Origin of the sequence: Sphingobium sp. B2D3A, from assembly GCF_025961795.1 — a bacterium.
In the GTDB taxonomy this organism is placed as follows: domain Bacteria; phylum Pseudomonadota; class Alphaproteobacteria; order Sphingomonadales; family Sphingomonadaceae; genus Sphingobium.
Map to the genome: position 1 here is coordinate 1,026,396 of NZ_JAOQOI010000001.1, position 57,671 is coordinate 1,084,066.

The window sequence follows — 57,671 nt, forward strand, 5'->3', positions numbered from 1 at the left end:
ATTTTGCGAGGCCGACTGACGATCTAGCGGGCCCGTCCCTCGCCGGCTAGTTAATCACCGGGATGAGGTCGTCCTCATTGGAGGCGGGCGTGTCGGCCACTTCACCGATTCGCAGCATGGCGAAGATGATGCAGCTCAGCACCGTCATCGCGATCAGGATGACCATCAGCCAGGCAAGGCCGCTCGCGCCATAGATCCACGCATAAAGGCTGGCGCCCAGCGCGACCGGCAGGTTGGACAGCGAATTATAGATCGTGAACTGGGTGGCGCCGACCCGCTTGTCGGACAGGCGCATCCGCAGCGGGTTGGAGCTGATCGACGTCAGAATGTCCGTCGCCTCGCGCCCGATGGAGAGCAGCACGAAGACGGTGCCGATCATCGCGACCTCCGGCGAGACCAGGAAGACCAGCGACATGACCGCATAGCCGGCATAGGTGATGACCGTGGCGCGGCGCGGGCCGATCTTCCCGACGAGGAGGGAGCCGACGCCCATGCAGGAGATGGACACCAGCAGGCCGACCGTGGCGACCATCCCCGAATAGCTGCTGGTGCTGAAATTCGCCTGTGTCGTCGCGAAGACCGGCCAGAAGGCGGTGAACGCCCCGCCCACCGCGCGGCCGAGCACGCTGGCGGCGAGCAGCACCAGACTGTCGCGCTTGATCATCGAGCGGAAGGTGATGGCGAGGATGCGCAGCCAAGGCAGGCCGTGGGCGCTCAGCGCTTCGGCCGAGGCCCGGCCTTTTGTCCAAGGCAGCAGCTTCTCGCCCGGCCGCTCGCGCAGCACAAGAGCGAGCAGCAGGAAGCCGGCATTGAAGGGAAGGAAGGCGGCAAAGGCGATCGCCGCGCTATAATGCTGGAGCAGATAGCCCCCCATCGCGCCACCAATGGCCATGCCCAGCGCCTGCCCGCCGAACATGAAGGCGCTGGCCGTTCCCTGCTCTTCATCCGGGAGGATATCGACCGCGAGGCCATCGACCGCCACGTCCTGAATGGCGCCGCCGGAGAAGATCAGCACGCCGAGCACGGTGATGAGGCCGAGATCCTGCGGCTCCGGCGCAGCAATCGCGGCGACGGTGAGGCCGATCAGAATGACGGCCTGCGACCCGATCAGCCAGGCGCGCCGCCGCCCCATCGGCAGATAGGCATAACGATCCATGAGCGCCGCACCGATGAACTTGAAGCTCCACGGCAGATAGGCGGTCGCCACCAGCGAGGCGATGGCGGCAGGCGGCATCTGGTTGGAGGCAAGCCAGGCTGCCACCGCGGTCAGGAAAAGCCCGAGCGGAAGCCCCTGCGCCACATAGAAGGTCATCATGCTGCCGATGCGCAGCCGCTTGCTCTCGCTCAATATCAGGCTGATGACGCGTCCCCTGCGGCTTGATTGTCCGGCCGCTCAGGATGCTAGAGACTCATCGGCAAAGTGCAATGGCCTGGCTGACGACCCTGCCGGGAGGGCGCGGTCAGCGCGTGGGGCGCGACATGACCTGCGCATTGCCGTCCGGCTGGACCATGATGAGATGAGCATCGCCCTGATCGCACTGGGCGCGCCAGGTGGGCACGCCGCCTTCCGGCTCGAGCCGCTCGACCTTCGTGACGTCGCGGCAGGAAATATCGGCATCGCGAATGGCGCGCAGGAAGACCGCCTGCTGCTGCGTTTCGGAGAGATTTTCGATGGCCGCGACATGGTCGATTGCGTTGGCGGCGTTGTCCATCGCATTGCTGGCCAGCGCGGCATTGTTGGCTGCGCCTGCGCTATTCTGTTGGCTGGCGCCGCCGCCACAGGCAGCGAGCGAGAGCGTGGCCAGGCCGATCAGGAAAACACGCATGGGTCTATCTCCGGGGCGTTCTTGCTGGGGCGGGCATGATAAGCCGGCGCGACCGCGATTGCGACCTTTATCGCCGGCTTATGCCGCGCTCAGCGCGCGAAGAGCGCCTTGAGCCACTTGTCGAGCACCGGCGTGGCGGGATAATCCGGGTCGCCCAGCCGGCGATTGATTTCCATGTGGCCCTGCAGGCCTTTGCCCTCGAACCGGTCGACTTGCACCGTCGTTCCGGCCTTTCGCAGAGCCTCGGCCAGCGCGCGGGCCTGCGCGGTGCCATCCTCGCGGTCGACATGGAAGATGAGGAAGGCCGGCGCATTGGGCGCAGCGGCGTGCAGCGTCGGAGAGAGAGCCCGCTGCCGGGCCGGATCGTTGCCGAAGGCCTCCGTGTAGGTCTTGCCCATGATGCGCGGTCCGGCCTTCATTTGGGCCGGCACGTCATATGCGGCGCCATCCAGCGCCACGATGCCGGCGGCGGCATCTGGTGCCAGACCGGCCTCGCGCAGATAGCGGGGGTCCGTGCCCACCAAAGCGACGAGATGCGCGCCCGCGCTATGCCCCATCAGCACGATCCGCCGGGGGTCGATGTTCAGCTTGTCCGCGTTGGCGATGACATAGGCGAGGGCGCTGGCCACATCCGCCGCCTGCTGCTCGACGGTTGCCTGCGGGACCAACCGGTAGTCGATGGAGGCGAGCGCATAGCCCTGCGCCGTCAGATGCGCGACCTTGCGCTGGCCCGTGGCATTGGTCTTGTTGCCATGCTGCCATCCGCCGCCATGCACGAAGATGACGAGTGGCACCGGCGCGGACGTCTGCCCAACAGAGGGCCAGAAGGCGAGGGTCTGCGCCGGGTCGCGCCCATAGGCCATCTCGCGCCCGTCCACCGTCTTGTCGGCTGCGATATCCTGCTGCATCCGCCCGGCCATGCGCTCGCGAATGCGATCGCGCAGGCTTGCATCGGCGGGCAGGCTGGTGACGCCGACCGTGGCCGCGATTGCGGCGATGAGGGTGACGCCATGTAAATGAGAGCGAATCATGAGCCTGACTTTCGAAAACGCCAGGCCTTTTGATTGGGAACTTTGCCTTACAATGCGATGAACGGATGTTTGTTGCGGGTGAATGGTCCCATCTCCTGACACGCCTGCTTGCCGCACCTGCCTTGACGGAAGGTCCATCGAGCGGCTAACGGGCGCCCCGGACCGGGTGCGATGGCGCGCCCGCTTTGATCCAGTCCGACCACCGAGTCCTGTCGAAGGGTGGTCGCGATCCGCCCGGCAGGCGGAGACGTGTATCCATGGCAAATGTAACCGTGATCGGCGCCCAGTGGGGCGATGAAGGCAAAGGCAAGATTGTCGATTGGCTGGCCAGCCGCGCCGATTGCGTCGTGCGCTTCCAGGGCGGTCACAATGCCGGGCACACGCTCGTCGTCGGCGAGCAGGTCTACAAGATCAGCCTCGTGCCTTCGGGCATCGTCACGGGTACGCTCTCCATCATCGGCAATGGCGTGGTGCTCGATCCCTGGGCGCTCAAGGCCGAGATCGAGAAGCTGCAGGGTCAGGGCGTGCATGTGACGCGCGACAATTTCGCCGTCGCCGACAATTGCCCGCTCATCCTGCCGATCCACCGCGATCTTGACGGCCTGCGCGAGACGGCCGCCGGCAAGGGCAAGATCGGCACCACGGGCCGTGGCATTGGTCCGGCTTATGAGGACAAGGTCGGTCGCCGTGCGATCCGGGTCTGCGATCTCGCTCATCTTGATTCGCTGGAGCCGCAGCTCGATCGGCTGTGCGCCCACCATGACGCGTTGCGCGCCGGCTTTGGCGAGCCGCCCATCGACCGGGCCAAGCTGATCGCCGATCTGCGCGAGATCGCGCCGTTCGTGCTGCAGTTCGCCGAGCCGGTGTGGAAGCGGCTGCGCGATGTGCGCAAGGGCGGCAAGCGCATTCTGTTCGAGGGCGCGCAGGGCGTGCTGCTCGACGTGGACCACGGCACCTACCCGTTCGTCACCAGCTCCAACACGGTGAGCGGTACGGTCGCCTCGGGCTCCGGCATGGGGCCGAGTGCGGCTGGCTTCGTGCTCGGCATCGTGAAGGCCTACACCACCCGCGTCGGCTCCGGGCCGTTCCCCACCGAGCTGGTGGACGAGACCGGCGAGCGCCTCGGCCAGCGCGGCCATGAATTTGGCACCGTCACGGCCCGCAAGCGCCGCTGCGGCTGGTTCGACGCGGTGCTGGTCCGCCAGACCTGCGCGCTTTCGGGCGTCACGGGCATTGCCCTCACCAAGATCGACGTGCTCGACGGGTTCGAGACGATCAAGATCTGCACCGGCTACCGGCTGAATGGCGAAATCATCGATTATCTGCCCGCGCACGCGGCCGATCAGGCCGCCGTCGAGCCGGTGTATGAAGAGATGGACGGCTGGGAAGGCACCACCGTCGGCGCCCGCTCCTGGGCGGACCTGCCGGCGCAGGCCATCAAATATATCCGCCGCATCGAAGAGCTGATCGAATGCCCGGTCGCCAGCGTCTCAACCTCGCCACAGCGTGAGGACACGATCCTGGTGCGCGATCCGTTCGAGGATTGAGGACAGGCGGGGCGCGCGTTGGCGCGCCAGCATGCTTTCGCAAGGAAAAAGGCGGATCGACGCCGGACGGAGCTTCCTGTCCGGCATCGGTCCGCCTTCGCGGTCTTCGGGTCAGAAGAGCAAATAGAGCAGGATGATGATGGGAATCGGGATCCCGATCAGCCACAGCAAGATGCCTTTACCCATGTCATCAGTCTCCTTCTTGTCTCCTTGACCAATGCCTCGCGCGCCAATCCGTTGCCTTGATGGGCGAATGCGGCCCGCAATTGCAGTTTCGCGCGTGAGGGCCTAAAGCGCGCCGGCTATGAGCCGCTCCATCACATTCGCCATTCCCAAGGGACGCATTCTCGAAGAGGCCCTGCCGCTGCTGGCGCACGCGGGCATCGAGCCCGAGGCGGAGTTCCATAAGAAGGAAAGCCGGGCGCTGCGGTTCGCGACCAATGTCGAGGGCCTGTCCATCATCCGCGTGCGCGCATTCGATGTGGCGACCTTCGTCGCGCATGGCGCAGCCCAGGTCGGCATCGTGGGGTCGGACGTGATCGCCGAGTTCGGCTATTCCGAGCTTTATGCGCCGGTCGATCTCGATATCGGCCATTGCCGCCTGTCCATCGCCGAGCCGGCCGATGCCGTGCCCGAGGTGCTGGGGGCTGCCAGCCATGTCCGCGTCGCCACCAAATATCCGCATCTCACCCGCGCTCATTATGAGGCGCTGGGGGTGCAGGCCGAGTGCGTGAAGCTGAATGGCGCGATGGAACTGGCGCCCTCGCTCGGGCTGGCGCGGCGGATCGTCGATCTCGTCTCGTCCGGCGCGACGCTCAAGGCCAATGGCCTCGTTGAAACCGCGAAGATCATGGACATTTCCGCGCGGCTCATCGTCAACCGGGCGGCGATGAAGATGCGCGCTGCCGAGCTGGTGCCAATGGTCGAGCGCTTCCGCGCTGCCGTGGAGGCCAGCCGTGCCGCTTGAGTTGGATGCCCGTGATGCGGGGTTCGCTGCGCAGTTCGAGGCGCTGGTCAACGCCCGGCGCGAGGCGGATGAGGATGTCGCACAGGCTGTGCGCGATATCGTCCGGCGCGTGCGAGGCGAGGGCGACGCAGCGCTGGCCGACCTGACCGCGCGGTTCGACCGCTTCGATCTTAATGCGCAGGGCTGGTCGATCAGCGCCGAACAATGCGCGCAGGCCTATGCGCAGATCGACGCGCCGCTGCGCGATGCGCTCAACCTCGCCGCCGAGCGGATCGCGACCTATCACGCGAAGCAGAAGCCCGAAGATGCCGGCTGGACCGACGAGGCCGGCGTGCGGCTCGGCGCGCGGTGGAACGCCGTGGAAGCGGCGGGCATCTACGTGCCGGGCGGGCTGGCTGCCTATCCCAGCTCGCTGCTGATGAATGCCATTCCGGCCAAGGTCGCCGGGGTCGAGCGCATCGTGATGATGTCGCCCACGCCGGGCGGGCAGCTCAATCCCGCCGTGCTGGCGGCAGCGCATATTGCGGGCGTGAGCGAAATCTGGCGCGTCGGCGGTGCGCAGGCGGTGGCGGCGCTGGCTTATGGCACGGCGCGGATCAAGCCGGTGGACGTCATCGTCGGGCCGGGCAATGCCTGGGTCGCAGAAGCCAAGAGGCAGGTTTACGGCGTGGTCGGCATCGACATGGTAGCAGGGCCGAGCGAGATCGTGGTCGTCGCGGACGGCAAGAACGATCCCGAATGGATCGCCGCTGATTTGCTCAGCCAGTCCGAGCATGATGAGACCAGCCAGTCGATCCTGTTCACTGACGATGCGGCCTTTGCCAAGGCCGTGGCTGCATCGGTCGAGGGCTGGCTCAATCGGCTCGAGACCGGCGCCCGCGCACGGGTGAGCTGGACCAACAATGGCGCGATCATCCTGGTGCCGGACCTGGAGGCCGCGCTGCCGCTGGTCGACCGGCTGGCGCCCGAGCATCTCGAACTGGCCGTGGACGATCCGCAGCCGCTGTTCGACAAGGTGCGCCACGCCGGATCGGTGTTCATGGGCCGGATGACGCCCGAGGCGATCGGCGATTATGTCGCGGGGCCGAACCATGTGCTGCCGACCGGGCGGCGCGCGCGCTTCTCCTCCGGCCTCTCCGTGCTGGACTTCATGAAGCGCACCAGCTTCCTGCAACTCGATGCGCGCGCCATCGGCGCCATCGGCCCGGCAGCGCTGGCGTTGGCCCAGGCGGAGGGGCTGCCGGCCCATGCGGCCAGCGTGGCGGTGCGGCTGAAATAGACAGACCCGATGCAGGGGCGCGCGGAACGGGATGGTGAAATCCCGTATCCATCGCGCGCCCGAACCGATATGAAGGACGCAATGAAGCCAACGAAATCAAAGTCCCGCTCTGCGGCGCGGCTCGCGGCCGTGCAGGCGCTCTACCAGCAGGAGATGGAAAGCACGCCGCTGCCGCTGCTGCTCCATGAGTTCCATCAGCACCGCCTCGGCGCGACCATTGAGGACGTGACCTATCACCCCGCCGAACAGGCTTTCTTCGATGATGTGGTGAAGGGCGTGGACGCGCGCCGCGACGAGATCGACCAGCATATCATCGACCGGCTGGCCAAGGGCTGGTCGATGGAGCGCCTCGACAAGCCGATGCGGCAGATCCTGCGCGCCGGCACCTATGAGCTGCTGGCCCGCGCCGACGTGCCCACGGCGAGCGTCATCAGCGAATATGTCGATGTCGCTCACGCCTTCTACGACAAGCGCGAGGCCGGCTTCGTCAACGGCCTGCTCGACGGCATCGCCAAGAGCGTGCGCAGCTAAGATGAGCGCGGAGGCGGACCTTCTCCGCCGTCTGCGCGCCATGGCGAGCGACCCCGCGGCGCGCGGCCTGATGGACGATGTCGCGGTGATGCCCACCATGGGGCAGCAACTCGTCATCACCAGCGACACGATGGTCGAAGGCGTGCATTTCCGCGCCGACGATCCACCCGAGACCGTCGGCTGGAAGCTGGCGGCGGTCAATCTCTCCGATCTCGCCTCCAAGGGCGCCGTGCCGGTCTCCTGCCTGCTGAACTATGGACTGACCGGTCAGCCCGGCTGGGACGAGGGGTTCCTCGATGGGCTGGGGCGGGCGCTGCGCAGCTTCGGGATGCACCTCATTGGCGGCGATACCGTAAAGCTGCCCGCGGGCGCGCCGCGCGTGCTCAGCCTGACCGCCATGGGCGAGGTGCCCGCGCATGAACAGGTGCCGGCGCGCACCGGCGCACGACCGGGAGACCGCTTGTTTGTTTCCGGCCCGATCGGCGATGCTGGCGCCGGGTTGGGGCTGCTCGATGAGGGGCTGAAGGAGCCGGCGGAGCTGATCCGTGCCTATCGCGTGCCCACGCCGCACATCACGCTCGGGCAGACGCTCTCGTCGCAGGCCCATGCGATGATGGACGTCTCCGACGGGTTGCTGATCGATGCGCAGCGCATGGCGCTGGCCAGCGATTGCGCGGTGGAAATCAATCAGGTGCCGCTGTCGGACGCCTATGTGTCGCTGCGCGGGAACGGCATCGAGGCGCGGCTGGCCGCTGCGACGGCCGGCGATGATTATGTGCTGCTCATTGCCTTGCCCGGCACGCTGGCGCCCCCGCGCGGACTGCTGGAGGTCGGGCGGTTCAAGCATGGCGAGGGGTTGACGCTGCGCCTTGATGGCAAGGCAGTGCCGTTGCCGGCGCGGCTGGGCTACGAGCACGGCTGATGGTCGCGCTCCAGCTTCCGTTCCGCTGAGTAGGCTCTGAGTAGCGCCGTGGCGCGTATCGAAGCATCGCGCCCTGAGCAGTCCTTCGATACGCCATTTCGGCAGGCTCAATAACTACTCAGGCCGAACGGATTGGGGAGTGCGGCCGTTGGGCTGATGCAAGGCCGGCGACCTGTTCGTGAGCTGTTACGGCCTTATTCCTGGCCCCGTTCGTGTCGAGCCCTTCGACTGCCCGCAGGGCCGGCGCTCAGGATAAACTTCAGCTGTAAGCTGAAGTCGAGACACCCCGCCCTGCAAGCGGCGCTTGCGGCATCTCGACTTCGCTCGATGCGAACGGGGGTAAGGTGAGTGAGGGTCGCCTCCCAATCGCCCCCTCCGTTTAACCGCTTGACGGCACGGGAGAGCGCTTTACCTTCCGCTCCAAAGCCGAACATGGGCGGTCAACGCCCGGGCACCGTCACAGGGGAGAACGCGATATGACCTCGGTCTTGATCGCCATTGGTTGCGGCCTGCTTGCCGTGATCTATGGTCTGGTGACCAGTCGCCAGGTGCTGAGTGCGCCGGCCGGTAGTGCCAGGATGCAGGAAATTGCGGGTGCCATTCAGGAAGGCGCCAAAGCCTATCTCGGACGACAATATACCACCATCGCTATCGTCGGCGTCATCGTCGCCATCATTCTCTTCTTCACGCTCGGTCTGCTCTCCACGGTCTCGTTCCTGATCGGTGCGGTGCTTTCGGGCGTCGCCGGCTATGTCGGCATGAACATTTCGGTGCGGACCAATGTCCGCACCGCGCAGGCCGCGAGCGAATCCCTGCAGGGCGGGCTGACGCTGGCCTTCCGGTCCGGCGCGGTCACCGGCATGCTCGTGGCGGGCCTCGGCCTGCTCTCCATCGCCGGGACGTTCTGGTATCTGACCGGGCCGGGCGGCCTCGCGCCCAATGATCGCTCGATCATCGCCGCGCTGACGGCGCTGGCTTTTGGCGCCTCGCTCATCTCCATCTTCGCGCGGCTGGGGGGCGGCATCTTCACCAAGGCCGCCGATGTGGGCGCCGATCTCGTCGGCAAGGTCGAGGCCGGTATCCCTGAGGACGATCCGCGCAATCCGGCGGTCATCGCGGACAATGTCGGCGACAATGTTGGCGATTGCGCCGGCATGGCCGCAGACCTGTTCGAGACCTATGTGGTGACGCTCGGCTTGACCATGGTCTCCATCGCGCTGCTGGTCGATGCGCCGTCTGCGCAACTCATGGCGCTGATGTCGCTGCCGCTGGTCGTTGGCGGCATCTGCATCATCACCTCGATCATCGGCACCTATTTCGTGCGGCTGGGCAAATCGCAAAACATCATGGGTGCGCTCTACAAGGGCTTCTGGATGACGGCGGTGCTCTCGGTCGGCGGCATCTGGTACGTCACCTGGCGCGTGCTGGGCGACATGGATGTGGCGATCGGCGCGGGGCTGGATGGCACTGGTGGCTATACCGGCATGGCGCTGTTCTGGTGCATGTTGATCGGCCTGATCGTCACCGGCCTGCTGGTGTGGATCACGGAATATTACACCGGCACCAATTATCGCCCGGTGAAATCCATCGCCAAGGCGAGCGTCACGGGCCATGGCACCAATGTGATCCAGGGTCTGGCGATCAGCCTGGAATCGACGGCGCTGCCGACGTTGGTCATCACCATCGCGGTGATCGCAACCTACCAGATCGCCGGGATCATCGGCGTGGCCTTCGCGGCTACCTCGCTGCTGGCATTGGCCGGCATGGTCGTCGCGCTCGATGCTTATGGTCCGGTGACGGACAATGCCGGCGGCATCGCGGAAATGGCGGGCCTGCCCGATGATGTGCGCCACCGCACCGATGCGCTCGATGCCGTGGGCAACACCACCAAGGCGGTGACCAAGGGCTATGCCATCGGCTCGGCGGCGCTGGCGGCGCTGGTGCTGTTCGGCGCGTACACGGCGGATCTGGAAATCTACTTTCCGGACATCGCGGTCGATTTCTCGCTGAGCAATCCCTACGTCATCGTGGGTCTGCTGCTGGGGGCGCTGCTGCCCTATCTCTTCGGTGCATTCGGCATGACGGCCGTGGGCCGGGCAGCGGGCGCGGTCGTCGAGGATGTGCGTGAGCAGTTCCGCAGCGATTCGGGCATCATGGCGGGTACGTCCCGGCCCAATTATGCCCGCACCGTGGACATCGTGACCAAGGCGGCGATCAAGGAAATGATCATTCCCTCGCTGCTGCCGGTGCTGACGCCCATTGCGGTCTACTTCATCATCACCGCCGTGGCCGGGCAGGCGCAGGGCTTTGCTTCACTGGGCGCGCTGCTGCTCGGTGTCATCGTTTCCGGCCTGTTCGTCGCTATCTCGATGACCAGTGGCGGCGGCGCCTGGGATAATGCCAAGAAATATATCGAGGATGGCCATCATGGCGGCAAGGGCTCGGAGGCCCACAAGGCGGCCGTCACCGGCGACACGGTCGGCGATCCCTACAAGGATACGGCCGGCCCGGCCGTGAACCCGATGATCAAGATCACCAATATCGTGGCGCTGCTTCTGCTCGCCGCACTGGCGCACGGGGCGATGTAAAGATCCCGGCGCACAATCCCGGAAACGGGAGAGGAGGAAAGCCCGTCCGGATCCTGTCCGGGCGGGCTTTTCACGTCTTGGCCGATGGGCCCTCTCCGCGATGCTGGCGAGCCGGAGGCGCCGACGCTATAGCGCCGGCCATGTCTTCTGCGCTTGCCTCCTTCCAGTCCCAGCTTGACGCGCTGGAGCGTCGCGCACGCCGGCGACGGCTCATACCGCGCGCGGGCCATGATTTCGCGTCCAACGACTATCTCGGCCTTGCCGGCGACCCGGCGATTGCGGCTGCGGTGGCTGATGCGCTGGCGCGGGGTGTTCCGGTCGGCTCGGGCGGGTCGCGGCTGCTGCGCGGCAATGCGCCGGAGCATGAGGCACTGGAGGTGCAGGCCGCGCAGATATTCGGCAGCGAGGCGGCTTTGTTTTTGGCCAATGGCTTTGCCGCGAACATCGCCATTCTTGCCGGCCTGCCGGGTCCGGGCGATCTTGTCGTCGCGGATGCGCTCATTCACGCCAGCGCCCATGACGGGATGAAGCTCGGCAAGGCCCGCTCCGTGCTGGCGCAGCATAATGATGCCGACGCCTTTGCCGATGCCATTGCCGGTTGGCGGCGCGAGGGGGGCACGGGGCGGGTGTGGATCGTCGCCGAAACGCTCTATTCCATGGACGGTGACAGGGCGCCGGTCGATGACCTTGCCGCTGTCGCCGCGCGACATGATGCGATGCTGGTGCTGGACGAGGCACACGCGACCGCCGTTCACGGGCCGGGCGGGCGGGGCCTGGGCGCGCATCTTGAGTCGGCGGAGAATGTCATTGCGCTCCACACCTGCGGCAAGGGGCTGGGCGCGGAGGGGGCGCTGGTGACGGCCACGCGGCCGATCATCGATCTGCTGGTCAATCGCGGGCGCAGCTTCGTCTTCTCGACGGCGCCATCGCCGCTGATGGCGGTTGCGGTGCAGGCCGCGCTGGCGCGCAGTCTGGAGGGCGACGATCTGCGCGCGCGCCTGAGCGATCTGATCGATCATGCTGCGCAGCATTTATGCGCGCCGCTGGGGCTTCCCGCGCCTGCCAGCCAGGTCCTGCCGATCGTGCTGGGGGACGATGCGCGGACGATGCAGGTTGCGGCCTTGCTGCAGCAGGCCGGGTTCGATGTGCGCGGTATCCGCCCGCCCACGGTGCCGCGCGGCACCGCGCGCCTGCGCCTGTCGCTCACGCTGAATGTCGATGAGGAGATCATCGCAGAACTGGGGGAAGCCTTGCAGCAAGCGCTCCGACAGGTGCCGGCATGAGCGGCGCCCTCATTGTGTCGGGCACCGATACCGGCATCGGCAAGACGGTGGTTGCGGCCGGTCTCGCTGCTGCTCTCGGCGCCTCCTACTGGAAGCCGATCCAGGCCGGCACGGCCGATGGCACGGACAGTGCGGATGCCGTGACGCTCGGCGTCGCGCGGGACCAGTGCCTCCAAGAAGCGTATCGACTGGCGCTTCCGGCCTCGCCGCATCTGGCCGCCGAGCGGGAGGGGCTTGTGCTGGACCCGTCCCGTCTCGCCCTCCCGTCCGCGCGTCCGCTGATCGTCGAGGGCGCCGGCGGCCTGATGGTGCCCGTCCGCCGCGATCCGCCGATGTTGATGATCGACCTGTTTGCCGGCTGGGGCGCGCCGGTGTTGCTCGTCGCGCGAACGGGGCTGGGCACGATCAACCATAGCCTGCTGAGCATCGAAGCTCTGAAGGGGCGGTCCATCCCCATTGCCGGGCTGATCTTCGTCGGGGAAGTACATCCTGATAATGAGGCGATCGTGCCGTCGCTAACGGGCGTGCGCAGCTTCGGCCGCCTGCCGATGCTGGACCCGCTCGATGCCGCGCATCTGCGGCAGGCGATGCACGCCCATATCGATCTGGCCGGGGTGCGCACGGCGATGGGTGGGCCGCCATGACATCCCCCGTTTGGCATCCCTTCACGCAGCACGGCCTTGGCGAGGCGATCCCGCAGATCGTCTCCGCCTCCGGGGCGTGGCTGACCTGCAATGACGGCCATCGGCTGCTCGACGGCATCTCAAGCTGGTGGGTCATCACCCACGGCCATTGCGAACCGCGCATCGCGGCGGCCATCGCGGCGCAGGCGGGCACGCTCGATCAGATGATCTTCGCTGGATATACCCACCCGCAGGCGGAGGCGCTGGCCCGGTCGCTGGTGTCGCTCACGCCGGCTGGCCTCGATCATGTATTCTTCTCGGACAGCGGGTCGACCGCGGTAGAGGTGGCGCTCAAAATGGCGCTCGGCCATTGGCACAATCGCGGCGAGGCGCGGCACCGGCTGCTGGTGCTCGAGCATAGCTATCATGGCGATACCATCGGCACGATGTCGGTGGGCGAGCGCGGCGTGTTCAATCGTGCTTATGCGCCGCTGCTGTTCGACGTGGAGACGGTGCCCTTCCCCGCGCAAGGGCAGGTACAGGCCAGCCTCGCTGCACTGGAGCGGCTGTGCCGGACGGGCGAGAAGCCCGCAGCATTCATTGTCGAGCCGCTGGTGCTGGGGGCCGGCGGGATGCTCCTTTATCCGCCTGAAACACTTCGCGCCTTTGCCGAAATTTGTGCGCAGCATGATGTGCTCTTCATCGTGGATGAAGTGATGACCGGCTGGGGCCGCACCGGCACGCTCTTCGCCTGCGAACAGGCCGGCGTGGCGCCGGATATCCTCTGCCTGGCCAAGGGGCTTACCGGCGGCGCAGTCCCCTTGGCGGCGACGCTGGCCAGTGCAGCAATTTTCGAGTCGCACCGCAGCACGGACCGCGCGGCGATGTTCTTCCACTCATCGAGTTTCACGGCCAACCCGGTCTGCTGCGCGGCGGCCAATGCCAATCTGGCGATCTGGCGGGACGAGGATGTGCCGGGGCGCATCGCCGCGCTGGGCTTGGCCCTTGATGAAGGGCTGGCAACGCTCGCCGGCCATGGCCGCCTTCACAACCCCCGGCGGATCGGTGCTATTGCGGCCATCGACATGGTGGTGCCCGATGGCGGCTATCTGTCGGACGTCGCGCCGCGCTTGCGGGCGCATGCGCTGGCGCAGGGGCTCTTGCTTCGGCCGCTCGGCAACACCATTTATCTCATGCCGCCTTATTGCACGACGCCGGCCGAGATTGCGCAGGCTTTCTCCGTCATTGCGGACGCGGTGGATACCCGCCCGAACTGGCACACGCGCTGAAATTCACCGGACGGCTCAATCGCTTCCCAATCCGCGCTTTTGCGGCTATGGGGCGCCATTCGCGAAAAACTGGAAGATTATGGCCAAAGAAGAACTCCTCGAGATGCGCGGGCAGGTGGTTGAGCTGCTGCCCAACGCCATGTTCCGCGTCCGTCTGGAAAATGATCACGAAATCCTCGGTCACACCGCAGGCAAAATGCGCAAGAACCGCATCCGCGTGCTCGTCGGTGACGAAGTGCTGGTCGAGCTGACGCCCTATGACCTGACCAAGGGCCGGATCACCTATCGCTACATGCCCGGCCGCGGCGGCCCTGGCCCCGGCCAGCCCTGATCGGCCCGGCCAGCCCTGATAGGCGACGCGGTGGCGTCTCCGCCCCGCGATAGCCGGACAGGCTACTCCATGCGCCTCATTCTCGCATCCGCCTCGCCGCGCCGACTGGACCTTCTCGCCCAGATCGGCGTGACGCCCGATGGCGTGGACCCTGCCGACATCGATGAAACGCCGGGCAAGACCGAACTGCCCGCGCCCTATGCCGCGCGCATGGCCGCGCAGAAGGGCGCGGCGGTGGCGGCGCGTCATCCCGGCGCGCTGGTGCTGAGCGGCGATACGGTGGTGGCCTGCGGGCGGCGCATTCTGCCCAAGGCGGAGGATGAAGCCACGGCCCGCGCCTGCCTGACGCTCCTTTCTGGCCGGCGCCATCGTGTGCTGAGTGCGGTCACGCTCATCGATGCTGAGGGCAAGGCGCGCCACAAGCTCTCGACCAGCACCGTCACCTTCAAGCGCCTGCATCCGCAGGAGATCGACGCCTATCTCGCCAGCGGCGAGTGGGATGGCAAGGCGGGTGGCTACGCCATTCAGGGACGCGCGGCGGGACTGATTCGCGCCCTCTCCGGCAGTCCGTCCGGCGTGATCGGCCTGCCACTTTACGAAACGCGCACGCTCCTCCTTTCAGCAGGCTATTCTTGTGACTGATACACCCACGACGCTCCACTGGCTCTATGAAGAGGGCATTGGCGAGGCCCGCGCCGCGCTGGTGAGGGGCGGGCGGATCGTCGAGGCGCAGATCGAGCGGGAAGACAAGCGCGCCCGCGCTGGCGGCATTCATTCCGGGCGGCTGGTGCGCACGCTCATTGCCCGCAAGCGCGGCATCGCGCGGCTGGATAGCGGCGAGATGGTCCTGATCGAGCCGATCCCGCCCAAGGTCGCAGAGGGCGCGCCGGTGCGCGTCGAGATCCTGCGCGAGGCCATCGCCGAGCCGGGGCTGGACGAGGCGCGCGAGAAGCTGGCCAAGGGGCGCATCGCGCAGCCCGGCGTGCAGGCCGGTCCCGGGCCGAGCCTGCTCCAGCGGCTGCAGGCGAGCGGCGTGCCTATCGTGCCATGCCCGGCGCATGAGGCCGACCGGATGGAAGCGGCCGGCTGGAGCGAATTGCTGGCCGAGGCGATGAGTGGTGAGGTCGGTGCCGAGGATGCTGCGTTGCGCATCTTCCCGACGCCGGCGATGACACTCATCGATGTCGACGGCGCCGCGCCGCCCGCCCAGCTCGGCCCCAAGGGCGCCAAGCTCGCGGCGCAGGCCATTGCGCGCATGGGCATCACCGGGTCGATCGGCATCGATCTGCCGACGATGAACAATAAGGACGAGCGCCTGATCGCGGCGGCGCAGATCGACAAATATCTTCCCCAGCCTTTCGAACGCACGGCGGTCAACGGTTTTGGCTTCGTGCAGATCATCCGCAAGCGCGAACGGCCCTCGCTCATGGAACTGCTGCGCGCCGATCCGGTCCGCGCCGCGAGCCTGGCGGCGCTGCGCGCGGCCGAGCGGCAGGAGACTGCTGGCGGCGGAGGCGGGCCGGTCGTGCTGACGGTGCCGGCTGCGGTGGCCAAGGATATCCGCACTCATCCGGACTGGATCAAGCTGCTGGAGCGCCGGCGCGGCGGGTCGCTGGACCTGCGCATCGACGACGCCTTGCCGCTGGGGGCGCATCATGCCCATTAAGAATGTCTGCCCCTTGTGCCGCCAGCCGAGCGTGCAGGAATTTCGCCCCTTCTGCTCGCGCGGCTGCCGCGACCGCGATCTGATCGGCTGGATGGATGAGGGCTATCGCGTCCCCATCCGTGCCGATGATGACGAGGATGGCGAAGGCGGCAGTGCCGGGCCGGCCAATGAGGACGCTTCGCGGGGCTGACCGGCGCGCAACGCCCGCCAAATGCGGGCGGAATGCGCATCTTCCTCTCCCGTCACTTTCTTGAACGGAAAAGGGCGAAACGGGGCTGGACATGCCCCCGCGACCATGCTTATAGCGCACGCTCTTTCGCCGGGTCTTGCACCAAAGGCGATCCCCGTGCCCGGGTAGCTCAGTTGGTAGAGCATGCGACTGAAAATCGCAGTGTCGGCGGTTCGACTCCGTCCCCGGGCACCACTTTCCTCAGAATCTGAAAGTCTGGTGACCGTCGCAAGCGCGCGCCTGCGCTATTGCAAGTTCTTCTGCCGCACGACCCAGCGCGGGTTGCGGCACAGGCCGCAATCGGTGCCGACGAACATGGCGCGCGCTTGTGGATCGCCCTTGAGGCGCCAGTCCAGCCAGCCGACAGCCACCTTGCCGAACTCGCCGCCATTCTTCTCCCAATAGGTGCCCTCATGCGGGGTCTGCTTGCGATAGGCGCGCAGGGCCGGAATGTTCGGCAGATGGGCGAAGTCGTCATTGGCGTTGGGGAAGGCGACATCCATCTCATCGCCGCTAATATAGGCGACCGCACCGTGCAGCTTCGCCAGGTCGGCCTTGACCAGCGCCTTGCCGCCGGCGGTGGCATTGAGGCCGGACTCGTCAGGGAACAGGCCCATATTCCACACGACGGTGGTGGTTACGCGCCTGTCGGCGCCCGCCTCGATCGCCTGCACGCCGCCGCAGGACATGCCCATCACTGCGATGTTCGCCGTGTCGATGCGGCCCTGATAGGGGCTGCCGGCGCGGCTGTTCTCGGCGATGGCCCAGTCGATGGCGGCAATCAGCTGCCGGGCCGATGTCGGGGCGGGCGGTGCCGTCGCCGGATCGGGCGGCCCCTGGTTGGGGGCAGGCTCGGGCCGCCAGCTTTGATCCTCCAGCGCGCCGATCTTGCCGTTGGAGACCACGAGATAGCCGTGGGAGGCGATCTCGCTAAGGAACCAACGGAACCACGTGCCCTTGTCCAGGCAACCGCCAACGCCCCACACGACGATAGGGAGCTTCTGCTTTGGCGGCGTGCGCCCCCGCAGGGGATCGTAGATCGTGTGGTCGGGCAGGCGCGCATCGGTGGACGGGGTCACCGGAAATGGGCCGGAGCCGAGCGGTGTCTCGTTCGACACTGCCTTTGGCAGGCCACTGGTCGCGCAGGCGCTGAGGCCAGCGACGCCCGCCAAAGCCATCATGCCGGAGAGGATGATTTTCCGAACAGCCTTCACTCGCAACGCCCTTGTTCTCACGATCTTCATAGGGCGCACAGTGCCGCGCGGGGCGGGCATTGGCTACATAAAATTGTTAGGCAATGCAGGTCGTTTTCAGCTTGCGCCGCCGATTGCGCCCGGCGTCAGCACCAGCGCCAGCAGGATGAGCGCGGTGGCGATATAGGCCCAGACGCCCATGCCTGCCCAGGCCGCGCGCAGGGCGCCGCCCTCCATGCCGTCGGCCTTCTGCAGCCGGCGGGCGTAGATGATTGTCCCGGTGACCGAGAGGCCGGTCATCAACACGCCGAACAGGAACCAGACGATCTTGGTCGGCAGGCCGCCGAGGTCGCCGAAGTGGAGCGGGTCAGCCATTTCCGAGATGCGCTGATGGACGTTGAGGTCGCGCCCATCCAGCAGGGCGGTCACGCGGCCGGTGGAGGGATCGACGGCGACGCCATTGGCGCGGTCCCGCACCAGCCAGGCCTGATCCTGCCCGAGCAAGATGACGCCATTGTCCGGGGTGAAGCGGATTTCCCTGATCGAGAGAGTCGGCTTTGCCGCATGGGCGACCGCGACCAGCCGATCCAGCGCGGCGCCGGTCGGCGGCGGCGCAGGGGTGGCGGCGATCTCGGGAAGTTCCGGCACCGGCGCCCGACCGCCGAGCGTTTCGACCAGATACCAGAGCCCGGTCAGCGTGATGAGCGCGACGAACCACAGGCTCCACAGGCCGACAAGGCGGTGCAGGTCGCCATGAAAGCGCCGTGAGTCCCCACGTCTTGGCGCGCGGAAGAAGCCGCGCCACCATTTCTTGTACGTCACGATACCCGTGACGAGCGACGCGAGCAGCAGCAGCGAGAGCGCGCTGACGATGGGGATGCCGATCTTGGTGGGCAGCATGAGGTGGCGATGCACTTGCCGCAGGAAGCGGTGGACATTGGCCCAGCCATGGGTGCCGGTCACCTGCGCTTCCCAGGGGTCGACATAGACGCGGCGAGGCGAACCCTTGCCCATGTCCACCCACGCCTCCGCGGCGAACCAGGGATCGAGCGGGGCGTGGACCATCTGCAGCCGCCCCTCCGGCTCCGCGCGGGCCGCTGCTTGCGCTATGGCACCCCAGCTTGCCACGGGCCGGTCTTGCTGGGCGACGCGCATGGCCGGGGTCACCAGCCAGTCGATCTCATGCGCGAATACGGCAAGCGTGCCCGTCGCGAGAATGAAGGTCAGGAAAATCGAGAGCTTCAGCCCCGCCCAGCTATGGACGCGCCACCAGATCGAACGGGGTTTGGGCTTCCGGGCGCTTGTCATGAACGCTTAGAACTTGAACCGCAGCTCGGCGAGGAAGGTGCGCGGCTCGCCGGGGAAGTGCCCGCTCTGCGCGCTGAAGCCCGAGGCGGCGTAGACCGTGTCGAAGATGTTATCCACCCGCAGCAGCACCTCGGCAAAGCCCAGCCCCTTGGTGATCGAGGCGTCGAAGATCGTGTAGGGCTTCACCGTCTGCCCGGATAGGCTGATGCGGCGCGAGACATGCTCGCCGCCGAAGGCGAAAGCGGTGTCGATGACGGGCAGCTGATAGCGCGTCCAGAAGCCGACCTTGTGGCGCGGGGCATTGGCGAACCGGTCACCGACGGCATTGGTAATGGCTTGGCCGGGGGCCGTGTCGGTGATGCGGGCGTCGTTATAGCCATAGTTGACGAGCAACACCCAGTTGGGCGTGATGTCCGTGGCGAGGTCGATCTCGAACCCCTTGCTGGTCACTTCGCCGATGGGCGCCAACTGATCGACACCGTTGACCGGCGCACGGCTGGTATCGACCTGCAGGATGTTCCGCCGCACGATCCGGTACACAGCGGCATTCGCCTGAATGCGCCCGTCGAGCAGCTCGGTCTTGATACCGCCTTCGATTTGATTGCCAGTCACCGGCGCGAAGGGGCCGCCCGCATTGGCGTCCTGACTGGCGGCGCTCTGCGGCTCGAAGCTCTGCGACCAGCTTACGTAGGTCGAAACGTCCGGTCGGGGTTTGAAGATCAGACCGGTGCGGAAGCTGATATCATTATCAGTGTAGGATGATCGACTGCTGACGGTGCCGCCAGTGCTGGTCGTCACCTTGTCCTGGAACCAGTCGTAGCGCATCCCGCCGACCAGCAGCAGCGCATCGGTGAGGCTGATCTGGTCCTGCAGATAGACGCCGCGCCGCTTCGAGCGTGTGTCGGTGGTGGTGAAGGGCAGCAGGGCGGCGCGGGCGGCATCCCCCTTGCCTGCACCGTAGATCGGGTTGGAGAGGCTGAGCGAGCTGACCCCGGCCCGCAGGATGCGGGAGTCGAGAAGGTTCGTCTCGTCATACCAGTCCGCACCCGCCTGGAACTTATGTTCCATGCCGAACAGATCGACACGCGCGGTCGCGTTCGTCATGAAGGACAGGCCATCGACCGGACGGATCTGGTCGCGAAACTCGCGGCGGACAAGATCGGAATTGTTGGGATCCAGCCCACGCGGCTCATGATATTGCTGGACCTCGCGCGCGGTTAAGTAACGCACGGCGGCATCGAAGGTCACGCGCTCGCCGATCGCGGTTTGATAGCGCGCCTGATAGGCTTCGCTCGTCAGGTGCAGGAAGTCGGTCGGCTCATTGGCGTTCCAGCGAATGTCGGTGAGGAAATTGCCGGCATCATCCACGAGCACGCCGCGCAGGCGATTGGCGCGCAGCTCATTGTCATAGATGGTCGCCTGCAGCGTTAGCTTGCCGCCTTCATTGGTCTTGATGGCGATGCCAGCGTCGGCGATGCGCGACTTGTTCTGAGTGTTGAGCCGGTAAGGGTCCATGGACTCATAGAAGCCACCCACGCGATAGGTGACGATGCCCTCGGCATCGATCGGCCCTGTCGCCTCGGCGGAGATACCGACGCGGTCGTAATTGCCGCCGGTCACGACCATACGCAGCCCGCGCTTGTCGGACGGTGTCTTGGAGACATAGTTGATGATGCCGCCCGGGGAGCCCGGGCCGAAGAACAGGCCGGATGGCCCCTTGAGCACTTCCACCCGCTCGATGTTGAACAGTTGCGGCACGGAAAAGCCGATGAACGGGTTGCCGCGCTGACCATCGTAGAAGGACTGGTCCTGACGGAAGCCCCGGAAGGTGACGCCGGCATAGCTGAAGGCGCTCACGCCGGAGATGTTGCGATAGATGTCGGTCGCATCGCGCGCGCCCTGATCGGCAAACAGCTCGGACTTGATGACCTGAACGGCCTGCGGGATGTTCATGGGGTCTTCGGCGGCCTTGCCGACCGTCGTCTCATCCGCGCGGTACAGGCGCTGAACGCGGCCCGTCACGATGATCGTGTCGTCGCTATCCGCGCCAGCCTCCGCCGGGGCGCCTTCCATCTGGGCCATAGCGGGGGCAGCGGACAGCGCGACGGACGCCAGCAGAACGGATCGGAGAAAAGACAAGACAGCCCCCTGAATGAATCGATAATGCGAGTAAGTCGCAACTATGTCGATTGTTCGGGCGATGCAATCCCTTGCCGCAAGAAAAGGAGGGTTGCGCTCGGTTCAGGGTTTAGGGCTACGTCCGATCAGGCCGATAGGCTGGCGTCCCGCTTGAGCGCGCAGGCCGCGCGCCAATAATGGAAGGCAGCCAGCGCATAGAGCGCGATGCTGGCCAGCAGGGCGTGGCGCACACCCCAGGCCGAGGCTGTCGCGCAGGCGCCGGTCAAGCGGGGGTCCGTGCAGACGGTCTTGAAGCCGGGCATTGCGAAACCGGCGAAGATGTCGCTCGCCAGGCCGATGATCGGCGGGCCGAGGCCAACGCCGACCAGCGTGGCGATGAAGAAGTAGATGAAGGCCGCCGTCGTTCGCGCATTCGGCGCGACGAGGTTCTGCAGGGCAACTAAGGTCGGCACCGAATAGAAGAACAGGAAGACGCCGGCCACGGTCAGGCAGACGAGCGCCGGCAGCGGGCTGCCCAGCGAATAGCCGATCAGATAGAGCGGCACGCTGGTAGCGATGCCGCAAAAGGGCAGCAGCGCATACCAATGCTGTCCGCGCCGGGCGATGAAGTCGATCCCGACGCCGCCCAGCACCATGCCGGCCGTGGCCGCCGTGGACGAGATGATCGCCACATAGACGCCGGCCTGCGTGATCGAGAGATCATGGACGCGCATGAAGAACGGCGCCGTGAAAGCGCCGCCGGCGTAGAGCGCCATGCTGGAGAGGGCGAGGCCGATGAGCAGATTGCGGAACACCGCCTTGCGCGCCATCATGCTCATCACCTCTCCCATCGGCGGGGGCGGCGTCGCGGCTTTGCTGGTCGGCCGGGCGCCGTTGCTCAGGCCATCGCTCAAACCTCTGGGCGGATCGCGCAGCAACAGGCGGAAGAGAAGGGCGACGACGAGGCCGGGGCCGCATACCGCGATCATCGCGGTCCGCCAGCCATGGTCCTTGGCGATCCACACCGCCGCCAGCGCACCGATGAACGAGCCGAGCGGGGAGCCGAGCCGCATCATGGTGATCGCAAAGCCGCGCTGATGCGGCGGGAAATGATCGCCGATGAGCGACGTGCTGGGCGCCTGCACGCCTGCCTCGCCGATGCCGACGCCGATCCGGCACAGGAAGAGCTGCCAGAAATTTGCGGATAGCCCGCACAGCGCGCTCATCAGCGAGAACAGCCCCACCGAGACGGAAATGATCGTGATCCGGTCGCGTCGTTCCGCCAGCCGCGCGATCGGCAAGCCCAGCGTGGAATAGAGGATGGCAAAACCGAGCCCGCCTAGCAGCCCGAGCTGGAAATCGGTGAGGCCAAGATCCTCCTTGATCGGCTGGCCCAGCGTCTGCACGATCACCCGGTCGATATAGGCGAAGGCGGCGACCAGCATGATCAGCGCCAGCAGCATGGCGCGATAGCCGGGGCCATAATGTCGCTGCGATGGGGTGGTCGAGGCGTCGTTGGTCATGGGGCCTGCGCAATAGGAGGTGGGACGAAGGGCGCTTGCCTGCGCGCAGACGGTATAGACCGGCCAGTCGATGACGCAAGACTGTTGATGACTCAATGAATTGCTTTTGGCGCGCAACTGTTGCAGTGGAAGAGTTTCGCGACGTGGCTTGGGGCGCGGAGGCCGCAGCTTGACCCCTGGGGGCCGGGCCGGGCAAGGGGGCAGCGATTTAAATGATGAACGATGAGAAAGTGCAGTCGAAGGTGAGCGGTCGTAAAGCAGGCCCGGCGGACGAGGTCCAACTCCCCGGCTGGAACCTTGATGAGCTGAACTATCCGACGTTCCGGATGACGCTAATCGCCAAGATCATGGATCGGCTGACCATTCGCAATCTCGCGGAGATTGAGGACATCACCTACGCGGAATGGCGGGTGATGGCGCGGCTCGCCACGATGCACCAGGGGGGAACGGTGCGGCAGGTGGCCGAGATGGCCTGGGTCGACCGGGCTGAAGTCAGCCGCGCCGTCAGCACCCTTGAAGAGAAGGGCTATACGCTGCGCTTGGAGAACCCCCATGACCGGCGGGCGCCCATTCTCAAGATGACTGCCGTGGGGCTGGAGCGATACCGCGCGGCGCTGGCCGAGCGGAAAGCCTTCCACGAACTGCTGACCGCGAAACTCTCCGACAAGGAGTGCGAGACGCTCAACCAGCTGCTCGCCAAGATCGGCGAGCAGCTGGTCGTGCTTTCGCAACCGGTGGCGACCGACGCGGTTAAATGATCGCGTAATAGCGGAACAGCGAATGGTCCGGCGCGTCGTCGGGCGTCAGTTTCGGGCGACGCTGCCCGACGCCGACGATCACGGTGCGGTTGAGCCAGCCATGCGGCCCGTCCGGCGCGCGGAAATAGGGCGTGCAGCGGAAATAGGACGATGTCTTGGTGCCGTCCGGCAAGTCCAGCGGACCGTGCACATAGCCAAGGTTGCGAATATAGATCAGCGCGCCGTCATCCGCCTCGATCATATAATGGGCATTGAGCTCCACCACCTTGTCGGTGCGGACCACCGGCCAGTCTGCGCCGCTATAATCGACCAGCTTGCCATTGAGGCGCGGCCCCTCGACGGTGCTGCCTTCGCCTACGGACGTGTAGCCGTGATTGGGGCCGCCCGCATGGATGGCGCCAGTTGCCCAGCGCTTGTCGAAATTGATGCGGATGTCGAAGACATGATTGTAGCGAAGGGCGAGGGGATCGTCAGTCATGGATGTCCTTGCGGCTTGTGTTGATAGTTCAACTTATAGAGCAGGCGGGCGACAGTGCGACCCCTTAAGGTCGCGCTTCACGCTGTCATTCGTGCGCCGCGCAGCAAATCCACGAGCGAGGCTGCATCGTCGATGGCATCGCCGCGCCAAGCGACGTGGCCGTCCGGCCGGGCCAGCAGCAGGCGGTGCCGGTAAACCTCCGGCACGTTATCGAGCGCGCGATCCACGGTGAGGACCGTGAGCGGCATCCCGCAAGCCCGCGCCGCTGCAACCAGCGGCTCGTCGTCCGGCGCGGCCTCACCCTCGTCCTCAACGCAGATCAGCGTGTAGCCCGGCCCGCAGAGGTCGTAGAGCGAGCGCCCGTCCGCGAGGAAGAAATGCGGCACGCGGCACCCCGGTGCGGTTGATGGCGTATAATCGTGCATGGTGTAGGCGGGCGCGGCTTCGCCATCATAAGCGATGATCGGCGAAGCATCGTAGAAATAGCCGTAGTTCAACCCAGCGCAGGCATATTGCTGGACATTGAGCGCATAGGCGGCGGCGCCCACGGCCTGCCGCGCCGCCTCGCCTTCGGGCGTGCCGTCCTCGATCTCCGGCGGCAAGGTATTACGCTCCTTGATGGCGCCGCTGGCGTGACCCATCGCAAAGCGGGAAACCTGTTCGGTGATGGGTTTGCGTTCTGCGACATAGGCGTCGAGGATTCCCTCGGGCGCCCAGCCTTGCAGGGTGGCGGCGAGCATCCAGGAGAGGTCCATGGCATCGGCAATGCCGGCGTTCATGCCATAGCCGGCATAAGGCACCCACAGATGCGCGGCATCGCCGGCGATGAAGATGCGACCTTGGCGGAAACGGTTGGCGACCAGCCGCCGGCCGATCCAGTCCTCGTTGGAGAGTTGCGTGAAAGGGAAGTCCGGCCCGACGCCCAGGATGTGCCGAATGCACCGATCCCGGTCGACCTCCTCGAACGTCTCCTCATCGGGCCGCAGATAATTGTGGACGAGCCACCGCCGCTCCCCATCGATGGCGAGCACGGTGCCGGCGCGATCGGGATTGTAATTATAGTTCATCCACGCCGGACCACTGCCGAGCGCATCGAGAAGATCGGGCGCGTCGATCAGGGTGGATTGCACGCGCTGGACAACGGCATCGCCCTCAAGCTTTCCGCCGATCTGCTTGCGCACCGCGGAACTGCCCCCGTCGCAGCCGACCATGTAGCGGCAGCGGATTTCTCGGGGCGTACCGGTGGGCAGGTCGGTCAGCAGCACGTACACGCTCTCACCCTCGTCTTGCACGCTGTCGAACCGCGTCTCGTTGAGAAGCGTGATGTTCGGGTGCTGCGCGGCATGGGCAAAGAAGATCGGTTCGAAGAAGATCTGATTGACCCGATGCGGCGGTTCGGGGGTGGGCCACCAGCCATCCGGGCCGCTCCTGTCCTGATAGCGGTTGCGCCGCGACGGGATGGGGATGCGCGCGAGTTCGGTGCCGGTCATCCGCGTGCGGAACACGATGTCATTGGGGTAATCGTGCGGCAGGCCGACCGCGCGCACCTCCCGCGACAGGCCGAGGCGGCGCAGCGTTTCCATCGTGCGCGAGGACACATGGTTGCATTTCACGCTGGGTGGCTGACCGGCTGGGCGCATCTCTGCCACGACGGCCTGGATCCCCCGCGACGCCAGGTCCAGCGCGAGCAGCAGCCCCACGGGCCCAGCGCCGATAATCAGAACTTCGGTGTCAGTCATCCGCCCCTCGTTGAGTAATCAACGAAACCGATAGCAGATGCGGAAGCGGGATCAATTTCTTTTTGTCCGTCTCTGCAGAGCGTTGAAGCGGGGTTGGCCCCAAAGGGCAATTAGAGACGGGAACCCGGCGCCTGTCGGGCCATTCAGGGGCCATCGAGCTTGAGGAAAAATCAGTCCGGCGACAGCGGTTCAAGGGATTCGCCTCTCCGGCCTCGTCATCTTCGTGACAGCGGCAAGGGGACTCGGTTCCAGTTGCGCAGGCGGACGCGGCTTTGTCCGGGGGATGACGATCGTGAAGAGCTTGGCGTGAATTTCCCGGCCCCATAAGCAGGGCATCCGAAAAAATAGCCACGGACGTAGGGGAATCTTGGAAAGGAAGGAGATTGATGATTGAAGAAGGAAACGTTTAAAATAGTCAACAATAATGGTTATTATTCAATATTTAACCTATAATTAATTCTATTTAATTTTACTGGAATTTCCTGATTTGTTAGGAGTCTCGAGCATCCGACCTGCTTCTGAAATACCGCGCTCGACATGCGGGACAGGCAGGGTTCATTTGAGCCATGTCAGGCTCCAAATCCGTCGTTCGTTAAGGGTTTTTTGCAGCGCAGCATTGCTGGGGCGCACCATGCCGGTCTAAAGTCGGATGATGACAACATAAAACGGGTAAGGCATTGAAAATGAATAAAATTACACGTTACAAAATACTGAATACTGTATCTTCTGGCAACAGCTTCAACGAAATCCATTAAATTATTTAATTATCGATCTGCTTTTGACGTCGATTTAGCCCGAACCAATAGCCGGCCAACGCCATCTTACACTTTGAAAAATATAGAATATTTTTCGCCCCTGCCTTGACCGGCAAGGGGAAGGTCAAGAGCGCAAACGCCCTTAACCTTCTGCCCATTCACGACTGCAATGCGCTTCCGAGCGCGGTCGTCACCCCCTTCAGGCCGATCTGGCGCCGACTCCGCTGGCGTGGTCTGCTTCCCCACATGCGGCTCGCAATCTCCAGTTCCTCCCGCCCAACGGCGCCTGTGTAGATGGCGGTGGTGCTGATGTCGGTGTGACCCATCCACTTCTGCACCATGTTCAATGGCACGCCCGAGTGGATGGCCGATACGCCAAATCCGTGTCGAAAACCCTTGGCCGTCGCCTGCATCCCCTTGATGCCGACCGCCTTCATGATTGCGTTGACCTTTCGCCATGCTGTCATTCTCGACCATGTCCATAGCAGGCTGTCGTCCGCCCCATTGCCTTGGCCATGGACCTTGTGGATCAGCTTCACCAGCTCCAGCGGGGCCGGAACGGCGCGATAAATCCCCCTTTTCCGTTTCTTGAGGCTTTCGATGATGATGCATTGCGAGCGCAGATCGATGCTCCTGAGCGTAAGCGCTAGGGCCTCCGAAATCCGGCATCCTGTCACGGCGAGCACCATGCAGAAGGTATAGGTCTCGGGCGCTTCCCGTGCCGCATAGGCGAGCACGGCGGCCCGCTCTTCCTGGGTCAGATATTTGCGCTGCCCTTCATTGCCGTAAACCATGTTCAGCATCCCGCATCTCCCTCTTGGAGAGCCGCCGACGGGACTGCCATCCAGGCGTTTCCGCACTGCAAAAGGATGCAAAAACAGTCGTTTGAAACAGTATTCAGTATTCTGTCACGGACTCAGAGGGGTTTGGGATGCTGGATATGGCGCAACGGATGGCAGACGATTTCGGGGTGCCGGTTAACCTTTCGATGGGGCCGGCACCCGAACTCGTGATGGTGGGGTTCAGGATCGATAACCTGTCCCACCTCGCCCAGGCTTATGGCGAAGCTGTGCGTGAAGGCGCGCGCGCTCTGCTGGCCGGTCTGCTCGGTGAGGTGCTCGGCGGTGACGGCGTCGTGATGCCGGTCTGCGATGATTTGATCCCGGCGGTGGTCTGGTCGCCGACGGCTTTTGGCCAAGCCTTCACCAACGCGGCATGTGCGGACTTCGCCCAGCGCTTTGCGGTCGCGGTCGCTGGCCGCCCGCTCATTCACGGCAATGCCGATCTGCGCCTGGCTGTCAGTGCAGCCTGGTCCCTGCTGCCGGATGTTCATTCCGATGCCGATCTTGGCGCAGCGCGGGACGATCTGGCGTGTCGCCTGACGACCCAGCGTTTCAACGGCAACCCGATCGATACGCAGGCCGACTGGGCGCAGCGTTACCGCGCCGACATGGCGCAGGCTGCGTCCCTGCTTTCGGCGCTGGCGAACGGGCGGCTGCTTCCGGTCTGGCAGCCGGTGCGCAGCGGCGCGCAGGGCGACGCTGTGCTCTATCATGAATGTCTGCTGCGGATGCTCGAGGATGGGCGTCAGGAGACGGCCGGCCCCGCCATCGGCGCTCTGGAGCGCTTGGGCATGGTTGGCGTGCTGGATCATTATGTGGTCTCGACGGTGATCGAGGAACTGCAGCGCGATCCCGACGTGTGCCTGGGCGCCAACATCTCTGCGCACAGCGCCTGTCCCGGTGGGTGGTGGGATGAGCTGATGCCGCGCCTGCGCGACATGCCGTCCGTCGCGCGCCGTCTCGTCATCGAGATCACCGAGACCGCGCATTATCCGGATATTGGCGAGGCGACATGCTTTGCGGCGCGGTTGCGCAAGCTCGGCGTGCGGGTCGCGCTGGACGATTTCGGCGTTGGCCATGCCTCGCTGCGTTCGCTGCTGGCGCTGCAGCCCGATATTATCAAGATCGACGCCTTCTTCCTGCGCCGGGCCGCCAGTTCCGAGCCGGATCGCGTCGCTCTGCATCATCTGATCGGCCTGGCGGGCAGCTTTGTCCGCGATGTCGTGGTCGAGGGCGTGGAAACGCGCGCGGAGGCCGATCTGGCCCTGCGCGCCGGCGCTGTGTGGCTGCAAGGCTATCACACGGGCTATCCCTCCGTCGTCCGCTCCTGGTCCGGTCCTATGGGCGGCACCAATGTGCTGACGCTGTTCGATCAGCCGCAAGCCGGCTGGTCCGAAACGCGGAGGGCCGTCGGATGAGCGGCCTTGCGGATGTTCGTGCCCGGACAGGCACGCCCTTCGGTGATCCTTGGGCCGCCCCGGATGTGGGCCAGCCTTCGCTGGCGCGGGGCGTGGTGATGGGTGCTCCGGTCAGTCTGCTGCTGTGGTGGCTTCTTCTTCAACTGGTTGTGCGGGTCGCTTCGTAGCTTTGGCGCGGGGTGGTTGGCGATGTCGGCACAAGATCAGGATATTCGGGGTGATTTCGATGTTTGAGGGGGTTGGGACGAGGCGTGCTGCGACGCTGTGTCGTGGTTTGCGCGGTCCCGCAGGGCGCGGGGGCGGGCTGATCGGCTGCGCTGTGCTAGGGGCCGTGCTTGTTGCTCCGCTTACGGCCTTTGCGCAGCAGGGCGATGTTCGCGCGCCGGCGGCGGTGGCTGCGGTGCCGGGCCCGGTCTCTGAGCCGTCCTCTTTGTCGCTGGATGATCTGATGGCACAGGCGGCGCGGGCCAATCCGCAGGTATTGTCGCAGAGCGATGGCGCGCGAGCGTCGGCTTATGAAGTGGCGAGCGCGCGCTGGGCGTATTTTCCCGAGCCGGCGTTCGAGAGCGAGCGGGGGCGGCGGGGCTATGTCGTTACCGGCACGCTGACGCAGCCGGTCTGGACCTTCGGGCGGATCGGCGCGAACGTCGATGCCGCCAAGGCGCGGCTCTCTTCGGCGGAAGCGGCGATCGACGCGACCCGCTACCAGATCGCGCTGCGGGTGATCGACAGCTATGGCCGGTTCGTGGCGGCGCGTCTGGGCGCGCAGGTCTATGCGGCCGACATTGCCCGGCTGGAAGCGCTGGAAGGCATGATGCGCCGGCGGGTGGCCACGGGCCTGTCCGCGCCGGTCGATCATAATCTGGTGCTCACCCGGCTGAGCCTCTCGCGCAACACGCTGACCAACTATCAGGCGATCGAGCAATCGGCGACCGAGGCGCTGAGCCAGCTGACCGGGCGGCCGATCGATCCGGCGCGCATCGCGTTCGACGTGGCGGCAGGCGACGAGCCGCTGGACGTGCGCAGCGAGGATCTGCTGGCGCGTACCATCGAGACCAACCCGGCGCTGCTGCGCGCCGAGCAGGAGATCGGGGTAGCGAAGGCCGAGGCGCGGGTGGCGTCCAGGGCGATGATGCCGACCATCTATGCGCGGGCCGAACAGCGCTTCTCGGATGATCGCTATTATGCCTCGGCGCTGCCGGACACCCGGGTCGTGGTCGGCGTGAAGTTCGCGTTCGGCTCCGGGCTCGCCTCGGTGGAGCGCATCCGCGCCTCGCAGGCGCTGGAGAGCGCGGCGCGCAACGCCCGCGATGCCTATCGGGCGGATCTGACGGCGGAGGTCGCGGCGGATCTGGCGAGCTGGCGCGCGGCGCGCAGCCTGGTGCGCGAGCTGCAGGTCAGCCGGGGCGTGCAGCAGCAGACCTTCGAATCCTACAACCGGATGTTCCTGGCCGGCAAGCGCAGCTGGCTGGACGTTCTCAATGTCACCCGAGAGCAGACCGACATCGAGCGGAGCCTGAGCGATGCGCAGGTCCAGCTTTTGATCGCCCGCTACCGCTTGCGCCTCAAGGAAGGGGCCTTCCCATGGAACTGATTGCAGGGCCTTCACCGGCCGAGACTCCCGCCGGCGCGCCTGAGAGTGCGTCCGAGGACGTCCTCTTCATGGGGCCGCCGCCCGCGACCCCCTTTGCCGATGGCGTGATCTGGCTGGGCGGGCGCCTGGCGACGGCGCTGGAGTGCCAGGGCGGTCTGACGCGGCGCGACGGTCGCCGCATCCGCGCGCTGTTCAGTGCTGGCGCATCGGGGGCAGGCGCATCGGGCGAGGAGAGCCGCATTGCGGCGCGCGCGGCGCTGGCGCTGTGCGAGACGCTGCGGCTCAAGCTCTCGCGCTGGCGGCGCGAACCGCATGAGGCGGACCTGCCGATGATCGCGCTGGTGCCCGGCGCCGGCTATCGCATGGTGCTGAGCCTGAGCAACGACGGCACCTGGCTGTGCGAGGGGCCGCAGGGTCGCGAGCGGATGGCGGCATGGCCCGAAGGCACGATGTTCGCCGGTGTCACCCCGCGTGGCGAGATCGCCCATGCGCGCACCGCCAAGGGCGTGTTCGAGGCGATCATGGCCGTCGACAAATCCTGGGTTGTGATGGCGGCGCTGGCCTCGACGCTGGCGAGCATTCTGGTGCTGGCAACCTCGCTTTACTCGATGCAGGTCTATGACCGGGTGATCGGGCAGGGCGGTGTCTCGACGCTGATCGTGCTGACGATCGGCACGGCGATCGCCATCGGCATCGAGTTCGCGCTCAAGCTGGCGCGTTCGGCCATTGTCGACAAGGCGGTGCATCGCATCGATCTGGAAGCGGCGATGAACGTCTTCCAGCGGATGCTCTCGACGCGGCTCGACCAATATCCACCGAGCGTGGGCACGTTCGCGGCGCAGGTGCGCGGCTATGAGGGGGTGCGGGCGTTCATCGTCGCGCGCAAGCTCTATCTGTTCACCGACGTGCCGTTCGCCTTGTTCTTCCTGGCGGTCATCTTCCTCATCGGCGGGCCGTTCGTGGCGGCAGTGCCGGCTCTGGCGTTCGTGGTGGCGGTCGCTGCCGGGCTGCGCTCGCGCCGGGCGATCGAGGCGCACAGCGCGCGGGAAAATCTGGTCGGCAACCAGCGCTACGGCCTGCTGGTCGAGACCATCCAGGGCGCCGAGTTTTTGAAGGCGAGCGGCGGCGAATGGCAGATGCGCAACCGCTGGAACGATCTCTCGCGGCGGACCGCCGACGAGATGACCGAGATCCGTCATCTCAACGAGACGGCCGGCTATATCTCGGGCCTCGTCCAGCAAATCAGCTATGTCAGCATGGTGGCGACCGGCGCCTATCTCGCCGCGACGACCACCAGCCTGACCGTGGGCGCGATCATCGCCTGCTCGATCGTCTCGGGCCGGGTGCTGACCCCCGTCAACGCCATTCCGGGGCTGCTGGTGCAGGGCGCCAATGCCAAGGTCGCGCTCGACAATCTCGAGCGGCTTTACGCTTCGGAGCAGGACAATGACGGCATCGATGCGCCGCTGGTGCCCGATGCGATCCAGGGTCGGGTCGAGGTCGCCAATCTGGAGTTCGCCTGGACCTCGCAGCCTGCCCCGCTCAAGCTGCCGGCGCTGACCATCGCGCCGGGCGAGCGGGTCGGCATTTTGGGCGCGGTGGGATCGGGCAAGAGCACGTTGCTCAAGCTGCTCGCCGGGTTGGTCAAGCCCGAGCGGGGGCATGTGCTGCTCGACGGGCTCGATCTGCAGCATATCGCCAGCGAGCGGCGGGCCGAGCTGATCGGCTATCTGCCCCAGCAGGCGCGGATGATCAGCGGCACGCTGCGCGACAACCTGACCATGGGCCTGCCTTATGTAAGCGACGAGGAGCTGGTCGCGGCGATCCAGGCGACCGGTCTTGCCGGCTTCCTCGCCGGGCGTCCCGAGGGCGTGCATCTGCGCATTGCCGAGGGCGGCGGCGGCCTCTCGGGCGGTCAGCGCCAGCTCATTGGCCTGACGCGCCTGCTGCTGGCCCGCCCGCAGGTGTGGCTGCTCGATGAGCCGACCTCCTCGATGGACGATGGAACCGAGGAGCGCTGCCTCTCGGCCCTGCGCGCGGCGGTTCAGCCTGGCCAGACGCTGGTGCTGGTCACCCACAAGCTGCGCCTGCTTGAGCTCATCGACCGGCTGATCGTGCTCACCCCGCAGGGCATCGCGCTCGATGGCCCGCGCGACGCGGTGATCGAGCGGCTGCGCCAGGGTCCGGCAGCGCAACAGGGCGCACAAGCTGAGCATCACAAGGGAAGCGTGGCATGAAGATGGAAGATCCAAGGGCGATGCGCGCGGGCCTGGGCAGCGTGCGCCAGCAGCTGGCCCGGCTTCCGCTGGGGCCGGGGGGCTGGTTCATCGTGATCACTGGCCTTGGCATCGTCGCGCTGCTGATCTGGGCAAGCGTCTCGCAGATCGACCAGCTGGCCCGCGCCCGGGGACAGGTGATCGCGCTGGCCCGCACGCAGGTCATCCAGGCGGCGGACAGCGGCGTGCTGGCCGAGATGAAGGTCGAGGAAGGGCAGATGGTCCGCAAGGGTCAGCTGCTTGCCCTCATGGACCAGAGCCGCGCCTCGGCGGCCTATGACGACAGCCGCAACAAGGTCGCCGCGCTCAAGGCGACGCTCGCCCGGCTGCGGGCCGAGGTTTACGGGCAGGCACTGGTGTTCCCGCCCGAGCTGGAGGCTTATCCGGCGTTCCGCAGGAACCAGACCGATCTGTTCAACCGGCGCCGTCAGGCGCTCAACGAGGGGATCGGCGCGCTCGTTCAGAGCCGGCGGCTCGTGCAGGCCGAGCTCGATATCACGCAGCCGCTGCTGGCGGCGGGCGACGTCGGGCAGGCCGAGGTGATCCGCCTCAAGCGCGCGGTCGCTGAGCTCGACGGGCAGATCGTCAATGCCCGCAACAAATACTTCCAGGACGCCCAGGCCGAGATGACCAAGGCCGAGGAGGATCTTGCCACGCAGGAAGAGGCGCTGCGCGAGCGCTCGGCGGTGTTCGGCTTTACCGAGCTGCGCGCGCCGCATGACGGGCAGATCCGCAAGATCAACGTGACCACGCTGGGCGCCTCGGTGCGGCCGGGCGATGCCATCATCGAGATGCTGCCGACGACCAGCGAGCTGATCGTCGAGGCCAAGTTCAGCCCGGCCGATCTCGGCTCGATCAAGGTCGGGCAGCCTGCGCAGGTCAAGCTCGATGCCTATGATCCCAGCATCTACGGCAGCCTTGCCGGCGAGGTCGTCTACATCAGCCCGGATGCGCTGAGCGAGCCCGGGCCGCAGGGCAGCGAGCACTTCTATTACCGCGTCCACATCCGCCTGAAGGACCACGGCGCGGGTAACGCGGGCAGCAAGCCCATTCAGGTCAGCCCCGGCATGACCGCCACCGTGGAAGTGCGCACCCACAAGCGTTCGGTGCTCACCTACCTCACCAAACCCATCACCAAAACCGTCGATGAGGCGCTCGGCGAGCGCTGACCTCAACCGCACACAGCTTTGAAGACACAGCTTGGAATACAGGGAGCCAATGACATGACCAACAAGAGCGAGACGCAGGCCCAGATGCAGGCAGAGATGCCGGCCCAGATGCAGGCAGAGCTTCCGGCAAACGCAGCCGTTCCGGCCGAGCAGGCCCAGGCTCTGGCCCAAGCTGCACCGGCCCAGGCCGCACCGGCTCCCTCCGCTCAGGCCGCCGCCGGTCATGCACCTGTGGCGCCCGCGGCCTCACACGCGACCCTTGCCGCGCACAGCGCCACGCTCAAGAAGGTGAAGGCCAGAACGCACAAGAAGGACGACGAGGACGACGCTGCCCAAAATGGCGACCAGAAGGATGCCGACGCCGCGCAGGCCGACGCAGACCAGCCCGAAAGCGCCGTGCAGGCCTCGGCCGCCGGTGGACAGGGTCATGTCGGTGAAGGCCAGTGGGCCGATCGCGTCTATGCCCAGGGTGCTGCGGGTGCCGGCGCTGGCGGCGGATCGGGCAGCTTCTTCTCCACGCCCGCCTTTTATGTGCTGGGCGCTGCCGGTGCGATCGGCGCCGGGTTCGCCATCTTCGGCGGCGGCAGCGATGAGGCGAGCATCGCTGCGCCCAAGCTCGCGCTGAAGACCGATACCGGCGCTTCGGCGACCGACTTCATCACCCAGGACGGCACGATCGACGTCACCGCCATCACCGGCACCAACGCCTGGGAATACTCCACCAATGGCGGCTCGACCTGGACGGCCGGCACCGGCACCAGCTTCACGCTGGCCGAGGGCAGCTACGCCGCCGGCGCTGTGCAGGTTCGCCAGAAGGACGCGACCAGTGGCAAGACCAGCGAGGCCGGCAAGATCGCCAACGCCATCACGGTCGACAAGACCGCCGCCGCCGCACCGGTCATCAACGCGGTCGCCGGTGACGATCTGGTCAACCAGGCCGAAACCCAGGCCCCGGTCAGCGTCTCGGGCACCGCCGAGGCCGGCACCAGCATCACGGTCACCTGGGGCACCACCACCAAGACGGTCACCACCGGCACGGACGGCACGTGGACCGCCACGTTCGCCGCCGCAGACCTCCCCGCCGATGGCAGCACCACCATCACCGCCAAGGCCACCGACGCCGCAGGAAACATCTCCGCAACAGGCTCACGACCGGTTACGATCGACAGCAGCAACTACATCACCGGCACGGTCGCTGCAGGCCCGGTGATCGCCGGCATCGAGATCAAGGCCTATAAGGCGGATGGTACGCTGCTCGGTTCTGTGGTCACGGATGCCAGTGGCGCGTTCCGCGTGGCGTTCAAGGGCTATACTGGCCTCGTGCTGGTCGCCGCAACGGACCCGACGACAAATGCGCAGGGCTATCTCAACGAAGCCACTGGCACTCAGGCCGATATCGATGTGATGCTCCGCGCCGTTGCCACGGTGACGGCGGGCCAAGATGTCGTGATCAACATCAGCCCGTTTACGGAAGTCGCCACGCGTCTCATGTCATCGGGGCTTGCCACCAGTGGCGCCACCAACCTTGCCAATCTCTCCGCGGATGTCGCGGCGAAGGCCAATGCGACCGTCGGAACCCTATTCACCGACAATGTCGACACGCCGTTGACCGCGCAACTGATGAAGCTGGTGATCGACAGCACGGGCGCCAACACTGCTGCCAACGCCAATGTCTATGGCGTCTATCTGGCCGCGCTTCAGGGCTGGGCGCACAGCGAAGGCCTCACGCTGGATCAGGCGATCCAGCAGATCGTCGATGCCATCACCACCACCGCCAACGGTGCCAACACGACGCTGGCCGATCTGGGACAGGCTCAGGGCCAGTTGCTCGCCGACATTCTGATCCAGGGTTTTCACGATGTCACCCAGGTCAATCCGGCCTTGGCCAATGCCTCGCTGCCGCAGGCCCAATTGCAGCAACTCGGCATGATCAACGACACGACCGGGCCGGCATTCAGCGGCGGCAGCACGGTCAGCGTGTCCGTCCTCGAAACGGCGGCTCCCGGTACGCTGCTCTACACCGCGACGGCCTCCGATCCCTCGGGTAAGACGAGCTATTCGATCGCCTGGGGCAGTGGTCCCGCGCCCTTTGCCGCCTATGATATCGCGGATTTCTTCACCATCGATCCGCAGACCGGCGTGATCAAGACCGTCCAGGCCCTCGATTATGAGGATCGCTCCAGCTGGTCGATTGAGGTCACGGCGACGGACTTCTGGGGCAATCAGAGCGTCCAGGCGGTCACCGTGAACGTCGGCAATGTCAACGAAGCGCCGGTTCTGGATAATCCGCTCGCCGATCAAGTCGCGACGGCCAATCAGCCGTTCAGCTACATCATCCCCAGCGACGCCTTTTACGATGTCGACGGCGATACACTCACCTACGCTGCGCAGCTTGTGGATGCGCAAGGCAATGTCTCGGCCCTGCCGAGCTGGCTGACGTTCAATGCGCAGACGGGCACCCTCAGCTCGACGGCCGTCCAGGCGCTGACCGACCCGATCACGATCCGCGTGACAGCGTCCGATGGCAGCCTCACCGCCACCGACGATTTTACCCTGTCGATCGCGAGCGCGCCGGTCGTCACGGAAATCGTCGCGAACAAGGCGGTTGCGATGGGAGCGAGCACCGTGACGTTCACGGTCACGCTCAGCGAGGGGGTCACTTATCCGTCGAGCCCTGTTCCCGAGGTTGTGCTGCGGTTCATTGCGACCAACACATATCTTGCGACAGCCACTTTGGACGGAGCCGCCACGGCCGCGTTGAACGACCCGACGAAGCTGGTGTTCACGGCTCAAGTGCCGGTGACGGACACCACAGAAGTGCGAATCCTGGCACTGAACTTCACAGACGTGACGGGTCTGGTGTCCGGCGAGCCGGTCTCTTCGGACTCAGGTCAGCTCGTGACCTACGGGGCGCTGCCGTTCGTTGTCGACAGCACGGCGCCTGCCCTGACCAGCGCGACGCTCACCGTGAACGAGAACGCCACTGCGGTGGGGACCCTCTCCGCCAGCGAAGCGGTGAGCTGGGCCCTGGCGCCGGGCGGCGATGCTGGCCTGTTCACGCTGAGTTCTTCAGGGGCGCTGAGCTTTACCGCGCCGCGCGATTACGAGACGCAGGCCCACAGCTACACCATCAACGTCAACATGACGGACTTGGCGGGCAACATGACGTCGCAGGCTGTCACGGTGAACCTGGCTAACGTCAATGAAGCGCCGGTCGTCGCGCATCCGCTCGCAGATCAGGCGACCGTGCAGGGGCAAGCGTTCAGCTACACCGTGCCATCCAACAGCTTCTCCGACGTGGATGCCGGCACGACCCTGACCTACACGGCTCAGCTGGTGGGCAGCGGCGGCGCCCTGTCGGCCTTGCCGTCCTGGCTGACCTTCAATGCGGCGACCCACACATTCTCCTCGACGTCCGCGCCGGCGCTCGCCAGCCCGATCACGGTGCGGGTGACCGCGTCCGACGGCAGCCTGTCGGTCTCGGACGACTTCACCGTCTCGCAGGCCTCGGTCCCGGTCTTCTCCACCAACCTGAATGGCGTCACCAATCTGGATGTGCGGTCCGACGTGGTCTTCAGCGCGAGCGAGAACATCGCACTAACGACGGTCGACGGCACGTACACGATCAAGCTGGTCAATGATGCCAACAGCGGATCGAAGACGGGCTATTCCGGCACGCTCGGGGAATCCATCGACAACACGCAGACGCTGGTCGTCACTGTCAGCGGCGGGGTGGCTTCCGCCAAGTGGAACGGCGTGACGGTGAACGTCAACGATGTCCTCTCCGTCTCTGGCAACAAGCTGATCATCGATTCGGTCTACGACCTCGATTTCTCGAACAATTACCATGTCGAGGTCGGCGCGGGACTGTTCATCGGGCAGACCTCTGGCCTTGGCAACGCGGCGGTGGCGAGCGGTGCGACCTTCGCGACCGTCACGCCCAACACCACCGGTTCGGGGGCAGCGCTGGTCTCGGGCGGAGCGGCCTCGCAGATCATGCATGCAGACGGCACGCTAGCCGCCAGCCATAAGTGGGTGGGGATCGATAACGTGGGCAACACGGCGGTTGCCTCGGCTACGTCCATCGGCAGCCTGTCTGCCGCGGGCTATGCGCTGGTGGTCAGTGACCGCGACGCCTCCGCTGACATCGGCACCTGGGACTTCTGGGTCCGGGCGACCGACTTCGGTGCCGACGATCTGGTGTATCTCGATAATCAGCAGAACGGCACTGTGGGCTGGGATTTGTCTACCACATCCTTTGCAAGTGGCGATTCGCCCAATGACAACGATACGCGCGTCGGCTTCGGCACTTACAACGTGACGGCGCCGTTCCCGAACAGCAGCCAGTCGTACATCGACCTCGATATTGGTGGTGAATGGCGTGAAACGCCTGACGCTGTTCAGACTTATTTCCAATCTGCGACACCGCTTTTCGTAGGCGGGTGAATATCCATCAGGGCCGGATGAGCATCCGGCCCTGAACAGTGGGAACTGTGGGATAATCGAAAGACGAAATATTCAATTTTACTTTCGTAGGGGGCAAAAATGGCCACGACTTCAAAATATATCATTATGAGCACTGCTGCCGATAATTCCAACATTATCGACTTCGGCCTGAATTACGGTACGCTTTCGCTGGACGGGCAGGAGATGCAGTTTCTCGGTTCGGCTCTGGTCGATGCCGTCTTCGTCCGACCGGGCGCGACTTATTCCCTCAGCATGGGTGCGGGCGCAGATCGCATATATTTTGAAGGGGCACTGGCCGACTATACGCTCACCAGATCTGGCGCGACGCTCACGCTGACGCGGACGGCTCAGGGCAAAGTGGAGACGGTCAGTCTCGCCGGCGCTAACTCCGCGACGACCCCTGATGTGCTGGTGTTCTCGGATGGCAGCGTGGCGGCCAATGCGGTGTACAATCATGTCTCGAAGGGCGACCCATTGCCGGTGCCGTCCGGCGAGACATCCGTCGCGCCGAGCGGACCGGCCGCGCCGGCGGCAGTCCTGTCCGCGACGGTCAAGGTCGTGTCTTTCGACGGGACCGGCGAGACGATTGCGCTGTCCAAACCGGGTATGAAATTTCAGGTGCTGGGCAATGCCGGCGTCGATGTTGTTTACGTCTCTGATGGTGCGACGGTCGATGCCTCGGCGCTCGGAAACAGCACCGATATTGTCTACATGCGTGGTCACTGGGCCGATTACACCAAAGTGGTCTCGGGCTCGAAGATGACCTTGACGCGGACCGTTGGCGGTCAGCTCGAAACAGTTGTCGTCTCGGCCGCCGGCAATGCGCTCAACGATCTCCTCGTCTTTGCTGACGGCGCCGTGCGCTCACAGGTTGCCGGCACGGCTGTGAAGGCGGACGCCAACGTCGCGATTGCGGCCATCTCCGGCTACGATGCAACGACGATCACGCCCGGTCTCAACGAGGCGCCGGTGCTTGCAGAGGCACTTGTGGATCAGATGACCGTCGAGGGGCAGGCGTTCACTTACAGCATCGCGGCCGGAAGTTTCACGGACCCGGATGGCGATACGCTGACCTACACGGCGCAGCTGGTCGATGCGCAGGGCAATCTCTCCGCATTGCCGTCCTGGCTGAGCTTCGATGGCGCGACCGGCACCTTCTCGTCCACGTCCGCGCCGGCACTGGCCAATCCGATCACCGTTCGCGTCACGGCCTCGGATGGGAGCCTGTCGGCATCCGACGACTTCACCATCGAAGCGCATCCTGTGCCGCTGCTTTCGACCAATGTCGATGGCGTGACCAACCTTGATGTGCGGTCCGACCTCGTCTTCACCTCGAGCGAGGACATCGCTCTGACCGCTGTCGACGGCGTTTATGAGATCAAGATCGTCAACGATGCCAACACGTCCGCTAAGGCGGGATATTCCGGCTCGTTGGGTGAAGCGATCGACAACACACAAACGTTGGTCGTCACCGTCGTCGACAGCGAGGTCTCGGCGACCTGGAACGGTGCGACCGTCGCCATTGCGGATGTCCTCACCATTTCGGGCGACAAGCTGATCATCAATCCCAAATATGATCTCGATTTCTCGAACAATTATCATGTCGAGATCGATGCGGGCCTGCTCGTTAGCGCGACCTCGGGTCTCGGCAATGCGGCCTTGCTCAGCGGCGCGACCTTCTCGACCGTCACGCCCAACACCAGCGGGACCGGAGCCGCGCTCGTTACCGGCGCTGCGGCTTCGCAGACCATGGTGGCGGACGGCTCTCTGACCGCAGGCCACAAATGGGTCGGCCTCGACGGTATTGGCAACACGGCGGTCTCGGCTGCCACGTCGATCGGTAGCCTTGCCGCGGATGGTTATGCGCTGATTGTGACGGACAGGGACGATTCGAGCGTGGTCGGTACCTGGGACTTCTGGGTCCGTGCGACCAATTTTGGCGCTGACGATCTCGTCTATCTGGACAACCAGCACAACGGAACGAGTGGGTGGGATCTCGCAAGCACCTCGTTCGGAAGCGGCGATGCCGCCAACCCGAATGACACGCGCGTCGACTTCGGCACCTACAGCGCAACTGCGCCATTCCCAAACAGTAGTCAGGCCTGGATCGATCTCGATATCGGTGGCGAGTGGCAAGATTCGCCGGCCGCTGCGCAGGCTTTCCTACAGTCACAAACAGCTCTTTTTGTAGGCGGTTAAATCATGACGGGCCAGATCGAAATCTGGCCCGCCTTAACGCGTTTCCTCGAGAACATTTTCTAGCAGAATTTTTTTGAAATTCTCTTCCGGAGTCAAAGGTCATGGCAATCACGTCGAAATATATCATCATGAACACCACCAATGGTGGAAACTTCATCGATTTCGAGCTGAATTACGGAACGTTGTCTCTGGATGGGCAAGAAATTCAGTTTCTGGGCTCCTCTTTTGTGGACGCCATCTTCATCCGTCCCGGCGCGACCTATTCGCTGAGCACAGGTGCGGGCGCGGACCGCATCTATTTTGAAGGATCGCTGGCGGATTATACGGTAACGCGGACCGGTGCGACGCTGACCCTGTCTCGCACGGTCGAAGGTAAGGTCGAGACGGTCAATCTCGCCAGTGCCAACTCGGCCACGACGCCCGACGCGCTGATTTTCGCGGACGGCACGGTCGCGACTAACGCGCTGTACAATTATGTGTCGAAGGGCGACCCGCTCCCGGTGCCGTCCGGCGAGAACTCGACCGCGCCGACCGGCGCTGCGGCGCCGGGCGCGGACCTGTCCGCCACCGTCAAGGTCGTGTCCTTCGATGCCAATGGTGAAACCATTTCCCTCTCCAAGCCGGGTGTGACTTTCCAGATTCTCGGTAACAACGGTGTTGATGTCGTCTATGTGGCAGATGGGACGACCATCGATGCATCGGCGTTGGGTGGCGGCACGGACGTCATCTATTTCCGCGGTCGGTGGAGCGATTACACCAAGACGGTGAGCGGCTCGCGTATGACGCTGACCCGCACGGTGGGCGATAACGTCGAGACCGTGACGGTGTCGGCAGCGGGCAACACGCTGAACGATCTGCTCGTCTTCGCCGATGGCGCGGTGCGCTCGCAGGTCGCGGGCACAGCGGTCAAAGCCAATGCCACCGTCGCCCTCGCCGACCTGTCCGGCTACGATCCCGCCACGGTGACGCCCGGCCTCAACGTGGCGATCCAATCCATCGCCCAGCCGGCCGCGCCGAGCTGGTTCAAGGTCGGTGACACGCTGAGCCTCACGCTCAATTTCTCGCAGCCGGTCGTGCTGGCCGAAGGCAAGACCGTCACGGTCGTGGCGTTGATCGGCGGGCAGGAAGTGCTGCTGACGGCAACCGGCACCAGCGCAACGGCGGCTGGCGTGCGCGGGCTGGAGTTCACAGCGGCGCTGGCCGGCAATCTCTATGATGGCGACGGCATCACGCTCAAGGCGGACAGCCTCGCGCTCGGCACTGCCACGACCGACGATTTCAAGGGCGAGGGCGGCCTGCCCGTCGTGCTGACGTCACCGGCGATCCAGGCGCCCAATATCCGCGTTGATACCGGCGCGCCGGATGCCGCGACGCTCAACCTTGTCGGGAATGCGGTGAAGGGCGTCGACGCGGCGCTCTCTGTGGATGGCGTGTTCTCGCTGACGGCTGAAAACCAAGCCACCGTGCAGATCGAATTCCGCAGCGCGAACGGCGTGATCGTGCGGACCGTCACCGGCACAGGCGCCGCGCAGGCGATCACGCTCAGCGCCGCCGATCTGGCCGAGCTGGGCGATGGCCCGGTGCAGGTCTCCGTGCAGGTCACCGATGCCGCGGGCAATGTGTCCGCGCAGAGCGACCTCAGCTTCACCATTGACGGCGAGGCGCCGGGCGCACCGGTGCTGGCTCTGGGCACGGGCGTGGGAACGGGCGCGACGGCGGCGGAAGCCACGTCGGCCAACGGCGTGGTCCTCGTGACCGCCGAGGCTGGGTCCAGCGTGACGGTGACGTTCACCAACGGCACCAGCAGCATCACCAAGCAACTAAGCGCCGACGGGACGGCGCAGGCTGTCGTGCTGACGGCAGAAGATCTTGCGACGCTGGGCGATGGCGAGATTGCCGTGTCGGTCACGGCGACGGATGCTGCCGGCAATGTCTCGGCGGCGACGCCGGTTGCCTTCACGCTCGATACCGTCGCGCCCAGCGCGATGGTGGCCAGCGCGGATGCGCAGAGCGGGATTATCGCGATCACCGGTCAGGAAGCCGGATCGACCATCGAATATAGCATCGATGGCGGGCAGAGCTGGAGCCAGAGCTTCGCGGCGCAGGCCGGCACCAATGCCGTTCAGGTGCGCGAGGTGGACGCTGCGGGCAATGCCTCGGCGCCCCAGTCGCTGAGCTTCGATCTGGTGACGGCGCTGCCCGTGCTGTCGGTCGGGCTGACGCAGGACAGCGGCCCTTCGGCGATCGACGGGCTGACCAGCGACGGCAGTCTGCAGGTCTCCGGCGTGAGCGCGGGCGCGACGGTGGAATATAGCGTCGATGGCGGGCAGAGCTGGACCAGCGCCTTTACGGCGGTGGAAGGGCTCAACCAGGTTCACGTCCGCCAGACGAACGGGACAGACGTCTCTCCGCCGGTCCTGCTGGTGTTCACGCTCGATACGCTCGCGCCGGAGGCGCCGGCGATCACCGTCGCTGCCAACGTCGCCAATGGGGCGACCGCTGCGGAAGCGCTCTATTCCGGCGGCGCCGTGCAAGTGGCGGCCGAAATCGGCACGTCCGTCGCGGTGACCTTCGCCACCGCGCAAGGGAGCGTGGTGAAGACCGTCTCCGGCATCGGCGCCGCGCAGGCGGTCGTTCTCGATGCCGCGGATCTCGCCATTCTGGGTGACGGCGAGGTGGCGGTCTCCGCTATCGCGACCGATGCATCCGGCAATGCATCGGTTGTCGCGACGAGCGCATTCACGCTCGACACCACGGCCCCAAGCGAACCGCTTCTCGACCTGATCGGCGATGCGCAGAAGACCGCCGCAGAGGCGACGGGCACCGAGGGCGCCATGGCGGTGACGGCGGATGTCGGCACCAGCGTGCGGCTGGTGTTCAACGGCACCAGCGGGACGGTGACGAAGCTCGTGCAGGGCACGGGCTCGGCGGTCGCAGTCAGTCTGACGCAGGCCGAGCTTACCACGCTCGGCAACGGCACTGTCGCCGTTTCGGCCACGGCCAAGGATGGCGCCGGCAATGTGTCGGCAGCATCCGCGCTGAGCTTCGCTCTGGACACGGGTCTGCCCGACGCGCTCGTCGTCGAAGGCAATGAATATACCGGAATCCTCAGCATCACCGGCCAGGAGCCGGGCGCTCTGATCGAGTTCAGCGTCGATGGTGGCGCGACGTGGAGCAAGAGCTTCACGGCCAATCCTGGCCCCAATTCGGTGATGGTGCGCCAGACCGACGTTGCCGGCAACATCTCGCCGGCGACGCTGGAGGAGTTCACGCTCGACCCCTCGATCACCCTGACGTCGCTGTCCCTCTCGCTCGGCAATGATACCGGCGTCTCGAACACGGATGGCGTGACCTACGATGCCAGTCTGGTCGTCGAGGGCCAGGAGAGCGACACGGCGCTGCAATACAGCCTCGATGGCGGCGAAAGCTGGAGTTACGACATCGGCAATCTGGACGGGGCGACCCTGCTGGCGGTCCGGCAGTTCAATGCCGTAAGCGGCAAGTTCTCCGCCGCGTCGATGATGAGCCTGACGGTCGACACAGCGCCGCCTGCCGCGCCGACGGTCACGCTCGGCGCGGGCGTCGCCGATGGCGCCTCGCTGGATGAAGGCACATCGAGCGGCGGTATCGTGCGCGTCACTGCGGAAGCCGGGGCCACCGTGGTGGTGACGTTCACCGGCGCTGACGGCGTCGTGGAAAAGACGATGACCGGCACCGGTGCACCGAAGGCGGTCCTCCTCTCGGCTGCCGAACTGGCCCAGATCGGCGATGGTCCGGTCGCGGTCACGGCCGTGGCCAGCGATGCAGCCGGCAACACCTCGCTGAATGGCACGGCCAGCTTCACCCTGATGACGGCGCTGCCTGACTCGCCGCTGCTGCAAATCGTCGGGAGCGAGACCAAGTCGCTGGCCGACGCCCTCTCGACCGACGGCGTACTGACGGTGACAGCCGCAGCGGGCCTCGGCGTCCGCCTCGTCTTCACCGGCGTGAGCGGCACGGTCGTCAAGGTCATTGCCGCAGCGAGCGGCGGTGAGGACATCATCGCGATGACGTCCGGCGATCTTGTGACGCTGGGCGATGGCCCCATCCTCGTGACCGCGCTTGCGCTGGACGTGGCCGGCAACGCTTCGGCGCCCGCCACGCTCGACTTTAGCCTGGATGCGGTGCCGCCTGCGGCGCCGCTGCTCACGCTCGGCGTGGGCGTGGAAAATGGCGGTGCGACCTCGGCCGAGGCCAGCGCCGGCGCCGTGCTGGTGAAGGCCGATACCGGCACCATCGTCACGCTCACCTTCACCCATGGCAGCAATGAGGTTGTGAAGGCCATCACGGCCAACGGCGCCTCGCAGGTGATCCGTCTCACGGCCGGCGACATGGCGCGGCTGGGTGACGGGCAGGTCCAGGTGACGGCTGTCGCCACGGATGTCGCCGGCAACCAGTCCGACCCGGCTCAGGCGGCCTTCATTCTCGACACGGCCGTGCCGGTTGCGGGCCTCACGCTGGTCGGTGGCAGCACCAAGTCCTCCGCTGACGCGCTCTCGGTGGACGGTGTCGTGCTCGCCGCTGCCGAAAACGGCGCGGCGATCAAGGTGACGTTCAACGGTTATTCGGGCCGCACGGAAACGGTCAATCTGATCGGCACCGGCACGGCTCAGGCGGTGACGCTGACGGCAGCCCAGATCGCGGCCTTGGGTGACGGCGTTGTCCAGGTCTCGATGGTCGTCACCGATCTGGCGGGCAATCAGTCCTCGCTCGAAAGCCTGACGTTCAATCTCGACGCTGGCGCGCCGGAAGCACCGACGCTGACCTTGGCCACTGCCGCTGCGAACGGCGCGACGGAAGCGGAAGCGACGGCCCCCACCGGGATTCTCACGCTCTCGGCCGAACCGGGTGCCGTCGTCTCGGTGACCTTCAGTGGGTCTGTCGGCAGCGTGACCAGAACGCTGGTCAGCGATGGCGCACCCAAGACGATTGTCCTCACCGCGCTGGAACTGCAGACGATCGGTGACGGCGCCGTGGCCGTGTCCGCCGTCGCCAGCGATGCCAGCGGCAATGTCTCCACCCCGGCGACGTCCAGCTTCACGCTGGACCGGCAGGCGCCTCTTGCGCCCACTCTCGCCCTCGGCGCCGGCGTCGCCGGCGGTGCGACCCAGGCCGAGGCGCTCGCCAGCACCGGTGTAGTCACCGTGCGTGCGGAAGGCGGGTCGGCCATCACGGTCACCTTCGCCGGGTCGCAAGGCACGGTCTCGAAGCAACTGGTTGCCACGGGTGCGGTTCAGGCGGTGACTCTCACTGCGGCTGACCTTACCACGCTGGGGGATGGCGCCATCTCTGTGACCGCGACGGCGACGGACGCAGCAGGCAATGCCTCGCCTGTGGGCGCGTCGCTCGAGTTCGCGCTGGATCGGGTGGCGCCCAGTGCGCCGACCCTGGCGCTCGGCACCGGCATCGCAGACGGTGCGTCGGCAGCGGAAGCCTCCTCGCAGGGGGGCGTGGCTCTGGTCACTGCCACGGCCGGGCTGACGGTGAGCGTCACGTTCAAGAATGGCAGCAACCAGATCGTCAAGGAAGTGGCGGCCACGGGCGCGGCGCAGGCGGTGGTCCTGACCGAAAACGACCTGGCGACGCTGGGCAGCGGCACGATCTCGGTCAGTGCCCTGGCCCGCGACGAGGCGGGCAACGCCTCGACGGCCGCCACGTCCAGCTTCACGCTGGATACGATGGCGCCGGCGGCTCCGCTGGTCTCGCTGATCGGTGCTTCGGCCAAGACCAGCACCCAGGCTGCCAATGTGCTGGGCGTCGCTCAGGTGACCGCGGAGAATGGCTCGGCTGTCACGGTGACGTTCACCAATGGCATCAACAGCGTGGCCAAGACGCTCACCGGTACGGGAGCGGCGCAATCCGTTGTGCTGACGGCCGGTGACGTCGCATCGCTCGGCAGCGGCACCATTGCCGTGTCCGTCACCGCGATCGACGCGGTGGGGAACATCTCGCAGTCCGGCAATGCGACCTTCGTCATCGACAACACGCCGCCTGCTGCCCCCGTCATCGAGCTGGGTGCAGGCGTGGCGGATACCGCCTCGCTGGCGGAAGCCACGGCGAGCACGGGCGTCGTAACCGTCGCGGCGGAGGACGGCGCGACGGTGACTGTCACCTTCACCCGCAGCGGCAATACCGTGACCAAGACGGTCACCGGCGCTGGCACGGCAAAGGCTGTGGTCTTGACGGCCAGCGATCTGGCAGCGCTCGGCGACGGAACGATCTCCGTCTCCGCCATTGCCAAGGATGTGGCCGGCAACACCTCCGCCGCAGCCACACCGGCAAGCTTCGTGCTGGATCGGACGCCGCCCACGGCGCCGGTGCTGGCGCTTGGCGCCGGCGTCTCCAATGGCGCGACGCTTGCCGAGGCCAAGGCCGCCACGGGCGTGGTGACCGTCACAGCCGAAACTGGCGCTGCCGTCACCGTGACCTTCACCAATGGCGTGAACAGCGTCACCAAGACGCTGACCGGCACGGGCTCGGCCCAGGCTGTCACGCTGACCGCCGCCAATCTGGCGACGCTCGGCAACGGCACCATCTCGGTGTCCGCAGTGGCCCGTGACACAGTCGGCAATGACTCGGCGGCGACGAGCCGGACCTTCACGCTCGACATGACCCCGCCCAACAATCCGACGCTGACGGTGGTTGGCTCCACGGAGAAGTCCGCCGCGGCAGCAAGCAGCTCGGCGGGGGCCGTGACGGTTTCAGCCGAACTCGGCTCGGCGGTGACCGTGACGTTCACCAATGGCGCCAATGTCGTGACCAAGACCATGACGGGCACCGGCGCCCCGCAGATCGTGACGCTCAGCACCACGGATCTGGCGACCCTTGGTGACGGCTCCGTTTACGTCACGGCAACGGCGACCGACACGGCGGGCAACGTCTCCGCTGGCGGCGGTTCGGTGCAGTTCACGCTGGATCGGGTCGCGCCGAATGCGCCCACGCTCACGCTTGGCGCGGGCATTGCCGACGGTGCATCCATGTCCGAGGCGCTCGCCGAAACGGGCGTCGCGACCGTTACAGCCGATGCTGGCTCGCTGGTCACCGTAACCTTCGTCAACGGCTCCAACACCCTGGTGAAGAATGTCGTCGCCACCGGTCTCACCCAGTCCGTCACGCTGACCCAGGCGGATCTGACGGTGCTTGGCAATGGTACGATTTCGGTGTCGGCGGTCGCCACGGATGTGGTCGGCAATGAATCGGCCGAAGCCAGCCGCACCTTCCTGCTGGACATGACGCCGCCCAACCCGTCCGTCCTCGCGCTGGTGGGCTCGCCGGCCAAAACGACGGCGCAGGCAACCGGGGCCGGGGGTGTGGTCAAGGTCACCACGGAACCGGGCGCCACGGCAACGATCACGTTCACCAGCACGGCGGGGGTCGTGAAGAAGACGTTGGTCGGCACCGGCGTGGCGCAGACGGTTCTTCTCTCGGCTGCTGACGCGTCCTCTCTGGGTAATGGCACGGTGACTGTTTCCGTGCAGGTACAGGACTCGGTCGGCAATCTCTCGACCACTGCCACGACCAGCTTCACCATTGATGACGTCGCGCCGAATGCGCCCGTCATCGTGCTGGGCACCGGCGTGGCGGATATCGCCTCGGCGGCGGAAGCCACGGCGGCCACCGGCGTCATCACTGTGCAGTCGGAAGCCGGCGCCGCCATCACGGTGACCTTCACCAATGGCAGCAAGAGCGTCACCAAGGCGCTGACCGGCACGGGATCGGCGCAGGCCGTGGTGCTGAGCGCCGCTGATCTTGCGACGCTGGGAGATGGCACGATCGCCGTCAGTGCTAGCGCCAAGGATGCGGCCGGGAACACGTCTCCGGCAAGCACCAGCAGCTTCACGCTGGATAGCATCGCGCCGGTTCCGCCCACCCTAGCTTTGGGTGCGGGCATGAGCGATGGCGCCACGCTGGCGGAAGCCAGAGCTGCGACCGGCGCCGTCGTGGTGACGGCGGAAGTCGGCACGACCGTCACGGTGACGTTCACCAACGGCAGCGCCACCGTGCAAAAGTCGATCGTGGCCGCAAGTGGTCCGAACCCGGTGACGCTCTCGGCATCGGATCTCACCTTGCTCGGTAACGGCACGATTTCGGTCTCCGCCGTAACCAAGGACGCGGTGGGCAACGCCTCGACGCCGGTCACCGCCAGCTTCACGCTGGATATGGTCGCCCCGACATCGCCCACGCTTGCCTTGTTGGGTGATGCCACCAAGTCGTCCACCGGCGCTGCGGCCCCTTCGGGCGTGGTGACGGTGACGGCGGAAGCCGGCGCCGTGGTGAAGGTCACCTTCGCGCGTGGCAGCAACACGGTCGTGAAGACCCTCACAGGAACGGGTGTCGCCCAGAGCGTTGCGCTCTCGGCGGCGGAAGTGGTGACCCTGGGCGACGGCGTGGTGGCCATCACGGCCGTGGCGACGGACCCGGCCGGCAACGCCTCGTCCATTGCCTCCGGCATCCAGTTCACGCTGGACCGCGCCGCACCGAGCGTGCCGACGATCACCCTGGGCACGGGCGTCGCGGACATCGCTTCGGCGGCGGAAGCCACCGCGGCGAGCGGCGTCATCAGCGTGACCGGCGAAGTGGGCTCCAGCATCTCGGTGGTGTTCTCGAACGGCTCGAACAGCATCGTGAAGACGCTGACGGCGACGGGCGCGCCTCAGGCCGTCGTGCTGACCAGTGCAGACCTGCAGGCGCTGGGTGACGGCACGATTGCCGTGACCGCGCAGGCGAAAGACCCGGCGGGCAATGAGTCCGCCGAAACCGCGAGCAGCTTCGTGCTCGACCGGTCGCCCCCGGCGACGCCGACCATGACCCTCTCGGACGGCGTCGTCGGTGGCGTGACCGCCACCGAGGCGCTGGCAAGCAGCGGCGTGGTGAAGGTGACGGCAGAGGCCAATGCGCTCGTCACGGTGGTGTTCACCGCCGGGGCCAACAGCGTCACCAAGACGTTCACCGGCAATGGCCTCACCCAGACGGTGTCGCTGACGGCGAACGATCTGGTGAAGCTGGGCAATGGCGCGGTATCGGTCTCCAGCTTCGTGACGGACGCGGTCGGCAACCAGTCGGCCGCCGCCACCAGCACGTTCACCATCGATACCGTGGCGCCGACCGGCCCCACGCTGCTGCTCTCGGGGGCTGCGTCGAAGAACGCGGCACTGGCTGCCGGCACGGTGGCAACGGTCACGGCCGAGCTGGGCTCGACTGTCACTGTAAAGTTCGTCCAGGGCTCGCTGGAAATCACCAAGACGCTGGTCGGCACCGGCGCGGCGCAGGATGTCGTCCTCACCGCGACCGATGTGGCTGCCTTTGCGGACGGCGCCATCACCTTCTCGGCGGTGGCCCGGGATTCCGCCGGCAATGCCTCGGTGGCTTCCGCGACCCGCCAGTTCACGCTCGATCGGGTGGCGCCTGACGCGCCGGTCATCGCGCTCGGCGCGGGGGTTGCCGATGGCGCCTCCTCTGCGGAAGCAACGGCTCCGGGCGGTGTGGTCACCGTCACTGCCGAAAATGGCGGCACGATCCAGGCCGTGTTCATCGGCACGGGCGGTTCGGTCACCAAGACGATCGCCGCCGACGGGACAGCCAAGGCCATCGTCCTGACCGCATCCGATCTCACGACGCTGGGCAATGGCGACGTGCTCGTCTCGGCCCAGGTGACGGATGCCGCCGGCAACGTCACCACGGCTGAACCGCTGACCTTCCTGCTCGATACCGTAGCGCCAGCTGCGCCGGTCATCGGCCTGCCGGCTGCTTATGCGGGCGGCGCGTCCACAGCGGAGGCGCTGAGCGCAGCCGGTGCGGCCACCGTCACGGCGGAGGCGGGTGCCGTGACGGTCGTGACCTTCGTGGGTACGCTCGGCACGGTGACGCGCACGGTCATCGGCACGGGTTCGGCGCAGGCTGTCACGCTCGATGCATCGCAGCTCACTACGCTCGGCAATGGCAATGTGACGGTGACGGCGGTGGCGACCGACGCGGTGGGCAATGCCTCCGCGACGAGCACCTCTGCCGCCTTCTCGCTGGATCTCATCAACCCGCTGATCACATTGAACGCGGGCAATGGTGTCAACACGGGCAACGCCACGGTTCAGTCGACGGAGGCGGGGACGGTCTATCTCGTCAACACAACTGTCATCCCGACCGTCAACAGTCTAACCGACATCACGAGCGCTGACGGCAAATATTGGAACTCGGTGGCCGTGTCGGCCAATTCCAGCACAAGCCTCAGCCTCCTGGGTCTCGCCAGTGGCACCTACAAGGCCTATGCGGTGGACAACGCGGGCAATATCTCCGCGATCAGTGCCAACATCTATACGGTGAACGCTGTGATTGATGTGGCGTCGGCGCTACAGCAGTCGTCGAACGGGATGGGCTATCAATTGGCCGGCTCGATGAATTACGAGTATTTGGGAGGTTCCGTCGATTTTGCCGGAGACGTCAATGGAGATGGCTATGGCGACTTCATTGTCGGAGGGATCGACAGCGGAAATAACACGACCGCAAGGACTTATGTCGTCTTCGGCGGGCCGACGAATCTTCTGGGGCTCCAAAGCGCCTCGAATCTGACCGCCTCGAACAACACGTTCGGGTTTGCGCTTAACCCGGCGCAAGCCGCTGAATGGGCCGGCTATTCGGTCTCCGAAGCGGGTGACGTCAATGGCGACGGTCTGAACGATCTTCTGGTCGGCGCTTATGGCCGCGATAATAGCGATACCAACGCAGGTGCGGCCTATATCGTCTATGGCAAGACTGGCGGCGCGCAGATCGACCTCGCTAATGTCGCAAATGGTTCGGGCGGCTTCATGCTCTGGGGCAGCGCTACGGATGGCTATGCCGGCTACTCCGTCTCCACGGCGGGCGATATCAATGGCGATGGTTATGCCGATTTGCTCGTCGGTGCGCGCCTTCAGGATGTTAACGGCGTGGATCAGGCAGGGCGCGTCTATGTCGTGTATGGGCGCTCGAACAATAGCACGATCCAACTGAGCGGTTTGACGGCGGCGAGCAACACGCTCGGCTTCGTGATCGAGGGGTCGAGCACGGGCGACGAACTGGGATGGGCGGTCAGCGATGCAGGAGATGTCAATGGCGACGGCCTAAGCGACTTCATCGTCAGCGCACGCCTTGCGGACACCCCTAACAGCAATGCCGGCTCGGTCTATGTCGTGTTCGGCCAGACCGGCACCAGCGGTGCGCCCCTGAACGTGTCTGCATTGACAGCCGCGACCAACACCCGGGGCTTCGTCATCAGCGGGTCGAGCGCTAATGATGTGACCGGCTTCTCAGTCAGCGGTTCGGGTGACATCAACGGCGACGGCCTGTCCGATCTGGTCATGGCCGCGTATGGCGCCGACAATGGAACGCCCGCAGACGTTGGCAAATTCTACGTGGTTTACGGCAAGACGGATGGCGCTGGCGTCAATGCCAGTGCCCTCACCCTGGCCGGCAACACGCTGGGCTTCGTGATCAACGGCTCGAGCACGAGCGATAATGCCACCAGCATCTCGGTGATCGGCGACATGAATGGCGACGGACTGGCAGACCTGCTGGTGGGAAGCCAAAATTCGGACTCCAGTGGCTATACCGATAACGGCAAGGCCTATGTGGTTTTTGGCAAGACGGACAGTCTCGCCGTGGATCTCTCGGCCCTGTCCGTGGCCGGCAATAGCCAGGGCTTTGCCATTCAAGGACCCTATCAGAATAGTGTTTACTTTGGCAGATCGGTGTCGGCGGGCGACCTGAACGGGGATGGCCTGGTCGATCTCATGATCGGCTCATACTCCATGGATTATAACTACACAGATGGTGGCGCGGTCTATGTCATCTACGGCTCGACGACGGGGGTGTTCTCCAACACCACCAAGGTCGGCCAGACCGGGACTACGGGTGCCGATACGCTCACTGGCACCAGCGGCAATGACTCGATCTTCGGCGGTCAGGGCAATGACGTGCTGCGTGGCAATGGCGGCGTGGACGTGCTCTCCGGTGGTGCGGGCGCTGACCGGATCATCATCAACGCGGACAACGTCGCCAAGCTCGGCCAGACCGGCGCGAGCATCCAGGGCGGCCTTGGCACCGATACGCTGGCGCTGGATGGCGCGGGCATCACGCTCGATTTCACCACCGTGCGTGACGCATTCGTCAAGGGTATCGAAAAGATCGATATCACCGGCTCGGGCAACAACACGCTCAAGATGAACCTGACGGACGTGCTGAACCTGCACGATCCCGAGGAAAGCGCGTTCAACGAGTTCGAGGCGCTCACCGGTAAGGTCGGCAAGCAGCAATTGATGGTCGACGGCAATAGCGGCGATATCCTGCAACTGGTCGGCAGCTGGAAGGATAGCGGAACGGACGTGCAATCCGGTGCGCTCAGCTACAGCGTCTACAATTATGCAGGGTCTGCGGTGCAGCTGCTGGTGAACAATCAGGTCAGCGTGACCGTGCAGGATAATGCGGCGCCCGCGCCCACCTTTGCGGACACGAGCTTCATCGGAAGCGGCACGGACGTGGCCGTCGTCCGCTCGACCGAAGTGGGCACGCTCTATCTGGTGAACACCACGGCCATTCCCACGGTCACCACGCTGACGGATATCACCGGCAAGGACAGCAAATACTGGAACTCGGTTGCCATCACGGCCGCCGATACCAACACCAACCTCAGCCTGCTCGGCTTGGCCAGTGGCACGTACAAGGCCTATGCGGTGGACGCTTTGGGCAATCTCTCCTCGCCCAGTGCCAACAGCTTCACCGTGACGCCCGTCATCCAGGCGAGCGCGATCATGCAGGCCAGCAACTCGCTGGGCTATATGATCGCCGGTTCCAGCGGCACCGAGTCCTTCGCGGCATCGGTCAGCGCTGCGGGTGATGTGAACGGCGACGATTATGCCGACTTCGTGGTTTCGGTCGGCGGCGCCAACCAGACCGCCTCGAAATCCTATGTCGTCTTTGGCGGACCCAACAACATCTACGGCAGCGTGATCGACAGCATCTACACGGTGGCAACCGGAACGGCAGGCTTCGCCATTCTGGCCTCGTCGGCAAGCGATTATCTTGCCAATGCGGTGAGTGCGGGCGACGTGAACGGTGACGGGCTGGGCGATCTCATCGTCGGCGCCACGGGTGTCGACAATGTCGGTACGAATGCCGGGGCCGCCTATGTCGTCTATGGCAAGACCAGTGGCGCGACGGTCGCATTGTCGAGCCTGTCCACTGCGGTATCGGCAGGCTTCCAATTGCTGGGCGGTACGGCGAATGAACAAGCCGGCTTCTCCGTGTCCGCCGCTGGCGACATCAATGGCGATGGCTATGCAGATCTGCTGGTGGGGGCGATCTCGACCGGCGCTAGCGCTCAGGGTCGGGTCTACGTTGTCTATGGCCGCGCCAACAACAGCAGTATCAACCTGTCGGCGCTGACGGTGGCGACGAACACGCTCGGCTTCATGATCGATGGCTCCAGCGCCAACGACCAACTCGGCTGGAGTACGACCGCACTTGGCGACGTGAACGGGGACGGTCTGGCCGACTTCCTGATCGGTTCGCCATACATCGACGCGAATGGCACGACGGACGCGGGCGCGGCTTATGTAGTGTTCGGGCGGGCAGGTACCAGCGGAACGCCCATCGCCCTAACCGCGCTGACCGCGGGGGGCACCAGCACCCTCGGCTTCGCAATCAGCGGCTCGGTTGCCAATGATCATACAGCATGGTCGATCGCCGGCAGTGGCGATATCAATGGCGACGGTCAGATGGATCTCGTGATGACGGCCCGTCTCGCGGATGCGTCCGCCGGTGGCGACGCCGGCAAGACCTATATCGTTTACGGCAAGACCGGCGGTGCGGGCATTAATCTGAGCGCGCTCTCACTCGCCACGAACACGCAAGGGTTCATCATCAATGGGTCCAGCGCGAACGATTTGCACAATAGAGTTTCGGTGATCGGCGACATGAATGGCGATGGTCTGGCCGACCTCGCAATCGGGTCTTGGCAGGCGGATACCAGCCTTGGGACCGATGCCGGCAAGGTCTATGTCGTCTTCGGCAAGACCGACGGTAGCGGGGTCGATCTTTCCGCGCTCAGCGTGGCTGGCAACACACAGGGCTTTGTCATCGAAGGCAATCAGGCCGGTACGTTGACCTTTGGCGCGGTGGCCGGCAGCGACCTCAACGGCGACGGCCTGGCCGACCTGATCATCGGCAGCAGCAATGCGGATGTGAATGGCCTGACCGACAATGGTGCTGCCTTCGTGGTCTACGGCTCGACCTCGGGTGTCTTCTCAACCACCAAGGTCAGCCAGATGGGCACCAGCGGTGCCGATACGCTCACCGGCACCTCAATCAATGACTCGCTGATCGGCGGTCAGGGCAACGACGTGCTCTTCGGCAAGGGCGGCATCGATACGATCTATGGCGGTAGTGGCAATGACCGGATCGTACTCAATGCCGACAATGTGGTGAAACTCGGCCAGTCCGGTTCCAGCATCCGGGGCGGTCAGGGCATCGACACGCTGGCGCTGGAGGGAACGGACATCATCACCCTCAACCTCACCACCCTGAAGGACGGTGTGATCAAGGGCATCGAGAAGATCGACATCACCGGTGCGAGCAACAATACCCTGAAGCTGAACCTGACCGATGTGCTCAACCTGCATGATACGGACGAAAGCGCGTTCAACGCGTTCCAATCCATCACCGGCGCGACTGGGAAACAGCAGTTGATGATCGACGGCGATGCCGGAGACTCGGTGCAACTGGTCGGAGCCGGCCTGTGGGTGGACAGCGGCCAAGACTATACCGACGGCGGTGTCAGCTACAGCCTGTACAACTACAACGGGGCTGCGGTTCAGTTGTTGATCGACAACGCGGTCACCACGACCGTTCTCGCAGCCTGAGGTCGCAGGTCCATGTTCCAGGGGCAGCGACCCGATCCGGAGCAGGCGGTCAAGGCCCAGTCGCGTGGCGACTGGGCCAGGGCGGCCGCGCTTTATGAAGACCTGCTTGCCGAGCAGCCCGACGATCCGGTGCTGCTCGGCAATCACGGCCAGGTGCTGCGCAAGCTTGGCCGGGATGACGAGGCGCTGGTGCAATATGGCCGGGCGATCGAGAGCCCGGAGGCACCGGCGGCGGTCTGGTTCAATTATGGCAATGTGCTCTACGACAAGAGCAAGTGGGAGAAGGCGCAGGCCGCCTTCGAGCAGGCGCTGGCGCTGGAGCGGGAGGATGGCCCGGCCATCGTGCCCGCCACCATTCAACTCGCCCGCTGCGCCGTGCGGCAGGGCGAGTATGAGGAGGCGCGGCGACTGTTCAGCGATGTGCTGCGTCGCGACCCCAACAACTTCACGGCGTGGCTGGAGGCGGGCAATGTCTGCCGCCACCATGGCACGCTGGAGGAAGCACTCGATTTCTATCGCCGGGCGGCCGAGGCGGCGCCCTCGCGCTATGGCGCGCATTTGAGCGTTGCCCGCGCGCTCGAACAGGTCGGGCGGGAGGATGAGGCGGTGCTCGCCTGGCTCAAGGCGCTGGATTGCGCGGGGCCGGACGATCATGCCGATATCCACCACCGCATGGGGCTCGGCCGGGCAGAGCGAGGCGAGTGGCACCGCGCGGTCGAGGGCTTCCGCCATGCGCTGACGGCAGCGAGCGATTTCCACGCCGCGCGGATCGATCTGGCCGATGCGCTCATGCAAATGGGCGCCACTGAGCAGGCCGAGCCGCTGTTCGCCCAGCTGGAAGCGACGGACCTCGACGAAGACGATGAGATCAGATTTGCCGGCACGCTGATGAAGCACAATCAGTTCGACCGGTGCGACGCGGTGCTCCGCGCGCGGATCGAGAAGGATCCGGAAAACTGGCGGGGCCATTTCAATCTCGGCAAGGTGCTCATCGAAGGGATGCGCACCGAGGAGGCCGAGGCCTGCTTTGACCGCGTCGATGAGCTTGCCGGCGACGACGCGCCTGACCTGCGGGCGATGCGCGGCTCGATTGCCGGCAAGCGCGGCGATGTGGATACCGCGCGCGACATCTATACGGAGCTGGGCGAGGAAGAAGGCCCGGAATCGGCCTTCCGCGGCTCGGCCGCCATGGCGGCGCTGTACAGCGAGACGATGACGGCGCAGGAGACCCGCGACTTCCATCAGACGCTGTTCGCGCCGTTGGCCGAGGGTGCGAGGGCGGCGACCTCGTTTGCCAATGATCGCTCGACCGGGGCCGGCGCTGCCGATGCCGGGAAGCGCAGCCGGCGTCTGCGCATCGGCTATGTCACGGGCGACATGCATGGGGAGCATCCGGTCAGCCTGTTCATGCGGCCGGTGCTGGCGCGGCATGACCGCGAGGCGTTCGAGATCACGGTCTATTCGCTGAGCCCGCTCACCGACGACATGACCCGCCGCGCGCGCGGCCATGTCGATCGCTGGCGCGATGCCGCCTCGATCAGCAACACGCGCCTGGCGCAGATGATCGAGGATGACGGCATCGATGTACTGATCGACCTCATTGGCCACACCGGGCGCAACCGCGCGCCGCTGTTCGGCCGCCGGGCGGCGCCGGTGCAGGCGATGTTCCTGGGCTATCCCTCGACCACCGGCATTCCCAATATGGACTGGCTCATCAGCGATCCGGTGACCTCACCCGCCGACCATGCCCATCTCTATACCGAGCGGCTCGAGCATGTGCCGGGCTTTGTGTTCTGCTACGCGCCCGAGCGGGAGTTTCCGTTCCCCGATTATGGCAAGACGCATCTCGAGCGCCCGCTCACCTTCGGGTCGTTCAACAACGTCTCCAAGCTCACCCCCTATACCATTCGCCTGTGGGCCAAGGCGATCGTCGCCACGCCGGGATCGCGGCTGGTGCTCAAGGGGCCGAGCTTCCTGGACTCGGTGGCAGTGAACCGCTTCGGCGACCTGTTCGTGGACGCGGGCGTTGCCGCCGACCGGCTGGAGTTTCGCGGTCCATCGAGCCTCGATGAGATGATGGCCGAATATGCCGACATCGACATCGCGCTCGACTGCTTCCCTTATAATGGCGGCACGACGAGTTGCCAGGCGCTGTGGATGGGCACCCCGGTCATCACGCTGGCGGGTGAGAGCTTCGTCCAGCGCATGGGCGCGGGGCTGATGAGCGCCATCGGCCGGCCCGAATGGGTGGCGCAGGACGAGGATGCGTTCGTGGAGATCGCCGTCCGCCTTGCCTCGGATCGCGCCGCGCTGCTGGAGGAAAAGCGAAGCCTGCGCACGCGCTTCGCCGCATCGCCGGCCGGCGACATCGATCGGTATACGCGCGAGTTGGAAGACGCCTATCGCCGTATGTGGACCGACTTCGCGGCCGGGGGGGCATGACCCGCGAAGAGTTGGAAACCGGGGAGACGAATGGAGCGGCCTCGCGCTTCATGCTGGGGGCAGGGTTATGACCATATTCGATAGTGACTTCGAGAGCGTGGGGGCGGCCGTACCGCGATCGGCCGCCGGAATCGCGCTGATGGTGCGGCGGCTCGGAACGATGGAATCGGCCTATGCGCGGCTGATCTGGTCGCGGGCCCTGGCGGAAGCCATCGAGAAGATGGAGCACGCTTCTGCGAGCGACCTGATCGACAGCCGGACGGTAGAAGGCGATGCCCGCCGTTCCGCGCGTCAGGGCGACACGCAAATCCTGCGGATGCTGCAGGCGCATATGAATCTGCGCAGCCCCAGCG

At 65.5% G+C, this 57,671-nt stretch carries 34 protein-coding genes, 1 tRNA gene and 2 pseudogenes (2 of these 37 cut by a window edge); 27 read left to right on the plus strand and 10 right to left on the minus strand.

The window, feature by feature from the left end; all coding sequences use genetic code 11:
* Nucleotides 1-19: the end of a hypothetical protein gene (locus M2337_RS04810; RefSeq protein ID WP_264571888.1), read on the plus strand. It extends 713 nt beyond the left edge of the window; the window shows 19 of its 732 coding nt (coding positions 714-732); the start codon falls outside the window, past its left edge; its stop codon occupies nucleotides 17-19.
* Nucleotides 20-46: 27 nt separating this feature from the next.
* Here M2337_RS04810 and M2337_RS04815 read toward each other — a convergent pair whose 3' ends face one another.
* The 3 genes from M2337_RS04815 to M2337_RS04825 form a co-directional block, all read right to left on the minus strand.
* Entirely contained in the window at nucleotides 47-1,348 is a 1,302-nt protein-coding gene (locus tag M2337_RS04815) for an MFS transporter (RefSeq protein ID WP_264571889.1), read from the minus strand.
* 112 nt (nucleotides 1,349-1,460) lie between these two features.
* A complete protein-coding gene (locus M2337_RS04820; protein WP_264571890.1) occupies nucleotides 1,461-1,826 on the minus strand; it encodes a hypothetical protein in 366 nt (121 codons plus the stop codon).
* An 89-nt stretch (nucleotides 1,827-1,915) separates the two neighbouring features.
* The gene (locus M2337_RS04825; protein WP_413716227.1) at nucleotides 1,916-2,857 is read right to left on the minus strand and encodes an alpha/beta hydrolase; all 942 of its coding nucleotides are present in this window, start codon (nucleotides 2,855-2,857) and stop codon (nucleotides 1,916-1,918) included.
* 257 nt (nucleotides 2,858-3,114) lie between these two features.
* On the opposite strand from M2337_RS04825, the gene M2337_RS04830 reads away from it, so the two are divergent.
* The 14 genes from M2337_RS04830 to M2337_RS04895 all read left to right on the plus strand — a co-directional run bounded on the left by M2337_RS04830 (nucleotide 3,115) and on the right by M2337_RS04895 (nucleotide 16,307).
* A complete protein-coding gene (locus tag M2337_RS04830; RefSeq protein ID WP_181558533.1) occupies nucleotides 3,115-4,404 on the plus strand; it encodes an adenylosuccinate synthase in 1,290 nt (429 codons plus the stop codon).
* Between the two features lie 304 nt (nucleotides 4,405-4,708).
* Nucleotides 4,709-5,371 (plus strand): ATP phosphoribosyltransferase, encoded by a 663-nt coding sequence (gene hisG / locus M2337_RS04835; protein WP_181558534.1) that lies wholly within the window; start codon nucleotides 4,709-4,711, stop codon nucleotides 5,369-5,371.
* Nucleotides 5,361-6,650 carry a histidinol dehydrogenase gene (hisD, locus tag M2337_RS04840; protein WP_264571891.1) on the plus strand — a complete coding sequence of 430 codons (1,290 nt, stop codon included), beginning with the start codon at nucleotides 5,361-5,363 and terminating at the stop codon, nucleotides 6,648-6,650. The genes hisG and hisD overlap by 11 nt, the downstream gene beginning before the upstream one ends.
* 81 nt (nucleotides 6,651-6,731) lie before the next feature.
* Nucleotides 6,732-7,181 (plus strand): transcription antitermination factor NusB, encoded by a 450-nt coding sequence (gene nusB / locus M2337_RS04845; protein WP_264571892.1) that lies wholly within the window; start codon nucleotides 6,732-6,734, stop codon nucleotides 7,179-7,181.
* 1 nt (nucleotide 7,182) lies between these two features.
* On the plus strand, nucleotides 7,183-8,103 hold the full coding sequence (gene thiL, locus M2337_RS04850) for a thiamine-phosphate kinase (protein ID WP_264571893.1): 921 nt from the start codon (nucleotides 7,183-7,185) through the stop codon (nucleotides 8,101-8,103).
* A 476-nt stretch (nucleotides 8,104-8,579) separates the two neighbouring features.
* Nucleotides 8,580-10,691, plus strand: coding sequence for a sodium-translocating pyrophosphatase (locus M2337_RS04855; protein ID WP_264571894.1), 2,112 nt, complete (start codon nucleotides 8,580-8,582; stop codon nucleotides 10,689-10,691).
* A gap of 140 nt (nucleotides 10,692-10,831) precedes the next feature.
* Entirely contained in the window at nucleotides 10,832-11,974 is a 1,143-nt protein-coding gene (locus M2337_RS04860; protein ID WP_264571895.1) for an 8-amino-7-oxononanoate synthase, read from the plus strand.
* Complete coding sequence (gene bioD, locus M2337_RS04865) at nucleotides 11,971-12,618, plus strand: dethiobiotin synthase (RefSeq protein ID WP_264571896.1); 648 nt, start codon at nucleotides 11,971-11,973, stop codon at nucleotides 12,616-12,618. The genes M2337_RS04860 and bioD overlap by 4 nt, the downstream gene beginning before the upstream one ends.
* Entirely contained in the window at nucleotides 12,615-13,886 is a 1,272-nt protein-coding gene (locus tag M2337_RS04870; RefSeq protein WP_264571897.1) for an adenosylmethionine--8-amino-7-oxononanoate transaminase, read from the plus strand. The genes bioD and M2337_RS04870 overlap by 4 nt, the downstream gene beginning before the upstream one ends.
* A 79-nt stretch (nucleotides 13,887-13,965) precedes the next feature.
* Nucleotides 13,966-14,217 carry a translation initiation factor IF-1 gene (gene infA / locus M2337_RS04875; protein ID WP_181558542.1) on the plus strand — a complete coding sequence of 84 codons (252 nt, stop codon included), beginning with the start codon at nucleotides 13,966-13,968 and terminating at the stop codon, nucleotides 14,215-14,217.
* Between the two features lie 69 nt (nucleotides 14,218-14,286).
* Nucleotides 14,287-14,859 (plus strand): Maf family protein, encoded by a 573-nt coding sequence (locus tag M2337_RS04880; RefSeq protein ID WP_181558543.1) that lies wholly within the window; start codon nucleotides 14,287-14,289, stop codon nucleotides 14,857-14,859.
* Complete coding sequence (locus tag M2337_RS04885) at nucleotides 14,846-15,883, plus strand: ribonuclease (protein ID WP_264572356.1); 1,038 nt, start codon at nucleotides 14,846-14,848, stop codon at nucleotides 15,881-15,883. Before M2337_RS04880 ends, M2337_RS04885 begins: the two co-directional genes overlap by 14 nt.
* A complete protein-coding gene (locus tag M2337_RS04890; protein ID WP_264571898.1) occupies nucleotides 15,873-16,073 on the plus strand; it encodes a DNA gyrase inhibitor YacG in 201 nt (66 codons plus the stop codon). The genes M2337_RS04885 and M2337_RS04890 overlap by 11 nt, the downstream gene beginning before the upstream one ends.
* A gap of 158 nt (nucleotides 16,074-16,231) precedes the next feature.
* Nucleotides 16,232-16,307: transfer RNA gene (locus tag M2337_RS04895), tRNA-Phe, on the plus strand.
* Between the two features lie 50 nt (nucleotides 16,308-16,357).
* On the opposite strand, the gene M2337_RS04900 is transcribed toward M2337_RS04895, so the two are convergent.
* From M2337_RS04900 to M2337_RS04915, 4 genes are all read right to left on the minus strand, one after another.
* Entirely contained in the window at nucleotides 16,358-17,326 is a 969-nt protein-coding gene (locus tag M2337_RS04900; RefSeq protein WP_264571899.1) for a hypothetical protein, read from the minus strand.
* Between the two features lie 96 nt (nucleotides 17,327-17,422).
* Complete coding sequence (locus tag M2337_RS04905; RefSeq protein WP_264571900.1) at nucleotides 17,423-18,613, minus strand: PepSY-associated TM helix domain-containing protein; 1,191 nt, start codon at nucleotides 18,611-18,613, stop codon at nucleotides 17,423-17,425.
* A 6-nt stretch (nucleotides 18,614-18,619) separates the two neighbouring features.
* Nucleotides 18,620-20,752, minus strand: coding sequence for a TonB-dependent siderophore receptor (locus tag M2337_RS04910; protein ID WP_264571901.1), 2,133 nt, complete (start codon nucleotides 20,750-20,752; stop codon nucleotides 18,620-18,622).
* Between the two features lie 125 nt (nucleotides 20,753-20,877).
* Nucleotides 20,878-22,254: a spinster family MFS transporter gene (locus tag M2337_RS04915; RefSeq protein ID WP_264571902.1), complete on the minus strand. Its 1,377-nt coding sequence runs from the start codon at nucleotides 22,252-22,254 to the stop codon at nucleotides 20,878-20,880.
* 212 nt (nucleotides 22,255-22,466) lie between these two features.
* Here M2337_RS04915 and M2337_RS04920 point away from each other — a divergent pair, with 212 nt between their 5' ends.
* The gene (locus tag M2337_RS04920) at nucleotides 22,467-23,012 is read left to right on the plus strand and encodes a MarR family winged helix-turn-helix transcriptional regulator (RefSeq protein ID WP_264571903.1); all 546 of its coding nucleotides are present in this window, start codon (nucleotides 22,467-22,469) and stop codon (nucleotides 23,010-23,012) included.
* On the opposite strand, the gene M2337_RS04925 is transcribed toward M2337_RS04920, so the two are convergent.
* The 3 genes from M2337_RS04925 to M2337_RS04935 all read right to left on the minus strand — a co-directional run bounded on the left by M2337_RS04925 (nucleotide 23,005) and on the right by M2337_RS04935 (nucleotide 26,787).
* Complete coding sequence (locus M2337_RS04925; RefSeq protein ID WP_264571904.1) at nucleotides 23,005-23,490, minus strand: DUF3237 domain-containing protein; 486 nt, start codon at nucleotides 23,488-23,490, stop codon at nucleotides 23,005-23,007. The two genes, M2337_RS04920 and M2337_RS04925, sit on opposite strands and share 8 nt — an antisense overlap.
* A gap of 77 nt (nucleotides 23,491-23,567) precedes the next feature.
* Nucleotides 23,568-25,229 (minus strand): FAD-dependent oxidoreductase, encoded by a 1,662-nt coding sequence (locus tag M2337_RS04930; RefSeq protein ID WP_264571905.1) that lies wholly within the window; start codon nucleotides 25,227-25,229, stop codon nucleotides 23,568-23,570.
* A 913-nt stretch (nucleotides 25,230-26,142) separates the two neighbouring features.
* A complete protein-coding gene (locus M2337_RS04935; RefSeq protein WP_264571906.1) occupies nucleotides 26,143-26,787 on the minus strand; it encodes a tyrosine-type recombinase/integrase in 645 nt (214 codons plus the stop codon).
* Between the two features lie 149 nt (nucleotides 26,788-26,936).
* Here M2337_RS04935 and M2337_RS04940 point away from each other — a divergent pair, with 149 nt between their 5' ends.
* From M2337_RS04940 to M2337_RS04985, 11 genes and pseudogenes are all read left to right on the plus strand, one after another.
* Nucleotides 26,937-28,244 carry an EAL domain-containing protein gene (locus M2337_RS04940; RefSeq protein ID WP_264571907.1) on the plus strand — a complete coding sequence of 436 codons (1,308 nt, stop codon included), beginning with the start codon at nucleotides 26,937-26,939 and terminating at the stop codon, nucleotides 28,242-28,244.
* Nucleotides 28,241-28,411, plus strand: coding sequence for a hypothetical protein (locus M2337_RS04945; RefSeq protein WP_264571908.1), 171 nt, complete (start codon nucleotides 28,241-28,243; stop codon nucleotides 28,409-28,411). The genes M2337_RS04940 and M2337_RS04945 overlap by 4 nt, the downstream gene beginning before the upstream one ends.
* Before the next feature lie 164 nt (nucleotides 28,412-28,575).
* Entirely contained in the window at nucleotides 28,576-29,838 is a 1,263-nt protein-coding gene (locus tag M2337_RS04950; protein WP_264571909.1) for a TolC family protein, read from the plus strand.
* A 548-nt stretch (nucleotides 29,839-30,386) separates the two neighbouring features.
* Nucleotides 30,387-31,160 (plus strand): annotated as a pseudogene (locus M2337_RS17285) (ABC transporter transmembrane domain-containing protein); the annotation flags it as partial.
* Nucleotides 31,161-31,397: 237 nt separating this feature from the next.
* Nucleotides 31,398-32,075 (plus strand): annotated as a pseudogene (locus M2337_RS17290) (ATP-binding cassette domain-containing protein); the annotation flags it as partial.
* Nucleotides 32,072-33,283, plus strand: a complete 1,212-nt coding sequence (locus M2337_RS04960) for an HlyD family efflux transporter periplasmic adaptor subunit (RefSeq protein WP_264571911.1) — start codon at nucleotides 32,072-32,074, stop codon at nucleotides 33,281-33,283. The pseudogene M2337_RS17290 and the gene M2337_RS04960, both read left to right, overlap by 4 nt.
* A 54-nt stretch (nucleotides 33,284-33,337) precedes the next feature.
* On the plus strand, nucleotides 33,338-37,729 hold the full coding sequence (locus M2337_RS04965) for a putative Ig domain-containing protein (RefSeq protein ID WP_264571912.1): 4,392 nt from the start codon (nucleotides 33,338-33,340) through the stop codon (nucleotides 37,727-37,729).
* Nucleotides 37,730-37,828: 99 nt separating this feature from the next.
* The gene (locus tag M2337_RS04970; RefSeq protein WP_264571913.1) at nucleotides 37,829-39,949 is read left to right on the plus strand and encodes a putative Ig domain-containing protein; all 2,121 of its coding nucleotides are present in this window, start codon (nucleotides 37,829-37,831) and stop codon (nucleotides 39,947-39,949) included.
* A 101-nt stretch (nucleotides 39,950-40,050) separates the two neighbouring features.
* Nucleotides 40,051-54,876 (plus strand): beta strand repeat-containing protein, encoded by a 14,826-nt coding sequence (locus M2337_RS04975; protein ID WP_264571914.1) that lies wholly within the window; start codon nucleotides 40,051-40,053, stop codon nucleotides 54,874-54,876.
* A 12-nt stretch (nucleotides 54,877-54,888) separates the two neighbouring features.
* Nucleotides 54,889-57,318, plus strand: coding sequence for a tetratricopeptide repeat protein (locus M2337_RS04980; protein ID WP_264571915.1), 2,430 nt, complete (start codon nucleotides 54,889-54,891; stop codon nucleotides 57,316-57,318).
* Between the two features lie 67 nt (nucleotides 57,319-57,385).
* A protein-coding gene (locus M2337_RS04985) for a helix-turn-helix domain-containing protein (RefSeq protein ID WP_264571916.1) crosses the window boundary here: on the plus strand, nucleotides 57,386-57,671 show its 5' portion. It continues 275 nt past the right edge of the window; the window shows 286 of its 561 coding nt (coding positions 1-286); it begins with the start codon at nucleotides 57,386-57,388; its stop codon lies beyond the right edge, outside the window.

Bases quoted from the DNA above. Each gene is read 5' to 3' on its own strand.
- M2337_RS04820 (WP_264571890.1), bottom strand. From the start codon at position 1,826: ATGCGTGTTTTCCTGATCGGCCTGGCCACGCTCTCGCTCGCTGCCTGT.
- M2337_RS04825 (WP_413716227.1), bottom strand. From the start codon at position 2,857: ATGATTCGCTCTCATTTACATGGCGTCACCCTCATCGCCGCAATCGCG.
- M2337_RS04830 (WP_181558533.1), top strand. From the start codon at position 3,115: ATGGCAAATGTAACCGTGATCGGCGCCCAGTGGGGCGATGAAGGCAAA.
- hisG (WP_181558534.1), top strand. From the start codon at position 4,709: ATGAGCCGCTCCATCACATTCGCCATTCCCAAGGGACGCATTCTCGAA.
- nusB (WP_264571892.1), top strand. From the start codon at position 6,732: ATGAAGCCAACGAAATCAAAGTCCCGCTCTGCGGCGCGGCTCGCGGCC.
- thiL (WP_264571893.1), top strand. From the start codon at position 7,183: ATGAGCGCGGAGGCGGACCTTCTCCGCCGTCTGCGCGCCATGGCGAGC.
- M2337_RS04855 (WP_264571894.1), top strand. From the start codon at position 8,580: ATGACCTCGGTCTTGATCGCCATTGGTTGCGGCCTGCTTGCCGTGATC.
- M2337_RS04860 (WP_264571895.1), top strand. From the start codon at position 10,832: ATGTCTTCTGCGCTTGCCTCCTTCCAGTCCCAGCTTGACGCGCTGGAG.
- bioD (WP_264571896.1), top strand. From the start codon at position 11,971: ATGAGCGGCGCCCTCATTGTGTCGGGCACCGATACCGGCATCGGCAAG.
- M2337_RS04870 (WP_264571897.1), top strand. From the start codon at position 12,615: ATGACATCCCCCGTTTGGCATCCCTTCACGCAGCACGGCCTTGGCGAG.
- infA (WP_181558542.1), top strand. From the start codon at position 13,966: ATGGCCAAAGAAGAACTCCTCGAGATGCGCGGGCAGGTGGTTGAGCTG.
- M2337_RS04880 (WP_181558543.1), top strand. From the start codon at position 14,287: ATGCGCCTCATTCTCGCATCCGCCTCGCCGCGCCGACTGGACCTTCTC.
- M2337_RS04890 (WP_264571898.1), top strand. From the start codon at position 15,873: ATGCCCATTAAGAATGTCTGCCCCTTGTGCCGCCAGCCGAGCGTGCAG.
- M2337_RS04905 (WP_264571900.1), bottom strand. From the start codon at position 18,613: ATGACAAGCGCCCGGAAGCCCAAACCCCGTTCGATCTGGTGGCGCGTC.
- M2337_RS04915 (WP_264571902.1), bottom strand. From the start codon at position 22,254: ATGACCAACGACGCCTCGACCACCCCATCGCAGCGACATTATGGCCCC.
- M2337_RS04920 (WP_264571903.1), top strand. From the start codon at position 22,467: ATGATGAACGATGAGAAAGTGCAGTCGAAGGTGAGCGGTCGTAAAGCA.
- M2337_RS04925 (WP_264571904.1), bottom strand. From the start codon at position 23,490: ATGACTGACGATCCCCTCGCCCTTCGCTACAATCATGTCTTCGACATC.
- M2337_RS04930 (WP_264571905.1), bottom strand. From the start codon at position 25,229: ATGACTGACACCGAAGTTCTGATTATCGGCGCTGGGCCCGTGGGGCTG.
- M2337_RS04935 (WP_264571906.1), bottom strand. From the start codon at position 26,787: ATGCTGAACATGGTTTACGGCAATGAAGGGCAGCGCAAATATCTGACC.
- M2337_RS04940 (WP_264571907.1), top strand. From the start codon at position 26,937: ATGGCAGACGATTTCGGGGTGCCGGTTAACCTTTCGATGGGGCCGGCA.
- M2337_RS04945 (WP_264571908.1), top strand. From the start codon at position 28,241: ATGAGCGGCCTTGCGGATGTTCGTGCCCGGACAGGCACGCCCTTCGGT.
- M2337_RS04960 (WP_264571911.1), top strand. From the start codon at position 32,072: ATGAAGATGGAAGATCCAAGGGCGATGCGCGCGGGCCTGGGCAGCGTG.
- M2337_RS04965 (WP_264571912.1), top strand. From the start codon at position 33,338: ATGACCAACAAGAGCGAGACGCAGGCCCAGATGCAGGCAGAGATGCCG.
- M2337_RS04970 (WP_264571913.1), top strand. From the start codon at position 37,829: ATGGCCACGACTTCAAAATATATCATTATGAGCACTGCTGCCGATAAT.
- M2337_RS04975 (WP_264571914.1), top strand. From the start codon at position 40,051: ATGGCAATCACGTCGAAATATATCATCATGAACACCACCAATGGTGGA.
- M2337_RS04980 (WP_264571915.1), top strand. From the start codon at position 54,889: ATGTTCCAGGGGCAGCGACCCGATCCGGAGCAGGCGGTCAAGGCCCAG.